At 56.3% G+C, this 52,411-nt stretch carries 56 protein-coding genes and 1 tRNA gene; 22 read left to right on the forward strand and 35 right to left on the reverse strand.

Annotated elements, in window-relative coordinates:
• The first annotated feature begins 186 nt into the window (after positions 1 to 186).
• Positions 187 to 747, forward strand: a complete 561-nt coding sequence (locus tag Q4D85_RS09980) for a sigma-70 family RNA polymerase sigma factor (protein ID WP_303200122.1) — start codon at positions 187 to 189, stop codon at positions 745 to 747.
• Positions 747 to 1,418: an anti-sigma factor gene (locus Q4D85_RS09985; RefSeq protein WP_303200123.1), complete on the forward strand. Its 672-nt coding sequence runs from the start codon at positions 747 to 749 to the stop codon at positions 1,416 to 1,418. Before Q4D85_RS09980 ends, Q4D85_RS09985 begins: the two co-directional genes overlap by 1 nt.
• A 59-nt stretch (positions 1,419 to 1,477) precedes the next feature.
• On the opposite strand, the gene topA is transcribed toward Q4D85_RS09985, so the two are convergent.
• On the reverse strand, positions 1,478 to 4,435 hold the full coding sequence (gene topA / locus Q4D85_RS09990; RefSeq protein WP_303200124.1) for a type I DNA topoisomerase: 2,958 nt from the start codon (positions 4,433 to 4,435) through the stop codon (positions 1,478 to 1,480).
• Between the two features lie 396 nt (positions 4,436 to 4,831).
• Positions 4,832 to 5,035, reverse strand: a complete 204-nt coding sequence (locus Q4D85_RS09995) for a cold-shock protein (protein WP_047263091.1) — start codon at positions 5,033 to 5,035, stop codon at positions 4,832 to 4,834.
• Positions 5,036 to 5,329: 294 nt separating this feature from the next.
• On the opposite strand from Q4D85_RS09995, the gene Q4D85_RS10000 reads away from it, so the two are divergent.
• Positions 5,330 to 7,669, forward strand: a complete 2,340-nt coding sequence (locus Q4D85_RS10000; RefSeq protein WP_303200125.1) for a DEAD/DEAH box helicase — start codon at positions 5,330 to 5,332, stop codon at positions 7,667 to 7,669.
• On the opposite strand, the gene Q4D85_RS10005 is transcribed toward Q4D85_RS10000, so the two are convergent.
• The 10 genes from Q4D85_RS10005 to Q4D85_RS10050 form a co-directional block, all read right to left on the reverse strand.
• On the reverse strand, positions 7,666 to 7,995 hold the full coding sequence (locus Q4D85_RS10005; protein ID WP_303200126.1) for an Rv3654c family TadE-like protein: 330 nt from the start codon (positions 7,993 to 7,995) through the stop codon (positions 7,666 to 7,668). The two genes, Q4D85_RS10000 and Q4D85_RS10005, sit on opposite strands and share 4 nt — an antisense overlap.
• 2 nt (positions 7,996 to 7,997) lie before the next feature.
• Entirely contained in the window at positions 7,998 to 8,306 is a 309-nt protein-coding gene (locus Q4D85_RS10010; RefSeq protein WP_303200127.1) for a hypothetical protein, read from the reverse strand.
• A gap of 2 nt (positions 8,307 to 8,308) precedes the next feature.
• Positions 8,309 to 8,527, reverse strand: coding sequence for a DUF4244 domain-containing protein (locus Q4D85_RS10015; protein ID WP_303200128.1), 219 nt, complete (start codon positions 8,525 to 8,527; stop codon positions 8,309 to 8,311).
• Positions 8,528 to 8,554: 27 nt separating this feature from the next.
• Positions 8,555 to 9,166, reverse strand: a complete 612-nt coding sequence (locus Q4D85_RS10020) for a type II secretion system F family protein (RefSeq protein ID WP_303200129.1) — start codon at positions 9,164 to 9,166, stop codon at positions 8,555 to 8,557.
• A complete protein-coding gene (locus Q4D85_RS10025) occupies positions 9,163 to 9,978 on the reverse strand; it encodes a type II secretion system F family protein (RefSeq protein WP_303200130.1) in 816 nt (271 codons plus the stop codon). The genes Q4D85_RS10020 and Q4D85_RS10025 overlap by 4 nt, the downstream gene beginning before the upstream one ends.
• A complete protein-coding gene (locus tag Q4D85_RS10030; protein ID WP_303200131.1) occupies positions 9,975 to 11,141 on the reverse strand; it encodes a TadA family conjugal transfer-associated ATPase in 1,167 nt (388 codons plus the stop codon). The genes Q4D85_RS10025 and Q4D85_RS10030 overlap by 4 nt, the downstream gene beginning before the upstream one ends.
• On the reverse strand, positions 11,141 to 12,220 hold the full coding sequence (gene ssd / locus Q4D85_RS10035; RefSeq protein ID WP_303200132.1) for a septum site-determining protein Ssd: 1,080 nt from the start codon (positions 12,218 to 12,220) through the stop codon (positions 11,141 to 11,143). The genes Q4D85_RS10030 and ssd overlap by 1 nt, the downstream gene beginning before the upstream one ends.
• 169 nt (positions 12,221 to 12,389) lie before the next feature.
• Positions 12,390 to 13,124, reverse strand: coding sequence for an ABC transporter ATP-binding protein (locus tag Q4D85_RS10040; RefSeq protein ID WP_303200133.1), 735 nt, complete (start codon positions 13,122 to 13,124; stop codon positions 12,390 to 12,392).
• A 30-nt stretch (positions 13,125 to 13,154) separates the two neighbouring features.
• Complete coding sequence (locus Q4D85_RS10045) at positions 13,155 to 15,443, reverse strand: ABC transporter permease (RefSeq protein ID WP_303200134.1); 2,289 nt, start codon at positions 15,441 to 15,443, stop codon at positions 13,155 to 13,157.
• 8 nt (positions 15,444 to 15,451) lie between these two features.
• Positions 15,452 to 16,057: a TetR/AcrR family transcriptional regulator gene (locus Q4D85_RS10050; protein WP_303200135.1), complete on the reverse strand. Its 606-nt coding sequence runs from the start codon at positions 16,055 to 16,057 to the stop codon at positions 15,452 to 15,454.
• 280 nt (positions 16,058 to 16,337) lie between these two features.
• Here Q4D85_RS10050 and Q4D85_RS10055 point away from each other — a divergent pair, with 280 nt between their 5' ends.
• On the forward strand, positions 16,338 to 17,162 hold the full coding sequence (locus Q4D85_RS10055; protein WP_303200136.1) for an HAD family phosphatase: 825 nt from the start codon (positions 16,338 to 16,340) through the stop codon (positions 17,160 to 17,162).
• Here the strand turns inward: Q4D85_RS10055 and Q4D85_RS10060 are convergent.
• The gene (locus Q4D85_RS10060; protein WP_303200137.1) at positions 17,159 to 17,821 is read right to left on the reverse strand and encodes a hypothetical protein; all 663 of its coding nucleotides are present in this window, start codon (positions 17,819 to 17,821) and stop codon (positions 17,159 to 17,161) included. The genes Q4D85_RS10055 and Q4D85_RS10060 overlap by 4 nt on opposite strands.
• A gap of 118 nt (positions 17,822 to 17,939) precedes the next feature.
• Between Q4D85_RS10060 and Q4D85_RS10065 the strand changes: the two genes are divergently transcribed.
• From Q4D85_RS10065 to Q4D85_RS10075, 3 genes are all read left to right on the forward strand, one after another.
• Positions 17,940 to 18,440: a phage holin family protein gene (locus tag Q4D85_RS10065; protein ID WP_303200138.1), complete on the forward strand. Its 501-nt coding sequence runs from the start codon at positions 17,940 to 17,942 to the stop codon at positions 18,438 to 18,440.
• Between the two features lie 41 nt (positions 18,441 to 18,481).
• Complete coding sequence (locus tag Q4D85_RS10070; protein ID WP_303200139.1) at positions 18,482 to 19,426, forward strand: alpha/beta fold hydrolase; 945 nt, start codon at positions 18,482 to 18,484, stop codon at positions 19,424 to 19,426.
• A gap of 136 nt (positions 19,427 to 19,562) precedes the next feature.
• The gene (locus Q4D85_RS10075; RefSeq protein WP_303200140.1) at positions 19,563 to 20,765 is read left to right on the forward strand and encodes an HNH endonuclease; all 1,203 of its coding nucleotides are present in this window, start codon (positions 19,563 to 19,565) and stop codon (positions 20,763 to 20,765) included.
• A gap of 82 nt (positions 20,766 to 20,847) precedes the next feature.
• On the opposite strand, the gene Q4D85_RS10080 is transcribed toward Q4D85_RS10075, so the two are convergent.
• Genes Q4D85_RS10080 through nth form a run of 4 tightly spaced genes read right to left on the reverse strand, consistent with a single transcriptional unit; the run spans position 20,848 to position 24,069 of the window.
• A complete protein-coding gene (locus tag Q4D85_RS10080; RefSeq protein ID WP_303200141.1) occupies positions 20,848 to 22,053 on the reverse strand; it encodes a MarP family serine protease in 1,206 nt (401 codons plus the stop codon).
• A gap of 21 nt (positions 22,054 to 22,074) precedes the next feature.
• The gene (locus tag Q4D85_RS10085) at positions 22,075 to 22,809 is read right to left on the reverse strand and encodes a CoA pyrophosphatase (RefSeq protein ID WP_303200142.1); all 735 of its coding nucleotides are present in this window, start codon (positions 22,807 to 22,809) and stop codon (positions 22,075 to 22,077) included.
• A complete protein-coding gene (locus Q4D85_RS10090) occupies positions 22,806 to 23,336 on the reverse strand; it encodes a TlpA disulfide reductase family protein (protein ID WP_303200143.1) in 531 nt (176 codons plus the stop codon). The genes Q4D85_RS10085 and Q4D85_RS10090 overlap by 4 nt, the downstream gene beginning before the upstream one ends.
• Before the next feature lie 4 nt (positions 23,337 to 23,340).
• Positions 23,341 to 24,069: an endonuclease III gene (nth, locus tag Q4D85_RS10095; RefSeq protein ID WP_303200144.1), complete on the reverse strand. Its 729-nt coding sequence runs from the start codon at positions 24,067 to 24,069 to the stop codon at positions 23,341 to 23,343.
• 43 nt (positions 24,070 to 24,112) lie between these two features.
• Between nth and Q4D85_RS10100 the strand changes: the two genes are divergently transcribed.
• Positions 24,113 to 24,241, forward strand: a complete 129-nt coding sequence (locus Q4D85_RS10100) for a hypothetical protein (RefSeq protein ID WP_303200145.1) — start codon at positions 24,113 to 24,115, stop codon at positions 24,239 to 24,241.
• 163 nt (positions 24,242 to 24,404) lie between these two features.
• On the forward strand, positions 24,405 to 25,088 hold the full coding sequence (gene glxR / locus Q4D85_RS10105; protein ID WP_047263108.1) for a CRP-like cAMP-activated global transcriptional regulator GlxR: 684 nt from the start codon (positions 24,405 to 24,407) through the stop codon (positions 25,086 to 25,088).
• A gap of 39 nt (positions 25,089 to 25,127) precedes the next feature.
• Here glxR and Q4D85_RS10110 read toward each other — a convergent pair whose 3' ends face one another.
• From Q4D85_RS10110 to Q4D85_RS10125, 4 genes are all read right to left on the reverse strand, one after another.
• On the reverse strand, positions 25,128 to 25,940 hold the full coding sequence (locus Q4D85_RS10110) for an MBL fold metallo-hydrolase (protein WP_303200148.1): 813 nt from the start codon (positions 25,938 to 25,940) through the stop codon (positions 25,128 to 25,130).
• A 54-nt stretch (positions 25,941 to 25,994) separates the two neighbouring features.
• On the reverse strand, positions 25,995 to 26,453 hold the full coding sequence (locus Q4D85_RS10115; protein WP_303200150.1) for a RidA family protein: 459 nt from the start codon (positions 26,451 to 26,453) through the stop codon (positions 25,995 to 25,997).
• Positions 26,450 to 26,605, reverse strand: a complete 156-nt coding sequence (locus tag Q4D85_RS10120) for a hypothetical protein (RefSeq protein WP_303200152.1) — start codon at positions 26,603 to 26,605, stop codon at positions 26,450 to 26,452. Before Q4D85_RS10120 ends, Q4D85_RS10115 begins: the two co-directional genes overlap by 4 nt.
• A gap of 153 nt (positions 26,606 to 26,758) precedes the next feature.
• Positions 26,759 to 27,100 carry a WhiB family transcriptional regulator gene (locus Q4D85_RS10125; protein ID WP_303200154.1) on the reverse strand — a complete coding sequence of 114 codons (342 nt, stop codon included), beginning with the start codon at positions 27,098 to 27,100 and terminating at the stop codon, positions 26,759 to 26,761.
• Positions 27,101 to 27,267: 167 nt separating this feature from the next.
• Here Q4D85_RS10125 and Q4D85_RS10130 point away from each other — a divergent pair, with 167 nt between their 5' ends.
• On the forward strand, positions 27,268 to 29,640 hold the full coding sequence (locus Q4D85_RS10130) for a transglycosylase domain-containing protein (RefSeq protein WP_303200155.1): 2,373 nt from the start codon (positions 27,268 to 27,270) through the stop codon (positions 29,638 to 29,640).
• A 2-nt stretch (positions 29,641 to 29,642) separates the two neighbouring features.
• Here the strand turns inward: Q4D85_RS10130 and Q4D85_RS10135 are convergent, their stop codons facing one another.
• Entirely contained in the window at positions 29,643 to 30,113 is a 471-nt protein-coding gene (locus Q4D85_RS10135) for a GatB/YqeY domain-containing protein (RefSeq protein ID WP_303200157.1), read from the reverse strand.
• A 52-nt stretch (positions 30,114 to 30,165) separates the two neighbouring features.
• On the opposite strand from Q4D85_RS10135, the gene Q4D85_RS10140 reads away from it, so the two are divergent.
• The 3 genes from Q4D85_RS10140 (at position 30,166) to Q4D85_RS10150 (ending at position 31,975) form a co-directional block, all read left to right on the forward strand.
• Positions 30,166 to 31,077 carry a metallophosphoesterase gene (locus tag Q4D85_RS10140; protein ID WP_303200159.1) on the forward strand — a complete coding sequence of 304 codons (912 nt, stop codon included), beginning with the start codon at positions 30,166 to 30,168 and terminating at the stop codon, positions 31,075 to 31,077.
• Between the two features lie 56 nt (positions 31,078 to 31,133).
• Positions 31,134 to 31,210: transfer RNA gene (locus tag Q4D85_RS10145), tRNA-Pro, on the forward strand.
• A gap of 60 nt (positions 31,211 to 31,270) precedes the next feature.
• Positions 31,271 to 31,975 carry an HAD family hydrolase gene (locus tag Q4D85_RS10150; RefSeq protein ID WP_303200160.1) on the forward strand — a complete coding sequence of 235 codons (705 nt, stop codon included), beginning with the start codon at positions 31,271 to 31,273 and terminating at the stop codon, positions 31,973 to 31,975.
• A gap of 4 nt (positions 31,976 to 31,979) precedes the next feature.
• On the opposite strand, the gene Q4D85_RS10155 is transcribed toward Q4D85_RS10150, so the two are convergent.
• From Q4D85_RS10155 to Q4D85_RS10165, 3 genes are all read right to left on the reverse strand, one after another.
• On the reverse strand, positions 31,980 to 33,755 hold the full coding sequence (locus Q4D85_RS10155; protein ID WP_303200162.1) for a cupredoxin domain-containing protein: 1,776 nt from the start codon (positions 33,753 to 33,755) through the stop codon (positions 31,980 to 31,982).
• Between the two features lie 65 nt (positions 33,756 to 33,820).
• Positions 33,821 to 35,026 (reverse strand): MFS transporter, encoded by a 1,206-nt coding sequence (locus tag Q4D85_RS10160; protein WP_303200163.1) that lies wholly within the window; start codon positions 35,024 to 35,026, stop codon positions 33,821 to 33,823.
• Between the two features lie 84 nt (positions 35,027 to 35,110).
• Entirely contained in the window at positions 35,111 to 35,713 is a 603-nt protein-coding gene (locus Q4D85_RS10165; protein ID WP_303200164.1) for a superoxide dismutase, read from the reverse strand.
• 234 nt (positions 35,714 to 35,947) lie between these two features.
• Between Q4D85_RS10165 and msrA the strand changes: the two genes are divergently transcribed.
• From msrA to Q4D85_RS10180, 3 genes are all read left to right on the forward strand, one after another.
• Positions 35,948 to 36,601 (forward strand): peptide-methionine (S)-S-oxide reductase MsrA, encoded by a 654-nt coding sequence (gene msrA / locus Q4D85_RS10170; RefSeq protein WP_303200166.1) that lies wholly within the window; start codon positions 35,948 to 35,950, stop codon positions 36,599 to 36,601.
• A 196-nt stretch (positions 36,602 to 36,797) separates the two neighbouring features.
• Positions 36,798 to 37,649: a CPBP family intramembrane glutamic endopeptidase gene (locus Q4D85_RS10175; RefSeq protein ID WP_303200167.1), complete on the forward strand. Its 852-nt coding sequence runs from the start codon at positions 36,798 to 36,800 to the stop codon at positions 37,647 to 37,649.
• A gap of 87 nt (positions 37,650 to 37,736) precedes the next feature.
• Complete coding sequence (locus tag Q4D85_RS10180; RefSeq protein WP_303200169.1) at positions 37,737 to 38,195, forward strand: carboxymuconolactone decarboxylase family protein; 459 nt, start codon at positions 37,737 to 37,739, stop codon at positions 38,193 to 38,195.
• Here Q4D85_RS10180 and Q4D85_RS10185 read toward each other — a convergent pair whose 3' ends face one another.
• Positions 38,196 to 39,794, reverse strand: coding sequence for a TM0106 family RecB-like putative nuclease (locus Q4D85_RS10185; RefSeq protein WP_303200171.1), 1,599 nt, complete (start codon positions 39,792 to 39,794; stop codon positions 38,196 to 38,198).
• A gap of 75 nt (positions 39,795 to 39,869) precedes the next feature.
• On the opposite strand from Q4D85_RS10185, the gene Q4D85_RS10190 reads away from it, so the two are divergent.
• Both Q4D85_RS10190 and Q4D85_RS10195 read left to right on the forward strand, forming a co-directional pair.
• A complete protein-coding gene (locus tag Q4D85_RS10190) occupies positions 39,870 to 40,499 on the forward strand; it encodes a DUF6474 family protein (RefSeq protein ID WP_303200172.1) in 630 nt (209 codons plus the stop codon).
• A 446-nt stretch (positions 40,500 to 40,945) separates the two neighbouring features.
• Positions 40,946 to 41,272 carry an Lsr2 family protein gene (locus Q4D85_RS10195; protein WP_047263123.1) on the forward strand — a complete coding sequence of 109 codons (327 nt, stop codon included), beginning with the start codon at positions 40,946 to 40,948 and terminating at the stop codon, positions 41,270 to 41,272.
• A gap of 113 nt (positions 41,273 to 41,385) precedes the next feature.
• Here the strand turns inward: Q4D85_RS10195 and Q4D85_RS10200 are convergent, their stop codons facing one another.
• A complete protein-coding gene (locus tag Q4D85_RS10200) occupies positions 41,386 to 42,024 on the reverse strand; it encodes a response regulator transcription factor (protein ID WP_047263124.1) in 639 nt (212 codons plus the stop codon).
• 120 nt (positions 42,025 to 42,144) lie between these two features.
• Positions 42,145 to 43,287: a sensor histidine kinase gene (locus Q4D85_RS10205; protein WP_303200191.1), complete on the reverse strand. Its 1,143-nt coding sequence runs from the start codon at positions 43,285 to 43,287 to the stop codon at positions 42,145 to 42,147.
• 187 nt (positions 43,288 to 43,474) lie between these two features.
• Here Q4D85_RS10205 and Q4D85_RS10210 point away from each other — a divergent pair, with 187 nt between their 5' ends.
• A complete protein-coding gene (locus Q4D85_RS10210) occupies positions 43,475 to 44,041 on the forward strand; it encodes a DUF2020 domain-containing protein (RefSeq protein ID WP_303200174.1) in 567 nt (188 codons plus the stop codon).
• Position 44,042: 1 nt separating this feature from the next.
• On the opposite strand, the gene Q4D85_RS10215 is transcribed toward Q4D85_RS10210, so the two are convergent.
• Positions 44,043 to 44,195, reverse strand: a complete 153-nt coding sequence (locus Q4D85_RS10215) for a hypothetical protein (RefSeq protein WP_303200176.1) — start codon at positions 44,193 to 44,195, stop codon at positions 44,043 to 44,045.
• Positions 44,195 to 45,028: a class E sortase gene (locus tag Q4D85_RS10220; RefSeq protein WP_303200177.1), complete on the reverse strand. Its 834-nt coding sequence runs from the start codon at positions 45,026 to 45,028 to the stop codon at positions 44,195 to 44,197. Before Q4D85_RS10220 ends, Q4D85_RS10215 begins: the two co-directional genes overlap by 1 nt.
• 183 nt (positions 45,029 to 45,211) lie before the next feature.
• Between Q4D85_RS10220 and yidC the strand changes: the two genes are divergently transcribed.
• Positions 45,212 to 46,393: a membrane protein insertase YidC gene (gene yidC, locus Q4D85_RS10225; protein ID WP_303200178.1), complete on the forward strand. Its 1,182-nt coding sequence runs from the start codon at positions 45,212 to 45,214 to the stop codon at positions 46,391 to 46,393.
• Here the strand turns inward: yidC and Q4D85_RS10230 are convergent.
• From Q4D85_RS10230 to Q4D85_RS10245, 4 genes are all read right to left on the reverse strand, one after another.
• A complete protein-coding gene (locus tag Q4D85_RS10230) occupies positions 46,390 to 47,106 on the reverse strand; it encodes a TetR/AcrR family transcriptional regulator (protein WP_303200179.1) in 717 nt (238 codons plus the stop codon). The two genes, yidC and Q4D85_RS10230, sit on opposite strands and share 4 nt — an antisense overlap.
• Positions 47,107 to 47,253: 147 nt before the next feature.
• Entirely contained in the window at positions 47,254 to 47,514 is a 261-nt protein-coding gene (locus Q4D85_RS10235) for a GlsB/YeaQ/YmgE family stress response membrane protein (RefSeq protein WP_303200181.1), read from the reverse strand.
• Positions 47,515 to 47,678: 164 nt separating this feature from the next.
• Positions 47,679 to 48,572: a universal stress protein gene (locus tag Q4D85_RS10240; protein WP_303200183.1), complete on the reverse strand. Its 894-nt coding sequence runs from the start codon at positions 48,570 to 48,572 to the stop codon at positions 47,679 to 47,681.
• A 158-nt stretch (positions 48,573 to 48,730) separates the two neighbouring features.
• Positions 48,731 to 48,901, reverse strand: a complete 171-nt coding sequence (locus tag Q4D85_RS10245) for a hypothetical protein (RefSeq protein WP_303200184.1) — start codon at positions 48,899 to 48,901, stop codon at positions 48,731 to 48,733.
• Positions 48,902 to 49,042: 141 nt separating this feature from the next.
• Here Q4D85_RS10245 and Q4D85_RS10250 point away from each other — a divergent pair, with 141 nt between their 5' ends.
• Complete coding sequence (locus Q4D85_RS10250) at positions 49,043 to 50,038, forward strand: pseudouridine synthase (RefSeq protein ID WP_303200187.1); 996 nt, start codon at positions 49,043 to 49,045, stop codon at positions 50,036 to 50,038.
• A 2-nt stretch (positions 50,039 to 50,040) separates the two neighbouring features.
• Here Q4D85_RS10250 and Q4D85_RS10255 read toward each other — a convergent pair whose 3' ends face one another.
• Positions 50,041 to 50,514, reverse strand: a complete 474-nt coding sequence (locus Q4D85_RS10255) for a hypothetical protein (RefSeq protein WP_303200189.1) — start codon at positions 50,512 to 50,514, stop codon at positions 50,041 to 50,043.
• A 203-nt stretch (positions 50,515 to 50,717) separates the two neighbouring features.
• Between Q4D85_RS10255 and Q4D85_RS10260 the strand changes: the two genes are divergently transcribed.
• Positions 50,718 to 52,268 carry a S9 family peptidase gene (locus Q4D85_RS10260; protein ID WP_303200190.1) on the forward strand — a complete coding sequence of 517 codons (1,551 nt, stop codon included), beginning with the start codon at positions 50,718 to 50,720 and terminating at the stop codon, positions 52,266 to 52,268.
• The last annotated feature ends 143 nt before the right edge of the window (positions 52,269 to 52,411 follow it).

Below are 52,411 nucleotides of genomic sequence, written 5' to 3' on the forward strand. Positions count from 1 at the left end.
ATGAGCCATGACGACAAGATGGAGAAGGAGGCCATGGCCAAGGACGCCATGGAGAAAGATGCTATGGAAAAGGACAAGATGGAAAAATAGTCGTTAAAAAAGCGACATCCTTATCGTCTGCCGCCGTAATACGCTGGACAGTTCCGTCTTTTCTCCTTTGAGTATTACCCGGTATCCTAATGGATCATGGAAATATCCAGCGAAGAACTGCTTGTCACTATCGCCCAGGGCGATAAACAAGCCTTCGGCGCTCTCTACGATCGCACCGCAGCCCGCGTTATTGGTATCTGCATGCAGGTACTGCATAACCGGGCTGTCGCCGAAGAAGTCACCCAAGAAGTATTCATCGAAATTTGGCGCAACGCCCACACATTCTCCCCGGATAAAGGCAGTGCGCTTGGTTGGATTCTTCGGCTTGCCCGGTCCCGGGCCATTGATAAACTCCGCTCCCGCACAGCGGCACTGGCTCGTGACGAGCGTGACGCGGCGTTGGAAAACGTCACCCGTTACGTCGATGTTGAAAGCGACGCGCTTGGCGCAATCGAAGGTGAACACCTCCGCGCCGCCGTTGACGACATCGGCGAACCCCATCGCAGCGCAATCATGCTCACGTACTTCGGCGGGCTCAGCCAACAACAGCTCGCCGAACATCTCGGCATACCACTCGGAACCGCTAAAACCCGAGTGCGCGATGGGTTGAAAAAACTTAAAGCCGCACTCCATGTCACTCAAGGAAAGGAGGGATAATGGCCGACAATACCAACGACTGGCTCGCCGACTTCGACGATAGCGAACTCACCGAAGAAGAACGCCGCGATCTAGCCGACGCTCTTGCGCTGTCAGCGGTTCCACTTCCCCCCTCAGCTGGGCTGAAGGCAGATATTTTCGCCGCAATCGAAAACGTCGAGCAGCAGCCAGCACCCGTAGCCGAAGTTATTCCGATCCAACGCTATCGCCCCCGTCGAATGGCGGCGGTGACGTCGATTGCGGCCGCCGTGGTCTTAATCGCCGCTGCGGGTGTCACATTGCCGAAGCTTTTCGACGCCCCCACCAGCACCATCACCACCAATGCCTTGTCTGGTGTTGATGCGATGCACGAAATCATGGACGCAGCCGACGTGCAAAGCGCCAATATGGACGTCAGCGGGGTGCAATTGCATGTGGTTTCCTCCAACACCATGGACAAAGCAGGTGCCATGGTCCAGGGCGCCCCGACCGTCAAAGACGGAATGGGAGTCCAGGTGTGGAGCGTAACCGATTCCGGCAAAATCACCTCCGCAGGCGTGATCGGTCCGGAAGATCACACCGACGTGTGGATGCCGTTTAGCGAGGCAACCACCAAAGTAATTCTCACCGAGGAGCCGCTGGCTGGCAGCGAAAAGCCAACCGGGGCAATGATTGGGGAAATGAAACTATAAATTCGCTAACAAGGCACAAACGATCGGCCGGGAGCTTTTAGGCTTCCCGGCCGATTCTGTTATTTCTTTCGGCTACCCGCCTTAACTACCCGCTTGGTAGTTTTGGTGGGTTTCTTCGCTGCCTTTTTCGTGGTCTTTTTCGTAGTTTTCTTAGTGGATTTCTTCGCTGCCTTCTTGGTGGCTTTCTTAGTACCACCTTCAGCGGCTTCCTTCGCGCGCCGTTCGGACAGCAGCTCGTTCGCCCGGGCGTCGGTAAGCGTCAGCGGATCGTCACCGCGCCGCAGCGATGCATTGGTCACACCGTCAGTGACATACGGGCCAAACCTGCCGTCTTTGACGCTCATCGGCTTACCCGAAACGTCGTTATCGCCCAATTCCTTGATTGCCTGCTGGCTGGTGGCGCCCCTACCCCGGCGTTTCGGCTCGGCGTAGATGCGGCGCGCTTCATCAAGGGTGATGGTGAAAATCTGTTCCTCGCTGGAAAGCGACCGGGAATCCGAGCCCTTCTTTAGGTACGGACCATAGCGGCCGTTTTGCGCGGTAATAACCTCATTATCGCTAGGGTCGACCCCCACTTCGCGCGGCAAGGAGATCAGCTGCAAAGCCTCTTCCAGCGTCACAGTCGACGGCTCCATGGAGGAAAACAGCGACGCGGTCGCGGGTTTCAGCGTCTCTTCAATGATCTGATTGATGCGCTTTTCTTTCGCAGCGATGGCGGTTTTGGTTTCCCAGTTTTTCGGCCGTTTGCCCTCAGCCTTACGCTGCGCGTCCTCGGCGGCGCGCTCCTCGGCGACGATCTCTTCCGCCTTTATCGCGACCTTTTCCTTCTCGTCCTCACCCATGATCTCCGTGACATACGGACCAAATCGGCCCTCTTTCGCAACGATCATGCGGCCGTTTGCCGGGTTGAGTCCCAGTTCGCGACCAGATTGCGGCGTGGCAAAGAGCTTCTCCGCGTATTCCAGGGTCAGTTCGTCGGGAGTGGTGGTGTCGGAAAGGTTTGCCCGCTGGAATTCCGGCTCCCCGTCCTTGACACCGATTTGCCGCTCCAAGTACGGCCCGTAACGGCCCACCCGCACGTAGATCGGACGGCCCTCGGCGTCGTCGAAAAGCGGAAGGGAGTTTACAACCCGGGCATCAATCTGCTCCAAATTATCGCCGACCAGCGCTTTAAGCCCGCCTTGCCGTGCGATGGTTTCGGCAGTGGCATCGGAGGCATCCGCGTCGCCGAAATAGAACCCCTTCAGCCAATTCGAGCCAACCTCGTTTCCGGCGGCAATATCATCCAGTTCGTCTTCCATGGAGGAGGTGAAATCGTAATCCACCAGTGCAGCAAAGGACTTCTCCATCAACCCCACGACGGCGAACGCCACCCAACTAGGCACCAGCGCATTGCCGCGCGAATACACGTAGCCACGATCCTGAATCGTCTTAATAATGCTCGCATAGGTGGACGGACGGCCAATGCCAAGGTCCTCCATCTTCTTCACCAGCGACGCTTCGGTATAGCGGGCAGGCGGGTTAGTGGAATGCCCCTCGGCCTCCAACTTATTCACGCCCAACTGATCGCCCTGGGAAAGCTGCGGCAAATGCCGCTCCGCATTATCAGCAACATCCCGGCCGTCCGCCTGCTTGGTGGTTTCCACATAGGCGCGCAAGAATCCCTGGAACGTGATAGTCCGACCCGTCGAGGAGAACTCAACCTCAGTGCCATCGGAAGCCCGGCCCCCGATGGTGACTTTCATCGACGTACCCTTTGCATCCGCCATCTGGGAAGCAACGGTCCGCTGCCAGATCAGCTCATACAGCTTGTATTCTTCCGCGTCCAATACCGCGTGCAACTCACCTGGGGTAGCAAACTGCTCACCCGCAGGGCGAATCGCCTCGTGCGCTTCCTGGGAGTTTTTCACCTTCCGGTCGTAGCGGCGCGGACCAGGAGCAACATAGTTTTCGCCGTACAGGGCGATTGCTTGCTCCCGGGCAGCCGTTAGCCCCTGTTCCGACAACGTGGTGCTGTCGGTACGCATATATGTGATGTGGCCGTTTTCGTACAGCCGCTGCGCAATCCGCATCGTGCGTTCCGAGGTGTAATGCAGCTTTCGGCCTGCCTCTTGCTGCAGCGTCGACGTCATAAACGGCGCATAAGGCCTGCGGGTATACGGTTTTTCTTCCACTGAAACAACGGAGAAATCCGCCCCGTCGAGAACCTGAACCAGATGCTCGGCGCGCTCCTTATCGACGACGGCAACGTCGCCCGTAAGCTCACCCTTGTCGTTGAAATCGCGGCCCAAAGCCACCCGCTTGCCATCAACCGCGGTAAGCCGACCATCAAATTCCCGCGGATTGCCGTCGGTTGCGGGCTTAGCGGTATCGAACAGCGCCTTTAAATCCCAATATTCGGCAGAAACGAACGCCATCCGCTCCCGTTCCCGCTCAACAATCACCCGCGTGGCAACCGACTGAACCCGACCCGCTGATAGCCGCGGCATTACCTTTTTCCACAGCACCGGCGATACTTCGTAGCCGTACAACCGGTCCAAAATACGGCGAGTTTCCTGGGCATCCACCAGGTTTTCATCCAGGTCACGCGTGTTTTCCGCGGCGGCAAGGATGGCGGGTTTGGTGATCTCATTGAACACCATGCGGCGCACCGGAACCTTAGGCTTTAAGGTTTCCAGCAAATGCCAGGCGATCGCCTCGCCTTCGCGATCAGGGTCGGTCGCTAGCAGCAATTCATCGACCTGCTTGAGCTTAGTTTTAAGATCAGAAACTTTCTTCTTCTTATCCGGGCTCACCACATACAGCGGTGTGAAATCATCATCGACGTTAACGCCCAACCGCGCCCACGGTTCCTTTTTGAACTTGGGGGGTACATCCGCCGCGCCCCGTGGCAGGTCACGAATATGTCCCACCGAAGCCTCGACAATATAATCCCCGCCCAAGTACGGGGCGATTTTTTTCGCTTTTGTCGCAGACTCGACGATCACGAGACGCTTGATGCCGCTACCTTCAGCCATGAAACGAATGAACCTCAATTCGGTTAACGCACAAATAAATCACATCGCGAGCACCCACCCAATGTGCAGAAAGCTCACACTAGGTAAATACCGCTGGGGTCTTCCGCCAAATGCCGGATAGGATTCAGCAGAAATTACAGACGTTTCCTTATAATACGGGGCTATTGCGCAACTTTGTCCAACCAGATACCCCTCGGCGTTTTCCTTAAGTGGTTTTTTCGGCCGCACGGCACCTTAGGTTTTCCGCTATTTAGCCACGGTATTGACGTATCGAAGTCACACTACCCCCACAAACCACATAAAAATATCCCAAACATAAACCATGCAAAATACATGGAATAGTTGGGGATACCTCAGCGCGACCAGCGAAGTGACCACGCTTAAAATCTTCTTGGGTTACAGTGCCCGGACACCTAGAGCTTGTGGGCCCTTTGCGCCATCGCCAACCTCGAATTCAACCAATTGGTTTTCCTCCAGTGAGCGGAAACCATTGCCCTGAATCTCCGAGTAGTGAACGAACACGTCGGCTGAACCGTCCTCTGGTGCGATAAAGCCGAAGCCCTTTTCAGCATTGAACCACTTTACAGTGCCCTTAGCCATATTATTTTCCTTCATGTGTTGCTATTTTCGGTGCGTGGCCCGAGGGTTGAAAAAAGGTCGATCACGTATCACGCACACTTAACGCAGCGGTCAAGCTTCCGCTGAACCTCAATGACCACATCGTGGTGAACCATTGAGGTGGCAAAAAATCACGTTGCTAAAATGCCTCTAGGATTGGGTACCTAGTGTGGCGACCTCCATCCAAGTGTTCCACGTTTAACAGCAAAACGGGAGGGCTAGCCAAGCAAAACGACGCAACCAGCAGGTCACCGGCAATAAATTAAAGGAGCGGCCATGCCCCAGCCTAGCCCCGAAGTAGGGTACCTACTCGGTGCGGAACTAATCGACGCCCTGCGCAATCGCTTCCCCGACTCCACCTGCACCCACCTACGCACCATCCCCGCCACACAAGCCGAATACGCGCCCTGGCCTGGATGGATCCACCCGGGGATAAAAGAACGACTCATCCACACCGGCATCAGCGCGCCCTATACCCACCAGGCAGCAGCGGCCAACAGCGCCTACCAGGGCAACCACACCGTCATCGCAACCGGCACCTCATCCGGAAAATCCCTGAGCTACCAACTACCGATACTCAGCACCCTTGCCGCCCACCCAGCAGCATGCGCGCTATATATCACCCCCACCAAGGCACTAGGCTCCGACCAGCTCGCCAATACAACCGCCCTCATTCGCGGGATTAATGACCTTAGTTCCGTGCATCCTGCGCCTTATGATGGCGATACCCCCATAGAAGCCCGAACCGCTATCCGCGATACCTCGCGGTTTATTTTCACCAACCCGGATATGGTGCACAGCGGAATCCTCAGCAACCACCACAAATGGGGTCGGTTATTACGCAACCTACGATTCATCGTGATTGACGAATGCCACAGTTACCGGGGTGTTTTCGGCGCACACGTCTCATTGGTTCTGCGCAGGCTGCTGCGCATCGCACGCGCATACGGCAGCACCCCAACAGTGATACTCGCGTCCGCCACCACCGCCACCCCGGCCGACCATGCGGGCAGACTCATCGGCGCACCAGTCACCGCGATCACCACCGACACCGCCCCGATGGGGGCACGCACCATCGCGCTATGGGAACCAAGCTTCATCGACGGTGCCGCGGGGGAATGTGGTGCCCCGGTACGGCGATCCGCACCAACCGAAGCCGCCGGAATGATGGCAACCCTCGTCGCGGAAGGTGCCCGTACTCTCACCTTTGTGCGCTCGCGCACCCAGGCGGAACTAGTGGCGTTAAAAACTCAAGAAGAGTTAAATAGCCACGGCCGATTCGATCTCAGCAGCCGGATCGCCTCCTACCGCGCCGGTTACCTGGCCGAAGACCGCCGCACACTTGAGCAGCAGCTTGACGACGGCACCCTGCTAGGCGTCGCCACCACCAACGCCCTGGAACTCGGCATTGATGTCGGTGGGCTCGATGCCGTCATCACCGCCGGGTTCCCCGGAACCATAGCGAGCTTCTGGCAACAAGCAGGACGCGCGGGACGGCGGGGCCAAGGCTCCATTATTGTTCTCATTGCACGAGATGACCCGCTAGATACCTACCTCGTGCATCACCCCGAAGCGCTCCTGGATCACCCCGTAGAATCGGCGGTATTCAACCCAGCCAACCCCTATATCCTCGCAGGTCATCTCTACTGCGCCGCCCTGGAAGCGCCACTAACCGACGCCGAGATTTCCGAATTGCAAGCGCAAGAAGTGGCTGCGTCGCTTGCCAAACAAGGAATACTCCGCCGCCGCGCCAACGGTTGGTTCGCCAGCTTGCCGCCGGGAGAAATGGACCCACATGCACTAGTGGCATTGCGGGGCTCCGGCAGCCAGGTAACCATCGTAGATGCAGAGGACGGCCGGGTGCTCGGAACAATTGACCAGGCACAAGCCTGCTCCCAGGTGCATCCCGGCGCGGTGTATCTGCATCAAGGCGAAAGTTTCGTGGTCGATTCGCTCGACCTAGATACTATGATCGCCCTCGTTCACCCAGAGATCCCTGATTACTACACCCACGCCCGATCTACCACCGATATTCGCATCGTCCGCGAACCAGAGCGGGTGTATAGCCCCGCCGCTGGTTTATGGGTGTCGAACCTCGATGTGGAAGTGACCAACCATGTGATCGGCTACATGATGAAAAGCTTTAACGGCGATGTCATAGCCACCGTGCCATTGGATTTGCCCGCCCACACGTTGCTGACCAAGGCGGTCGCGTACACCGTTGATCCCGCTGTGGTAGACGCGCTGGGAATTAGCGACATCCCCGGCGCGTTGCATGCTGCGGAGCATGCGGCGATTGGGTTGTTGCCGCTTTTTGCTACCTGTGACCGGTGGGATATTGGTGGGGTGTCCACACCACTGCATGCGGATACGGGGTTACCCACGGTGTTTGTTTACGATGGACACCCCGGTGGCGCGGGGTTTGCTGACTGTGGTTTCGCGCGGTTTGCCGAATGGATCGCCGCAACATATGAGGCGGTTCGTTCGTGTGCATGTGATACTGGTTGCCCGTCGTGTGTCCAGTCGCCTAAATGCGGCAACGGAAATTCGCCGTTGGATAAAGCGGGGGCCATTAAGCTGTTGGGGGCGTTGTGCACGATGCTTGATGGGGGTTAGCGTGGGCCCGCCCGTGCGGTCGCGGTGGCGCGGTTGTCGACTGCTGTAACGATAACGTCGCTGTCAACAACCGCGCAGTCGTGTATCGCTGCGCGGTTGAGTTGCGCAGCGTAGGCGGCCTTTTTACAGGGTGGTTCGCCGGTATAGACCGCCCAGGCGCCCGCGACTGCCGCCAAATCGGCGGCCACTTGGGCGCGGTGGGTGGCGATTGTGGTGTTGGTTATCGAGGCGATGATCAACAGTAGTGCGGATAACGCCGCGATTAACCCTGCGGTGGTGACCGTTGCGCTTCCGGTTTCGTCGCGTAGAAGTAGGATACGCCCCATAGCTACTGCTCCATCGGGAAAATGGCGTGCGCTGTCATGGTTCCCAGCGGAGCCGGTACGGTGGCGCTGGCCGTGGCAAGACCGGCGTGTTCCGTCACCGTTACCGTGCCCCGGGGTGGCTGGTAGTCGGTGCCAATTGCATGAGCGCGTGCCGCCGCACCAGCGCTGTCGATAGCGGAAAGATAGGCCGCTAGTGTCATCATGCCCGCTACCATCAGCGAGAACACCACAATGAGGGAGCTTAATGCGATGGCGGTTTCCACCGTGGTGGATCCCTCGTCATCGATGAGAATGGCACCGACGTTGCGCATGTTTATGCCGGGGACTTGCTTAATGCGTTGGTGATAATGGATTCCAATGCGTCGGAGACAGAGCCCGATGTGACCACCAAATACAGTGCACCAGCGAGCGCGGCGGCGGCAAGCGCACCCATTGCGTATTCGATGGTTGTGGAGCCTTCGTCGTCGGCAAGCACGTCGGGTAGCTCCCAGGTACGTATCACGTAATTGATGGTGGAGGCGATTTTTTCCATGATGGTTTCCTTTTCTCTTGGTGAAAGTTATGTGGTGATGATTTTGAGTCCGAGTTCCAGCACGACCGGCGCTAACCCGAGCAGGAAGAATGCTGGCAAGTAGCACAGGGTTAGTGGCAGTGCGATGAGGACACCTGCGCGTTCCGCGCGTGCGGTTGCATGGTCTATGTCTTCTTGACGTAGCTTTTCCGCACTGTCGCGACAGCCGTGTGCGAGTGCTGCCCCGGAGCGTTGCGAATTGGTGGCTAAAGCCGCCAATTGCGCGTAGTGAGGATCGGAATAGAGTTCTGCCCATGCTTTTTCGGCCGTTATTCCCAGTTCCAGGAGGCTTGCTGTGCGACGCCAGCTGGTGGAATTGCTTGCGGTTGCTACCGCAGCCGCCGCATGGGCTGGGCTCAAGCCAGATTCCACGCACGCTGCATACAATTCCAGGTCGGCAGCGGCCGCAAGCGGGTCCGTCTGTGGGGTGGACCGATGCTCGCGGAGCTTGGCTTCAAGCCGGTGCAGCGTGGTTCGTACTGGCCCGTCCCGCGGCTTCGTCTCGATTGGTTGAAGCGCAGCTGGCGGGATGCGCAGCGCCGGGTTCGGCCCGGTAAGTAGGAGTGCGCAGCCTAGTAACAGTGCAGCGAGGATAATCATGTTGTTGCCCTTTCGATGATGCGGTGTGACCACAGCAGCCCGGCGCATTCGCAGATCATTCCCATGACGAGGATGACCCCGCCCAGGCCGCCGCCGAATAAGAAACCAGGGGCATTCACCCCGAGCGCGTATCCCATGCCGATGCCGAGTATTGGAAGAACCGCCAGAACGATCGCGCTCACCGTGGCACCTTGGATGCTTGCCCGGATTCGGGCGTCGTGGCGGATGTTATGGTTGATCCGGTCGTGAAGGTGCCGCAGGATTTTGGTCAGGCTGATGCCGTGCTGTTCAGCTATGGCCCACAAGCACCCGAATTGGTGCAGATATGGATTGTTTGAGCTGCGTAAATAGTCGCTTCCGGTGCCGCTGATCGCCGCGTGGCTCAAAGCCACTGCGATGTCGGTGTGTACGTGAACGTCATCAAGCTGTTCGCTGGCCGTTTTCAGGGCGTTGAGCATGCTTGCGCCTGCGGAAAGCTCCGCTATTGCTGCTTCGAGGAGCTGCGCTATCTGTTCGTTTTGCCTGCGAAGCGCACGCTGCGCTGCGATCGACCGCAGGATCACCGTCATGGTGGTTCCGCCGATTACGCAGGCGACGATGAGGGAAACAGGAATTGCCAGTAGTTGGTTGGTGAGAAAAACACCGATGGCTCCAACTAACGCCATGCTCACAGGGGGAGTTTGCGTGACCCGCGATATTTTGCTGCGCCACCACGAAACATCTGCAGTTCCGATGCGGCTTTTTGGCGCTGGCGGTATCCCCACCAGGACGGCTGCGGCAATAAGCAGCGACGATGTTGTTATCGGATTCATCGACACCGCCCCCAGTCGATGTGTGGGGCGGAAGATTCGGAGGCGTCCCAGAGTATGTCGACCGTGGTGGGAAAGCCCTTCAAAACCCCTATTTGGTTCAGGCGACGCCGTCCATCGGCGAAGCGTTTCATCGCCAGGATCACTGGCGATGCTGCGGCGAGCTGCGACATGAGCGCGTCGCGACTCATGCCGCCTTGTGCCGCTAATGCTTCCAGGCGGGCTGGCACCTCGGTTATCGAATTCGCATGTATCGTCCCGGCGCAGCCGTCGTGACCAGTATTCAATGCGGCAAGCAGATCGATGACTTCGACACCGCGTATCTCTCCGACGACGATCCGGTCGGGCCGCATCCGAAGCGCTTGCCTGAGTAGATCAGCCATGGTGACTGCGCCGTTTCCTTCGGTATTGGCCCCGCGGGAAATCAGATTCAGTACATGTGGGTGCTGCGGCCGAAGTTCAGCGGTGTCCTCGATGCAGATGATCCGTTCTTTCGCAGCTACCTCGCCTAATAGCGCAGTCAACATGGTGGTTTTCCCGCTGCCGGTTCCGCCCACGACGATGAAGGATCGCCGGGCGGAAACCAGCTGACTGAGATTCGCGGCAGTTTCGGAATTGATGCCGCGCTTCGCAATAAGGGTCTCCAGCCGGGCATCAGCGTGCCGAAGCACGCGCAACGAAATACAGGTTCCGGCCTGTGCGGGTGGGGACAAAATGGCGTGGACCCGCACCGTTGTGCCGTCCGGTCGCAGCAAATAGCCGTTGGCGAAACACTGCGCCTCATCAATGCGGCTGCCTGCCGCTGTTATCAGGCGGGTCGCCAATTGGCGAACCTGTTGTTCGGAGTCGAATCGAACCACCGATTGTTCCAGGCCATTGCCCCGGTCATACCATACGGTTCCAGCCCCATTGACCAGGATATCGGTGACATTTTGAATCGCCATGACCTGTTCCAATTGGCCGACCCCGACCGAATCGTGGCGTAATTTGCGCAGCACGGCCAAAACATCACCGTCGCTTAAAATCCCGCCCGCCTCAGCGCGCACCAAACGAGCTATTGCTTCCGGGTCGTGGCTTATTGTGGGGTCAGCTGCCGTTTGTGCGGCGAGGGTGTGCTGGACTTTGTGGGTGATCGCATCAAGATCAAAGGTGGTTGTGCCGGGCATTATGCCACCTGCCGTGCTGGTTGATCGCCATGGTGTTCCGCCACGGCCTGTGTGAGTGTTGTCGCCGCCAGTCGCAGGAGTTTCGGCTGCTGTATATGGCTTAACCCGGCGGTTTCGATAAGACGCGCCAGGCCGGAGATCGTCCGAATTTCCGTGGTGGGGGCGATCCCGACGATGGCTTCCATGTCTGTGCCCGACAAGCCCGACCAGCCGCGATGTCGGATGCTAAGCCCACATGGGATCCGATTGCTGCGCAATTTAGCGATAATACGCTGGGCATTTGCTGCCGCGCGGACTTCCGCCGGGCTTAGCACTTCGACATAGTCGCAGTGATCGGCAACCGCGCTAAAGAACGGTGCATGGCTTGGCAGGTCTACGATGACATGGTAGCTTGCGCTTAAAATCCGTATCGCAAGCTGCAGTTTTTCCTCGGTTATTCCGCTGACAAGCCCGCCGCGCGCTGCCGTGAGTACCGGGAGGTGATTATCCGTGTGCGGCAAGGCGGTAACGATGTCAGTCGGATCGATCGTGGCGTCTGCCAGCCGCAGCTCAGCCCACCGTATCCCCGGGCACAATTCACAGCCTAGAAGGAGATCAATTCCAGCGGATTGCGGATCGGCGTCGATAAGCACGGTCGGAACGTCAGCCGCCATGTGCAGCGCTACGCTTGCCGCCAAGGTGGATGCCCCAGCCCCACCAACCGATGACGTCACGGCAATAACGGGATATCTGTCGGTGGATTGCCTGGTAACGGACTGGTTTCCCAGTTCGCTCAGTAGTGGTTTCAATTCTGCCGGGATGATAAAGGCATTAGCCGCGCCGACGTGTACGGCTAGTTTCCAATCGATGGGGCCGGGTTCGGCAAATAGTAAAAATAACGTGCCGCTCGTTCGATACGCAGACGCATGGGCGGCCGTGGTGGCGTCGACAAGCAGTGCGGACGCCTTGGGCGCATACCGGATGATGTCCCGGGGATCTGTGGTGTCAACGATCTCCATGCCGGTTGCGGCGGCCACGCTAAGCGCCTCGGGGTGGATAACTGGATCGGTGATGGCAACGAGGATAGCTGGGGTGGTCATGCTTTAAGTGTTCGCCACAACCGCCGCGGTCGTGCTGGCGGTGGTACTGGGCTGTGGATAACTCACAATGTAGCTGACGCGTCCACAATTTTTCTGTGGAATTTAGTCCCCTTGCGCCACATGTGCACCACCAGTAACGAGGTGACGCACCGCAGCTACCCCCCGCCCGCTACACCCCTTGACGGGCCATCACCGACATCACCGTCTCTAGTCGCGCCGATTCGGACGCAGAATCATAAGTTCCCAGCCAGACGTCTTCCGCCACCTGACCATCGGCAAGTACCAAAACCCGCTGTGCATGGCTAGCCACCAACGGATCGTGGGTCACCAAAACTATCGTGGAGCCGGCGGAATGGATATCGTGCAGTAGAGCGAGGATCTGAACGGAGGTCGCGTGATTGAGAGCGCCGGTCGGTTCGTCGCCAAAGATAATTGCCGGTTCATTGATCAGCGCCCGACAAATCCCGGCGCGCTGCAATTGCCCACCAGAAACTTCCGAGATCGCCCGGTCCCCCAAATCCCCTATGCCCATGCGTTCCAACAGGCTGTTTGCCAGCTGTGTCACGTCGTCTCGCCCTCGTTTCGCGGCGAGAAATCCGGGCAAGATGATGTTATCGCGCACGCTTATCGACGGCAGAAAGTGCGGCTGTTGAAAAACAAACCCAATATTTTGCAGTCGGAATTGCGCCCGCTCCTGATCGGTTAAGGCGGTTAGTTCCGTGCCCTTAAGGTGCACGGTCCCATCGGTGGGGTTGTCTAGCCCACTCAGGATGTGGAGCAGGGTGGATTTACCTGAGCCACTGGGACCCATGATCGCAACGAACTGTTCCTGGGCAATATCCAGATCGATTCCGGCTAGCACCTGGCTGTCGTAGGTTTTTGTTACATTCTTTGCTTGCAGCATCGTTGTTTCCTTTATCGTTTTCGCTCACTACTATTCCGGGGTAATTTTCTTTGCGGCAATCAGGGTGGCAATCACCATCACACCCAACACCAAGGCGGGCAGGAGCAGGTAGCTGATCGCAGGGTTAGGCAGTAAGTGCACGCCCGGCGCACCTAGCAATCCCAATGCTAAAGACAACAGCTTGGTGCCGCCGAAAGCCGCGATAGCCACTCCGATTCCGATCCCAATGATCCCGACCGTGATGAATCGCGCGAGGTATTGCCCCATGATGGTTTTTCTACTGGCACCGATCATATGGAGGGTATTGATCTGGCTTCGTTCTTGCGCGAATACCAGGATGAGGAACAGCACTGTCATTAAGAACACCAGGCCAAGTGCGGCCGCCGCGGATAAAGCGACGACTATCGCGATTTGCCCGGTAGTTGCCCCTAGGGTTTGCCGCGTATAGTCCGCAACGTCGGTGATCGTGGCGGTGGGGAATTTCTCACTCAGCGCTTCAGTCTTAGCGGCGGCGTCCACGCCCGGTTTGACCGTTACGTACATCACCTGCCATAACGCTGGCGCATTCGTGTCAAAGGTGGCTTTGGCGGTGCGGCCGCCGTTTGTGATGTCTTGATAGATTCCGCTGATCCGCACGGTTCGATTCTGACTGCCATCGGTTATTTGAATGTCCTGTCCAACTGTGGCCTCCAGTGCTTGCGCTTGGTTGACTGAAACCGCAATTTCCGTGTCATCGTCCGGTGCGGTACCGCTGGTGTAGTTAAGCGGGAAGATGGAGTGGTCGCCGCGTTCCACCACGACGTATTCCCACCCTTCTGGCCCTTGCACCTGGAGCCTATTGGTCACGAGTGCGGCGCTTTCGGCGATATCGTCGTCAGCTTGCAGTTCCGCAACGAGCTGGGAGAAATCTGTTTCACTGCCGGTACGCAGATCGAGACGAATATCCGACTTGCCGATACCTAGGTAAGTGGAGAAATTCGGATTATTGAAGGTGGCGAGAAGCGAGACGGGGAAGACCAAGAGGAACGTGGCAACGGCGATCACCGCGACTAGTAGCGTGTGCGATTTTTCGGTTGCTGCTGTTAACCCAAGCCAAATATTTGCTGGCAGTAGTTTGCTGTTAGATAAGCGGAACCGACGATTGCGAGTTCGGCTTCCACCACCGCTGCCGGATAGAACCTCGCTCGGGCTGACCTTATCGAGTCTGCGCAGGAGCAGCCAGCAAAACAGCGCGACGATGAGCGGCACGACCAGCGCCGCCACGATCGGCGGGGCAAGCGTCGCAAAGCTGTGCGGCGGCTTACCTAAGTACAGCAAAACCGGCTTCATTGCTAGCCGGGTCAACCCAACGGCTGCGACCGCCCCGATGAGGGTACCAATAACCGCCAGCACCAGGTATTTCATGATGTACATGCGTTTAATTGCCTTACCTGGCGCCCCAATAGCCTTCAGAGTGCCGATGTGCTTTATGTCGTTGACTATGGAGGTGATAAACGCAAACCGCAACGCTAGAACAGCGATGGTGACAAGCAGCAGTGCGATACACAAGGCGAGCACGGCGGTAATCAAGGTGGTGAGCGCGTTCATGAGTTTCAGCACTGCCGCGTCGATGGCAACCCCCTGGGCGGGCAATTTCGCCTGGGTGTAGGCATCTTGAACCGCGCTGATAGTGGCGCCATCGGCGACCATAAACTCGATGAGATATTCGCTTTCCAAACCCTTTTCTGCGAAATAGTCAAAGTCCTTCGGGTGCACCACAAGCCGTTTCGACGTCACCATTGACGGATTCATCTGCATGTCCCTGGCAAAACCCGCAATCCGCAGTCGCTTTTCCTCGCCTGCGATTTTGACGAGCATGTCATCGCCTACGTCAGCGGCACCTACCGCGCTGTAGTGCACCGGCAGTATCACCTCCCCTTCCTTGGGGTGAACCCGCTCCCCATTCTCGGTGAGGAGGTAATCAAATTTCTCCGACGGCGTCACTAGAGCTGGCTCAAGGACCGATTCCGATTGTGATGTGCCCGCTAGCCACAATCCGTCGGGCGGAATGGGCAGGGTGCGAACAATCTGCACGTCGTCGATATTTTCTTGGGAATGCGCCCAATCGTAGATTTCCTGCTCGTCGAGCGGACCCGCGTGCATTTGCATCAAATCTGGTGGTTGCGCCTTGTTCCACATGGCCGAAACCGCGCTGAAGGTTTGACTCGTCATCGCGGTACCGCTGATTACGAGAGTCGCCGCCACCGCGATTAACAGCGTGAGGGTAATCGATAACGGAACGCTGCGTTTAAAGTCACCGATGAGAATTCGTGTCCACATGATTATCCTTAAGCAAAAAATCCGGTAAATGTACCAGGGGAAAGTTCCAAGAGCCGTTCAGCGGCGGCAAATAAACTTCTCACGCGCGTCGCACTCAACTGAGAAGTAGCCGGGAAAAACCCCTGATCCGGGAGGATGAAACCGGCGGTGAGCAGGATCTCGGCGTCGCGCTCGGGTTGCGGCGACGTGCAGCTGCCCGCGGCGATCCCCTCCGCGATGACGTCACCGAGAATCGGCGCTAGCTTTTCGACGGTTTTAATCACCGACTGGATATGAAATTCCGCATTCGGCGTATCGTGCATATCCGAGACAAGGTCCTGAGCTGGGCCCGAAACCTGCGCCGCCTGAACCACGGAAAGAAACTTCATAGGGAAATCCATTTCTTGGTTCGCTACCAGCCGCGCGCGCTGCGCGATTTCCTCTGCAGTTCGGTTGATGATCTGCATCATGATCTCGGCTTTGCCCTGAAAGTGGTAGTACAAGGTACCTCTGGCGATGCCGGTTGCAGCCAATATGTCTTCAATCGTGGTTTCCTGGAACCCCTTGGTGATAAACAGCGCCAGCGCCTCATCCATGATCTGATCTTTTCGATTCTTCCCTGATGACGACACCATTTCCCTACTTCATCTTCCAACTAGAACTTCTCGACCGACTGTCGGTCTAAAATTGAGTGTAGCAGTTCCCCAATGATTGAGGGTGGAAAAATAAATAAAGGGCGACCTGCGCTAAAAAGGGGGGGTACTGCGCAGGTCGCCAACCCGGCCATTTCAAAAGGGGGGGGATCCGGCCGGGGCAGGCCGCACTGTATATCGGGGCCTTGCATCGCCCATTATGACATACTCACCAACCCCGGAGCAATCCGAACATACTAAACTCTTGACAAGGAGGTTATCGATGAGTATCAACACCAGCCGCGAAGTTACACCACGTCCACCTACGGTCGCCGCTTTTTTCGATCTTGACAAAACAATCATCGCCACTTCCTCCGCCTACGTTTACGGAAAAGAATTCCTCAATTCCGGGCTCATCAGCCCCGCCGAGGCGCTTCACATGTCCATGTCGAAAGCCAGTTACATGTTCGCCGGGCACTCAAGCGAGCAGATGGACGCCACCCGGGATCACCTATCCAACCTGGTCACGGGATGGGATGTTGAGCAAATTCGGACGATAGCGAACGAAACCATGCATTCCGTGGTCACCCCCACCATCTACGCCGAAGCCCGCGCCCTCATCGCCGACCACAAAGCAGCTGGCCACGACGTCGTGATCATATCTGCCTCCGCCCGAGTCTTGGTCGAACCGATCGCCGAAGAGCTCGGAATCACCACCGTCATCGCGACCGAACTGGAAGAAGAAAACGGCAAATTCACCGGAAACATCTCCTTCTACTGCAAAGGCGACGCCAAGGCAGCCGCCATTCTAAGCCTCGCGGCCCGCAAAAACTACGACCTCAGTAAAAGCTACGCCTATTCCGATTCCGCCACCGACCTGCCCATGCTGCAGCTCGTCGGTTTCCCCAATGTAGTCAACCCGGACCGAACGCTGCGCCGAACCGCCATCGAAAACGACTGGACGATTCACACCTTCCGCAATCCGATCCCCCTGGTTCCGCTGCCCAGCGGCAAGGACATCAGCATCGGCACCGGCGTGGTCGCCGGAATCGCCGCTGTCACCGCCGGAATCTGGTGGTGGATGCGCAGCAAACCGCCCGCCAGCTAAACTGCGGCAACGATCCCCGCCGCCTCTTCGGCACCAGCGATCATCGCCTGAAGATAAAACCGCACAAAATCCCGCACCCCATCCGGGCCACTAAACCCCGCGATAAGCTCCGCAAATTCCGCTTTTCGACGCCCATACCACACCTCCGGAACCATCAACCCAAGCGGATCAAATCCACTAGCGACCGCCGCAACCCGACTGGCAACCTGGCCCACCGCACCGCTGCGGACGTCGAAAAGCTCGTGTGCCACAATCTCCCCCAATACCACCGCCGGAATCACCGCCTCATGAGGCTTCGCCACCACAACTTTCCCCAATAGGGACAGCCGTCTAGCCGCAGCCGCATCCCGCGGACGGCCATCACCCCCACACAACACGTCGATACGGGCCAAGACCTGCAGCGGCGCCCGGAGAAACGTCCGCGCCGTCTCCTCCCGCACCGCGGGCACAACCACCCCGAACGCGCTCAACGCTTCCAATTGGGGAACCCAGCCCGCCTGGGCACATAATTTCGCCCCGCGAGCCACCGACTCCGAACACACAACCTGCTCCTGGCGCAAAACCGGCGGGCGGCGATACACCGCCCCAATAGCGGCAGTCGCCTCCTCAATCAACGCGTGCACCGAATCGTCTGCGGCGATATGACCCAAAACATCCATGATTGCTAAGGAGAATAAAGCAAAAAAGTAACAAAACCCAACAAAAATTCCCCTTCCACACAAATTCGTGGCACGATTGGCAGTAACTGATGAAAAAATCGTGGAAGGAACAACCCAAGTGAGCAACGACAACGGAATGTTTACCAGCAACCCTGAAACCTTCAGATCACAGGTAAACTCCATCCCGCTTTCCGACGTCGACACCAATACCCAAGGCTCTATTGGGGAACTCGTCTCCAACGCCACCGAGCAAATGTCCTCCTTGGTGCGGGCCGAAATCGAACTCGCCAAGACGGAACTACGCAGCGAGGTCAAGAAAGGCGCCATCGGCGGCGGTCTATTCGGCGTCGCCGGAGCCATCGCGCTTTACAGCTCATTCTTCTTCTTTTTCTTCGTCGCAGAGCTCCTCAGCCTCTGGCTCGAACGATGGGCCGCATTTTTGATCGTCTTCCTCGTCATGATCAACATGGCCGCGCTGCTGGCGCTTCTCGGTTTCAAGAAAATCCGCAAAATCAAAGCACCAACCAAAACAATCGAATCCGCCAAAGGACTCAAAGAATTGGTACCCGGAAAAGCCGAAGAAAACCTCAACACCAAACGGCGAGGCATGTTCAGCTAGACCAATACCCACCACGCCCCTTCCGTAAAAATCGAAGGGGCGTGCCCGTTTTACTCCACCGGAAAGCCCCAACCGTGAAAAACCTCTCCCCCAATGTGGTAGCACTCGAAGGCGAATTCCACCACCACAACCTCCACACCCGCGGCATCCGACTCCACGCGGCTACCGCTGGTGAGCCGACCAACCCGGCCATAGTGCTGCTTCACGACGCGGTGAGCTGCTGGGCGGACTTCAAAGACGTCCTCCCCCTATTGGGGAAAATGGGGTTTCATGCGATCGCCCTTGATTTTCGCGGATTTGGCATGTCGGACAAACCCCCAACCGGATACGACCTGCGCCACTTCACCGGCGACATCGCCGGGGCAATCCGCACGTTAGGGCACGACAAAGCCCACCTGGTCGGCATGGGAACCGGCGCAACCATCGCTTGGACGATGGCCACCAGCCACCCAGAGCACGTCGCATCCATCACCACCTGCGGAGCAATCCACCCAACGGATATGCGTCGTATAGTGCTGCGCAAACCGTGGCTATTTTCAAACCTGATGACGCACTCGTTGCTCTTTCGGTTGCCAACATCGTTCATCAGGCGGCTGTGCCCAAGCCGGAGTCAATTCATCCGCCGCGATCTTCGCAACAGCACCAGCTTAGACTTCCAACAAACCCCCCAATTCACCCAAAGTATCCAACTACGCGAAACGGCCCTGGCAATCACCAATGCCCCCAATGCGATGATTCGCAGCTTCCGCCTAATGCTACGGCAACCACCCATAAAGTGGCTGGGTGAAAAGATCCAGGTGCCGGTGCACATGCTTGTCGACGAATCCCTGCAGTCCGCAGCCCTTATTGCCGCGGCGCGCCACCGCTGCCTATTGGGGATCCGTTTGACGCACATTCCCGAAACTCGGCTTCAACCGCACTTAGAAAACCCTCAGGCATTCACCTCTTTTGTGGGGGCCTTCGTCAGAGAAATAGAGGACCACTAACTATTAGACTCAAAAAGTCACCCGGTTGGTTCCCAAAATCCCAAAATTAGAACACCAGATGTGACCTGCACAAACATATTCTTAAAGTTGGCGGCACCCCTTGAACCACAGCCAGCAGGTTGCATACGGTTGAAGCATGACAACCGCAATTGAGGAATTCGCCGCCACCGCGCAAAGCGGCTCTCAATTGTTGGCAGAGCTACGCACAACACGACTTAGCAAAGACGAACTGGCCGTCACGCTGGCGATCAGCCGAACCGAAGCCAGTTTGTACTTCTCCGTAGCCAAAACATTCGACGCAGAAGAACTCGCCTACGCCTGCGAACGCAAGCTCTCCTTTTCAAAAATGCGACTCATCGCGCGCACCGAACGCCAATTGGCGAACCCGGACGTGGATCGTCGAAAAGTGCGGATTGCACTAATGGATTTCGCCCGCAACGCCTCCGTCGACGAGCTAAAAGAACACATCACCCACACCATCGCCGAGCTTAACGACGGCCACAACCGCTGCCGCAAATGGTACCTGCGTTACTCCAGCCAAGCCGACGCTGACGGCATGCGCCACCTCATCATGAAACTGCCCAGCCACATCGCAGCCCGCATGGCAGCCTCGCTAGAACCCCAAGCAACCCACCTGGCGGCAACGGGCGAGGCCGTCGACAAAGCGGAAGGACATGCGCGCGCCCTCGTCGACCGCGTCCTCAACGGCTACGACCTCTCCTCATTGGAGAACATTGAAGAAGGCGAAAACCCCGACAACCCACGCGATGTCAGGCAGCGTCCCTGCTTCCTCGTTCCGATCGCCGAAATTACCGAAAATGTCGACGGCACCATCACCAACACCGACGGCGAGACGATAAACCTCCAGGACATGGTCGACGCCAAACTCGCCGAATTTGGTTTCGCAGTTGTAAGCTACAAAGACCGAAACGGCATCGCTCGGCCGCAAAAAGTATTCGAAGTCAAGCGACTTGCCGACGCCGACGACCGATTCCTCAGCATCGTCAGCCACCTCGTCTGCCAAAACCCCCACTGCCGCATCCCCGCAGTACGCTGCGAAATCCACCACATCACTGCCTATTCACGCGGCGGCACCACCACAGCAGACAACCTGTGCCCCTTGTGCCGAGAACACAACCTCCACAACGACGACGACCCCCGAAAACCCCTCCACGGACGCGTTATCACAGACCCCAAAACCGGACTAACCTGGTACAAGCTTCCCGACGGAACCATCACCCGCAACAGATCAAACGCCAATCAACGAAACGCCCTCCACTACACCAATCGAATACTCGCACCTGACTGCGACCATTCCTGGTACCCATTGGAGGAATAATCCCACACGTTATATGACGAAAGGCCGAGCCAATCCTGGCGTCGGCCTATAACTGCTGCCCATTGGGGCGTCGAAAAGCTAATTACCTAATCACACATTCCTGGGTATCCACTGGCTGCGATAATTGGGAAATATTCCCCACCGCTTTTCGTACCTCCGCAGCTGTCAACGCATAGCCAATGTCTGAGGAATCAGCACTTGCACCAAATACGACACCAATGACCTCGCCATCCAAATTCAACATTGGGCCACCTGAATTACCCTGACGGATGGAACCACGTGCGGTATAAGCCTCCCGCTCCACGCGACCTGAAGCATAAATATCTGGACCAGCAATCAATAATCGATCCGAAATTCGGGCGGGAGCTGCCTCAAACGGGCCCGATTCCGGGAAGCCCATCACAATTGCGTCGTCACCGGTTGACGAAACTTCCTCCGCCCACCGCAAAGGATCAATCTTCATCTCGTCAGAGCGCAAAACCGCGATATCAAGGGAAGGATCATAAAAAACAACCGTGGCAGTATGTGTCCCCAATACTGTGTCCAAGCGCACAACCTCGGTTCCGGCAACAACGTGAGCATTGGTGATCACATGATTTTCATCGATAACAAAACCCGACCCCATCAATCGACGCCCACAGGCCTGTGATTCTCCCAATACATGCACAACCGACGGCCGCAACCTCTCAACCAAAGCAACATCCTCAATGGTGATCGCAGGGGCTTCAACCGCAACATTTTTAGCGGAATTAAACGGCGAGATCAGCGGCGGCAAACCAGTCTCAGACAACATCGCCGACACTCGGGTAGGCAAATTAGCCAAAAATGGCGGAGCCGCTTTGTCAACATACCCCAATATCTGAGAGCTCTTAATACCATTCGCGAAACCACCCGGTAGGCCAGTAACCAACGGGATAGCCACCAACCAGGCAACCACCAGGCTCGCCAACGCTTGAAACGCAGAGCCAATAATGGAATCGAAGATTAACGACGAACGCCACCTAATGCGATCCCGCAACGCCGACCCCAATGCGCCGCCGACTAAGTTACCCACCCCTACAAGGAAAAAGATAATGCCAATGGCGAGCAAAAATCGCAATGCCACCGATTCAGTGAGCTCCATCATCAACGGAGCGAATGCGGCGCCGCAAATCAGTCCAGCAATAACACCAACAGTAGACAGCACTGAGGCAAACGCCCCCTGGCGCCACCCCGCGTAAATCGCAAACACTACGATGAGTGCAATAACGACGTCCACTATTAGACCGGATGTAGAAAAACTACTCATTTTGGACCGATCCTGCCTTTCCTAAAAATGCCGCTCATTATTCCGCGAAGCAGCAATCATCTCCGCTAAATCGTAATAGGTATCCTCATCCCATGGCACATCCCAGCCAGCATGAGCCAAAAGGGCATTCAACATTCCGCCAGTAAACCCCCAAATGATGTAATCATGGATCCTGAACGCTGGACCCCGCCAAGCTCCTTTCGACACCACTAGCCTATTCTCTGGCGCCGCAAGTTCCTCAATAGGGACGCTGAATACCGCGTCCGCTTCCACCGGATTCACTACACCAACACCATCATCATTTCGCCGATGCGCCACAATTGGGTGCACCGGATTTCCAGTCACCCTGATGTGCACCTCTGGCAATTGGGCTAATGGCGTAACTGTCGCTCGATCAAGACCAGTTTCTTCCCACGCTTCTCGTAATGCCGCGTCAATAGGATTGTGGTCCGTTGGATCTATTCTGCCGCCAGGAAATGCAATTTGACCGGAGTGCGCCCTAAGGTGCGGGGAACGGTGCGTGAGAAGGATGCTAGCGTCTTTAGGAAGCGCTGTTGTGCTGTCATCACCTTGGAGCAGGATAAGGACTGCGGATTGTTTGGATCGATCTATTGGGACTATTGGCTCAAGGCTGTGTTCTAGGGTTTGGCTGACATTACCGAGGTGAATTTCCTCAATGAGAGGACCAAGCCACTGCGGATGCTGGTCTGGTTGTAATTTTGTGTTTTGTCCAGGTGTGTCGGTGTGGTTGTTCATGAGTTGATTATTTCCCCAATAGAGGTGGTTAGGTCTTCGTAGTCCGTAAAAGCTCTTGCCAGTACTCCTTTTTGCTGCCCATCTTGATAGATGATGGTGATCGGCACGACGTTTGGCAGATTATTGCCAGCCGCGAAAGTATTGTCGCTGTCTTGGTATGAGGGGATCTGTATATTGAGATCGTTGAGCATAGCCGCGCCGTTAGCAGCATTGGGGTCGGCGTGGACTCCAATGACGTCCCATTGGGGGTTTTGGGCGGCGAGTTCGTCGAAAAGCGGCAGTTCATCGCGGCACGGCGCGCACCACCATGCCCACAGGTTGACGATCGTTATCGGTGCCGGTTCGCGCTCGTCTATGTCCGCGCCCAGGCACGGCAGGGTGATGTGTGTTTGGGGGCAGTTGGGACGCTGAGCGATGTGGGTGGTGTCGGATTCTGCGGGGGGTTCGTTTCTGGGGATGGTGAGGCTTAGGAGCGCGATCAATCCGATGCAGAAGATGATGCTTGAGGCAATGATGGTGTTTCGCATGGGGTTACTGGGATGCTAGCTGGAGAAGGTGTTGGCGTTCGGCGGGTTCTGCTTTGATGCGGTTTTGTGCACGGGCTGGGTCGGTTTCCCCAATACCGTAGCTGGGGCACATTGGTGCTAGAAAGCACGCCCCGCAAGCTGGGTTGCGACTGTGGCAGATGCGTCGGCCGTGGAAAATTACCCGGTGGGAGAACATTGTCCATTCTGATTTCCCCAATAGGGAGGCGATGTCCGCTTCGATCTTGTCCGGCGCTGTCTCGTCGGTCAGCCCGAAGCGTTTGACGATCCGCGCGAAGTGCGTGTCGACGCTGAGCGCAGGCTGGTTGAAAGCGTTAGCGAGGACAACGTTTGCGGTTTTGCGCCCTACCCCGGGCAGTTTGGTCAGCTCGTCGCGGGTGTCGGGGACTGCGCCGCCGTGGTTTTTGACGAGTTGCTGTCCGAGTTGTATCAGTTGTGTTGTTTTTGTGGTGTGGAGCCCGGTGGGGCGAATGATGTCTTGTAGGTGCTTAGGGGTAGCCGCCGCTAGGGCGTGTGCCGTTGGGTATTCGGCGAAGAGTTCTGGGGTGACGTTGTTGACTCGGTTGTCGGTGCTTTGTGCGGAGAGGATCGTGGCGACGAGTAATTGGAGCGGGTTGGTGTAGTTGAGTTCGCAGCGCGCATTGGGGTAGCCCAGGGTTAGTTGTTGGTTGAGGGCGGTGGCGCGGTTTTTGGTATTGCGCTGCGGTTGTGTCATGGTTATCACCCTATATTCTTTACGACGGGTTAAGGTAACAGGTATGACGATTGTTCTAGTGCTTGCGGTGCCGGTGGCTTTTGCGTTGTTTCCATTGTGGATGGACCGCTTGGAAAACGCTGTTTTGCGGCTTGACGACGACGAAGACGCCGTTTCATCTTCCGTCGGATAACTAACGTTTACCCCCTTTTTGTCCCCCAAATTCAACTTTTGTGACGAAACTGTTTTTTGGGATGCAATAGTGACGTATTGCATAGTAAAGTTGGGGGAAATTACGAGTGTCAGGCATTTTGTTACTGTGCCATTCACCAAGAGAGTATGAGGAGCACTTCATCGTGGAAGGTGTGCAAGACATCCTATCGCGTGCTGGTATTTTCCAGGGCGTTGATCCCATTGCGGTCGCCAATTTGATTAATGATTTGGAGACCGTGCGGTTCCCTCGGGGGGCGACCATCTTCGAGGAGGGTGACCCTGGTGATCGACTGTACATTATCACGTCCGGCAAGGTGAAGTTGGCTCGGCATGCGCCGGATGGCCGCGAAAATCTACTCACCGTCATGGGCCCTTCCGATATGTTCGGCGAATTGTCCATTTTCGACCCGGGCCCCCGCACGTCGTCAGCAGTGTGCGTGACCGAGGTTCACGCAGCGACCATGAACTCTGACATGCTTCGGAAGTGGATTGCGGATCACCCGGAAATCTCGGAGCAATTGCTGCGGGTATTGGCACGCCGGTTGCGCCGCACGAACTCCGCGTTGGCTGATTTGATCTTCACGGATGTGCCGGGGCGGGTCGCTAAGACGTTGCTGCAGCTTGCTAATCGTTTCGGCACTCAAGAAGGCGGCGCGCTGCGAGTTAATCACGATTTGACCCAGGAAGAAATCGCCCAATTGGTGGGCGCCTCCCGCGAAACCGTCAATAAAGCCCTTGCAACCTTCGCCCACCGCGGCTGGATCCGGCTGGAGGGCAAGTCGGTGTTGATTGTGGACACGGAGCATTTGGCAAAACGCGCCCGATAGAGACGAAAACCGGCCTCGGAGATTCTGAGGCCGGTTTTGTTATGCGGATTCTTCGAGGTATCGCAACGCAACCCGAGTGGATTGTTCGGCCGCGTGGCGTAGCACTGGGTCGACATCGTCGTAGATTTCTGCGATAAGCTCTTTCAGTTCGGCGTCTGGCCCTAATTTTTCGAGCGCAGCGGTGAGTTGTTCCAACCGTTGTTGCCGCCGCTCGGTGTACCACTTGGCGAAGCTGGCGACATCGTCGCCGTCGGGCCCGTGACCTGGTAGTAGCCGCACGCCCGCGCCACGTTTCTCCAATAGGGCGAGAGTATCAAGATACTGCCCCAGATTGCCGTCGGTTTCGGAAATCATGGTGGTGTGGCGACCAGCAATGGTATCCCCGGTAACGATGCCTTCAAGTGTTGATTCATGTGGGGTGCCGGACCAGATGAAAAAACACACTGAATCACGGGTATGGCCTGGGGTGTGTACCACCTCGACTTGCGGGGTAACGCCAGGAACCGTGATGGTTTCGCCGTCGACAAGCGGCTCGGCGGCGTGGCAATACGGCGCCTCAAATGCGCGCACTGGTGCCCCAGTTAATTGCCGGAAGCGATGCGCACCGTCAGCGTGGTCGTGGTGCCGGTGGGTGAGCAGGATGATTCCCACTTCAGATGCTTTGTTGTTGAGGACGTTCAGGTGCCCTTCATCCGCAGGGCCAGGGTCAATGACGATGCTAGCTGGATCACCAGGGGCACGTATCACCCATGAATTCGTTCCTTCAAGGGCTGCGTATCCTGGATTCGGGCATAAAACAACGGATGCTGACGGCGTTACCGGCCGCAGCTGACTGTAAGCGGGATGCTCCATGGTTTTAAAGCTTAGCCACTTGCGGCTATTCACACTACATTTTGCCGAAGAAAATCAGGCCACTTCGACGATGATTTCAATCTCAACAGGGGCATTAAGGGGAAGTTCCGCAACTCCAACCGCCGAACGAGCGTGGGCACCGGCTTGACCGAAAATTTCCCCAATAAGGGAAGAGGCGCCATTGACTACCGCAGGTTGTTCATTAAACCCCGCAGCTGAGGCGACAAACCCGACGATTTTCAGCACTCGTTTTACGTTGTCGATCCCGACCTCCGCATCGACCGCTGCCAGCGCATTAAGAGCGCATTGCCGGGCGTATTCCGCGCCCTTGTCGACGCCAATCTCTGCCCCGAGCTTCCCCGTTTCCGGCAGTTTCCCATCGACGAATGGCAGCTGACCCGAGGTCCAGACCTGGTTTCCCACCGTGATTGCTGGCACGTATGCGGCGACTGGGGCCGCCACAGCTGGCAGCGTGATTCCTAGTTCTGCAAGACGGGCGCTGATCGACATCATTGGACCTCGCGCTTCATGTATGCAACGAGGTTATCTGGGTTGGCACCAGGTAGTACGGTTACCAGCTCCCACCCGTCTTCACCCCAGGTGTCCAGGATTTGTTTGGTGGCGTGGATAAGTAGCGGTACGGTTGCGTATTCCCATTTCTTCATGTGTTGTACTGTAGCGCATGTCGCCACGCAACAATAGGGTTTTTTGACGCCGCGTTACCTGCCTATTCCCGCCAGGTTGGAGTCACGTTTCCACACCAGCCGCCACCCACCCCAAGGATTAGAGTGGATATTTTTGGGCTGGTCTGCTAAAACTTAAATTCCTATGAGCTCGCCGCCGTTTGCTAAGTATTCGGCCCATGAGGTTATGTGCGGATTCTTACGCAACAACGCTCGGCGTTGCCGCTCCGTGAGTCCACCCCATACCCCGAATTCAACTTTGTTATCGAGGGCGTCTGCCCGGCATTGCATGAGCACGGGACATTGGCGGCAAATGGCTGCGGCGCGACGTTGCGCAGCTCCACGTACGAATAGCGCATCGGGGTCGCCGTTGCGGCAGTTTGCTTGCATGACCCAATCGCCACGCTCAGTTGTAGTCGAATCCGAGTTATTCAGGAAAGGATTTCGTTTCGTATCGGATACCAGCGATGTGGTCATCGTATATTCCTCCTGACAATTGGGTACCAAGGCACTTACAAGGATAGGTAATCCCTACTAGACACGTGTAAGTCTATTCACAACAAACAAGCGAAGTCGAATGAATCACACGATGAGGGGTGATTAGCTATTCCCCCTTCGGCGGTTTAGTAGCTAGTGTATGAAGGGTGCCTTTATGGAAACCTTTATCTCGAATTGCAGGCGCCACGGTTATCGCGGGCGTGGCTAGTGCCATTGCGTTGTCTCCGCTTGCCGCGTTAGGCGGCATTGCCATTGCGCGCACAAACGAGACTATGCAGTCGAATATTCAGGATCTTGCTGTTGGGGCCACCCCCGGGGTGACCACCATCACCGACAAAGATGGGGTCCCGTTTGCCTGGCTGTACGATCAGCGCCGGTACGAGCTTACTGGCGACCAGATCAATCAATCCATGAAAGATGCCATCGTGGCGATTGAGGACCGCCGGTTCTACGATCACCACGGGGTCGACATTCAGGGCAATATCCGCGCAGTGGCCACCAACTTCCTTGCCGGTGGCGTTGAGCAAGGCGCGTCCACGATCAATCAGCAGTATGTGAAGAACTACCTGTTGTTGGTGTCGGCGAAGACGGATGAGGAACGTCAAGCCGCCATTGAGACGTCAATTCCCCGAAAGTTACGGGAAATGCGGATGGCCTCGGCTGTTGACGATTTACTCAGCAAAGATGAGGTTTTAACCCGGTATCTCAATTTGATCCCATTCGGCAATAACGCCTACGGGATCGAAGCCGCAGCCCAGACCTACTTTGGAATCCCGGCGAAGGATCTGAACGTACCCCAGTCCGCCATGTTGGCGGGTATGGTGCAATCCTCAAGCTATTTGAATCCCTACACCAATGAAGAGGGTGTTATAGAACGCCGCAACACCGTCCTTAATGCCATGGTGGCGGCGGGAACGTTGTCGGAAGAAGACGCCATTGCCTTCTCGCAGCAGCCCTTGGGGGTATTGGACAAACCAGCCACGCTGCCGAATGGCTGTATCGCCACTGGTAATCGCGGATTCTTCTGCGATTATGTGCTCAGTTACCTGAAGGAAAAGGGCCTCAGCCAAGAAGATTTGCACAAGGGTTCCTACACCATCACCACAACGTTGGATTCTCAGGTGCAAGATGCAGCCCACAACGCGGTCGCTTCGCACGTGTCGTCGCAGACCCCTGGCGTTGCGGAGGTCTTCAACGTTGTGGAACCTGGAAAGGATTCCCGCCGAGTATTGGCGATGACTTCCTCGCGTGACTACGGCCTGGACCTGGAGTCCGGCCAAACCGTATTGCCCCAGCCGACGTCGCTGGTAGGCAATGGTGCCGGTTCGGTATTCAAGATTTTCACAGCGGCGGTTGCGCTGGAACAGGGTTACGGCTTAGACACCCAGTTTGATGTGCCAAAGCGGATTGACGTTTCCGGAATGGGTGTCGGTGGCGCTGTTGGCTGCCCGCCTGGCAAGTATTGCGTGGAAAATGCCGGCCCGTATGCGCCCCGAATGTCTATGCGGGAATTGCTAGCCCAGTCGCCAAACACGACCTTTATCAAGATGATCGAAGAGGTCACGGTTCCGGCCGTGGTTGATTTGTCGGTAAAGCTTGGGCTTCGATCCTACGAAAACCCAGGCAGTTACGACGGCGAACAGTCGATCGCGGAATTCATTAAGACGAATAATCTGGGTTCTTATACTTTGGGCCCGACTGCGGTTAACCCGCTGGAGCTGTCCAATGTTGCCGCGTCAATCGCCTCAGGCGGGGTGTGGTGCGAGCCGTCTCCCATCGTGGAGGTTCGCGACAATAAGGGCCGGGAAGTATTCATCAACACCCCTGCGTGCGAACAAGCCCTCAATGAGGATGTGGCTTACGCCCTGGCCGCCGGGATGAGCGACGACATCATCCGCGGCACCGGCGCGGGGGCGGCAGGCGCTTTCGGCTGGTCAGCACCGCTCGCGGCGAAAACCGGTACCACTGAGTCGCACCAATCCGCAGCGTTCTTAGCCTTTAACGATCGCTTCGCGGGGGCTACCTATATTTATAACGATGGCACAACAATTTCGCCGCTGTGTACCGGCCCGGTGCAGCAGTGTTCCTACGGCAGCTTGTTCGGCGGCTACGAACCGGCTCGTACGTGGTTCCAGGCGGCTACCGCTGTCGCAGCCTTCAATGGGGCGCTACCGAGCGCCAAGTCCGAATTTAGCCAGGGGCGTCGGTCGGAGTTGACGGAAAAGTACTTCGGCCGCCCGGCAGGCGAGGTGGAGAAGGAACTGGAGAAAGACGGGCATGACGTGGTCCAGCAGATAGTCGCCGGTAACGGCACCGCCAAGGGAACGGTGGTTCGGGTGGTGGCGGATTTGCCGCTGAAACCTGGCGCCAAGGTGGTTCTGCACGTTTCTGATGGCACGTCGTTTAGGCCGGATCCTGCCCCTGCGCCCGCGCCGCCACCAGCACCGGCACCTGATCAGTTTGAACAGGATATCGCGTCGCTGGCGGAGGAACTGTTGAATTTATTTGGTGGTAATTAGCTTTACGACGCCGCCAGCGCCGCACGTACCGCCGTGGAAAGCCGCTTGCCATCCGCTTGGCCAGCGGCTTTTTCGGTGGCGATCTTCATGATCTGCCCCATGTGCTTCATGGTGGCTTCCCCTTCGGCTGCGACCACCTCGGCGATGGCGGCCTCGACGATGGCGGCGACTTCGGCGTCGTCAAGCTGCGCGGGCAGGTACACCGCAAGGATTTCTGCCTCGGTGCGCTCTTGCTCAGCCAGTTCGGTACGACCCGCCTCGGTGTAGACCTCTGCGGATTCTTTGCGCTTTTTAATTTCGCGTGCGATCACTTTCAGCACGTCGGCGTCGGTCAGCTCGTGCCGGGCTTTGCTAGCGGTTTCTTCGGCGGTAATTGTGGACAGCAGCATCCGCAGCGCCCCGGTGCGGTCTTTTTCCCGCGCCTTCATGGCTGCGGTCATGTCGGTTCGGATTTGTTCTTTCAATTCACTCATACCCCCACACTTTAGCGGCTGTTCCCGGCAAGTTTCGTCGCGTTGTAGTGTTATGTGGGTGGGAAGAATAACAAAATTCATAACACGACTCGGGCTGACCGGTTTCTTAGCTGGCACATCGGTTGTCAGCTGGGCGGTACGGGAATGCCACCAATTTGAATTGAAAGTGGTGGACGTGCCGCTTCTGCCTGCCGGAACGCTGCGCGGCACGCAGGAATTTAGGATTCTGCATGTGTCCGATCTGCACATGATCCCCCACCAGAAGAAGAAACAAGCGTGGGTGCGCCAATTGGATTCGCTGAATCCAGATCTGGTCGTCAATACTGGCGATAATCTTTCGGATGAAAAAGCGGTTCCCCATGTGCTGCGCGCTTTAGGCCCACTGTTGCAGCGCCCTGGGTTTTTCGTCTTTGGCTCCAATGATTATTTCGCGCCGAAGATGGTGAACCCGTTTGTATACCTATTGGGGAAAAAGCGTAAGGTCTCTGATGTTTCGTTGCCGTGGCAGGGAATGCGGGCCGCGTTTATCGAGCACGGCTGGGTGGATCTGAATAATCGCCGCCACGAGGTGAAGATCAATGGGGTGCGGATAGCAGCAGCTGGCGTGGATGATCCGCACCACAACTTGGACGATTACGACGCCATCGCAGGCCCGCCCCACGCGGACGCCGACCTTGCGCTGGCGTTACTGCATGCCCCCGAGCCTCGGGTGCTGGAGCGTTTCGCCGCCGATGGTTACGGCTTGTCCCTTTCTGGTCATACCCACGGCGGTCAGGTGTGTTTGCCGACCGGCACCGCGATTGTCACCAATTGCGGCATTGACCGGGTACGGGCCGCGGGATTGCACATGTTTGACCAGATGGCGATGCACGTTTCCAATGGCTTAGGTACCTCGAAGTTTGCGCCGATTCGGTTGTTCTGCCGCCCGTCGGCAACCCTCATTCGGGTCGTCGAAAAGCAGTAGTCTTTGCCTTTACTCTCGGCGCGGACTAACATTTCTCTCGGTGCGTAACGCACCATCGGGATATGGCGCAGTTTGGTAGCGTACTTCGTTCGGGACGAAGGGGTCGCAGGTTCAAATCCTGTTATCCCGACCACTTCGCTGGTGAGGTTTTTATACCCCTCACCAGCATTTTCTTTTGTTATGCTTGGTTGTTGTGATTACTCCACTGCCGCCGCTGTCGTCGTTTCGCGCTGTTTTATTCGATCTTGACAATACGTTGCTCGATCACAACCACGCCGCGCATGTCGGCGTAATCGAATGGTCGAATCGGCTCGGCGTCCCACCCGACCCGGCGCGCTGGGCGGAGGTTGAGCGGCGACATTTCCTCGCATTCGAACGCGGCGAATTAAGCCATGACCAGCAGCGTTATATGCGCATCCGCGAGTATTTGGGCCGCCCGGGCTTGACCGACGCGGAGGCCGCGGAGTTGTTTTCGGACTATATTTCGTGCTACCAGGCCGCGTTGATCCCCATCCCCCATGCGGCGCAGACGCTGGCGAAGGCGTTATCGCTTGTTGACGCCCACAACGCAACAGTGGGGATCCTCACCAATGGTGCCGCGGCGTTGCAGACGCGGAAAATGCAGATGGCTGGTTTATGGGACGAGCGGTTGGTGATGCTTGCGGCGAAGGAATTGGGGTCGGCGAAGCCTAATCGGGAGTGTTATGTCCGAGCCCTAGCCGCCATTGACGTTGCGCCGCAGGACGCGATCGTTATTGGGGACGACCTCACCAACGATGTGCTAGGGCCCCGCTCGGCAGGGTTGGCTGCGATTTATTTCGCCCGCGACGGCGAAGGTGCTGCCGCAGCCCCGCCGGGGGTTCCGGTTGTGTCGCGGTTAACGGAGTTGCTGTGGTGATTGGTTAGCGGGTGGTGACTGGCTTAAGACTGTCGTCGCTGCCGTTGTCTATTGGTTTGGTGGGTTTCTGCTGCGCTGTGGGGTTGGTGGTGGTTTCCGCCCCGGTCGCCAGCACTTGGAGTTCCATCCCTTGGATGCGATGTCCGGCGATGGTGCACCAGCCAGCCATGTCGGCGGAGATGACGCCGACGGCGATTTCGGTTTCTTCACCGGGATTGATCCGCCCTGACGTCACGCCATTGTCGAAGGCTAGGTCGTGGGCCTGGGTGTCGTCGTTACGCAGGGCGATCACCAGTTGGTTCCCGGCGGGTACTTTGAGCACGTTTGGGCTAAAGCTCATGTCTTTCATGGAGACTGCCACTGTGGTGGTATTTCCGGTACCGCCGGTGGTTACCGGCGCGGTCGGGGTGGGTACCAGCCCGCCGAAAGCTGCAATCACCAGGGCGAGCGTGGCAAGCCCCGCGGTGATTTGGTTTAGTTTCGGTGACGACGCAGGGGTGAGGGGTTCTCGGAGTTTTCGGATTACTCCCAATTGGGCGCGCACTGCGACGGGGCTTAAGACCACGAAGACGGCGAGTGATCCCATCGCCAAGATGGATAAAACCACCCGCAGCCACGAGTTATCGGTGTAGAGCCAGGCGGCTAGGCCCACGTTAAGCAGGGTGGACCGGTATAACCCGGCGCGATCGTAGACGGCTAGCCCCGTGCGGGTGGCATTGGGGCCGCCGCCGATGGTGGTGGGCAGAAGATAGCTCATCACCCCGATGAGTAATTGGGCGGCAAATCCCACCAGCACCGCCATGGTGGGTAGGGTGATGGCGGTGCTACTTGCTGCGGTGGCGGTGCGGTAGGTTAAGACGATGAGCGCGCCGATCAGCCAGAGCGGGGCGCACAGAACTGATGCGGCGGCGAAGGTGATGCGATCGCGGGGATCGTTCAGCACTGTGTGCACGCAACGCGCCCAGCTGCCTGCGGGTATGAGCAGGCCCACGATATAGATGGCAAGCCCGGCGGCGCTTATGTGGGTGTAGCCGATCCCGGCACCGATCGCGGCGGTGAGGGTTCCGGTGACGAGGAGACTGAATGTGAGTCCGGGGCGTTCGTAGTGCGCCTGGGTGCGCCACACCGCCGGGAATAGCAGCATTAATGCACCAACGGCGGCGCAGCCCACGAATCCCAGAATATTGAGAACGAGGTGGCTTAACAGGAGGTTTTCTTGTAGTGGGCTTGGCAGATCGTGGGCGAGCACCGCACCAACTATGGTGCCGATACTTAAGAATGCGGCGGAGCAGATAAAGGCTATAACGCTGGGCCCGTAGCGGTGTTCGGTTCCGGTTTTCCGGGAGTTTCGGTATTGCAGCGCCAGGTAGATCGCGTGGGTTGCCAGGCTGGCGCTGACGATGCCTGCCCCAATAGCGGTGAGGTACCAATAGTATGTGACGCTGGTGTGGAGCAACTGGCCCGCCAGCGTGATGATGATTCCCAGGTTGAGTATCGCAATCCGGCGCAATTGCCACGGCCGGGCGGATTCCGGCAAAGGTTGGTGGAGGAATTTCTCGGTGAAGTGTTGGGACCACAGCACGATGGAATTGGTGATGATCCCGAGGGTAAACATGTGGATGAGTACCCACCGGTAGTTCGGCAGTGCCCAGTGGATCAGGGAGGTGGCGATGAGGGCAAGCATCCAAAAGGACACGGGTTTGCTTGCTTTTCGGTGCCAGGTTGCGCGGTTGCGGTTTCCCAGGGTCGGTCGGTTCGGGGCGGTACTATCCGGTTGCATTTTCTCTCTTTCACACCCTTGAATGTTTCGGTGCCGAGAAGTCGGTTGCTGTTGATCTTAATCGCTTAAGGTGCATCTCCTTGTTTCATGTGGTGATTGACCACCATAATCAGGACAATCAGCAGCACAAGCCACCCAGTAAGCCAGATAAGGAACCCGTACCATCCGGTGACGTCGTACACGTAACCAGATGCCCAGCCTAAAACGGAAGACCCCAGGTAATACATCAAAACGTACATGCCAGACGCTTGGGCAGTATTGGTGGTGGCGCGCTGGCTGATTGCAGCCGAGGCGGTGGAGTGCATGAGGAAGAACGCTGCAATAAATAGCAACAGTCCGCACCCAAGAAACGGTTCCGTGCCCGCGCACAGTGCCACGCCGAGCACCATGGCGATGGAACCGGCGATTAATGTGGCACCATGGCCGAATCGGGTGATGATTCTCCCGGCGCGGGCGCTGGTGTAGGTGCCCGCAAGATACAGCAGAAACAGCAGGCCAACGTGGGATTCGTGGAAACCGAAGTCGTCGATAAGCCGAAAGCCGATGACGTTGAACAGCGAAACGAATACCCCCATGAGGATGAAGGAACAGCAAAACAGCACCGCCAACGGCACCTGACGCCAGAGGGCAAGAGCGGCGATCGTGTTGTTTTTAACGTTCAGACGTGTCGGGGTGAAACCTCGTTGGGAGGGTAGTACCAGTGCGGTGGTGATGGCCAGCAACAGCGCACATCCGCTGGAGATGAGGATCGACCAGCGCCAATCGGTCACCCCTAGCGCCAGGGTGGGGATCAGGCGGCCGGTAATACCGCCCACGCTGGTTCCTGCGATGTACAGCCCCACTGTTGTGGAAATGTCACGGAGGTGGATTTCCTCGCTTATCCAGGTCATCGCCGCAGCTGGCACCCCGGCTATGAACGCGCCTTGCAGGGCGCGTAGCGCTATGAGCACCTCGATTGTTGGGGCTAGGGGAACCACCAATCCTATGCTGGTGGCGGCAAGTACGGAAATAATGAGGGTTTTGCCCCGGCCATAGCGTTCGGAGAGTATCGCGGCGGGCACCACGCAGAGCGCCAAGCTTGCGGTTGCGGCCGATACCGTCAGCGCCGCGGTGGCGATGCTGACGTGAAATTCTGTGACTATCCGGGGCAGTAGTGCCTGGGTGGTATATAGCGCGTTGAAGGTGGCAAGCCCGGCGCATACGAGGGCAAGTGCTGCACGTCGATAGGCGGAACTTCCGGCGCGCAGTCCAGGTTCGGTGTCGCGGGGCATGGTTCCATGGTGCCAAATAACTCACGGCCCCGGTGTGGTATCAACCGGGGCCGTGAGGTGAAAACGCTATGCGCAGCCTTAAGATTACTTGGCTGCCTCGGCGTAGCGGCGGGCTACTTCGTCCCAATTAAAGACGTTCCAGACTGCTGCAACGTAGTCAGCTTTGACGTTCTTGTACTGGAGGTAGAATGCGTGCTCCCACATATCCAGCAGCAGCAATGGTGCCAGATCGATGGAGAGGTTGCCCTGCTGGTCGGTCATTTGCTCGATAACTAGGCGCTGGCCGATCTTGTCGTAGGCAAGCACTGCCCAGCCGGAGCCCTGTAAACCGAGTGCTGCGGCAGCGAAGTGCTCCTTGAATGCGTCGAAGGAACCGAAATCGCGGTCGATTGCGGCTGCCAGATCGCCGGTTGGGGTGCCGCCGCCGTTAGGGGAAAGGTTCTTCCAGAACAGCGAGTGGTTGGTGTGTCCACCCAGGTTGAACGCTAGGTCCTTGGATAATGCGGTCACAACAGCGGCGATGCTGCCGTTCTCGCGGGCAGCCTGGAGCTTATCCAGAGCAGCGTTGGCACCGTTGACGTAATTTGCGTGGTGCTTGCTGTGGTGCAACTCCATGATTTCTGCGGAGATGTGTGGCTCAAGCGCATCGTATGCGTAATCGAGTTCTGGTAGCTCGTACTGTGCCATGAGTGAAGTCCTCTCTTAAGTAACTTTCGCCGATGCTTGCCGGTTTTTCTTTTAGTGAGCCTGGCAAGGTTTAGGCGCTACATGCCACTATAGGGGAATATGTGACCGGCGCGATACTTGAACGGGTATTTTCGCTATAAGCGCACAAAAGTATGAATTTATGGGAATGCCGCTCCGGCGCTGGGCGTTGTGAGAAGTGTCAGCGACCGAAAACGTGTGATTGAAGGAGAAAATATGGGTTGGTTATTTGGTAAGCCAGTTGGGTTAGTTGATGAGGCGGAGGCGCTTCGGGGTGGGACGCAGCCGGTGTTGCCGCATCCGGCGCCGCACGCGGTATTGGGGACTCCGATTTCCGGCCCGTTTGAGCCGCACCATGAGGTGGTGTACGTGGCTTTAGGGTGCTATTGGGGCGCTGAGAAGCTGTTTTGGGAGACGAATGGGGTGATGTCCACCGCCGTTGGTTTCGCCGGTGGCATTACGCCGAATCCGACGTATCGTGAGGTATGCACCGGGCGGACTAACCACACGGAGGTGGTGCAGGTTGTATACGATCCGCGGGTGATTAGCTTCGAAGACATTGTGGTCAAGGCGCTTGAGGCACACGACCCGACCCAGGGGTTTCGGCAGGGCAATGACGTGGGCACCCAGTATCGTTCCGCGATTTATACCGCCACTGAGCAGCAGGCATTGGCTGCGGCGAAGATTGTTGCCGATTACGGCCCGAAGCTGGCCGCCGCCGGGTTCGGCACAATTACCACCGAGGTTCTGCCGCTTGCCGCCACCCCGGCGGGTGAGTTTTATTTCGCCGAGGATGAGCACCAGCAGTATTTGCATAAGAATCCAGGTGGTTACTGTCCGCATCATTCCACCGGCGTTCCCTGCAGGTAAGGTGCGTGCTTGTCGACGCCTGGTACCGCGGCGCCCTGCGTTAGCAGTATGTTGAGCTGATTATTGGTTGCAACCCTGAGATCTTTCCTCCGTAAAGATTTCAGGGTTTTTTCGGGGAAATACCGGAGGTTTTTGTCGGGATAGGCGAGAAGAGTTATCACTGTAGTTTTTTACTCATTGATATATAAGGGGCACCATGTTCGCAGATCCCAGCCGAAGACGCGGAGTTATCGCTTTCATTGTCATTTGTTTCACCTGGTCATGGCTATCGTTAGCGGTGTGCTACTTAGTGGGGGTTCCGCAGAGCAATCCGGTCGCGCAATTACTCACCATGGCTTTCGTTCCGGCAGTCACAGCGGTGATCGTGCGCACCGCCATCACCCGGGAAGGCTTTGCCGATGCGGGTCTGAAACCGCAGTTTCGCACTACTTGGTTTTATTACCTGTGCGCTATCGTCTTGCCGCTTGCAAGCTTCAGCCTGTACTTATTCCTGGCCTATCTTTTGGGTTGGTGGGAAACTGCGGGCGATATTACCGGGCACCGAATCCTCCAGATCGTTGCAACTGGTGGTCTTTCGGCGCTGCCCGCCGCGTTCTTGTTATTTGGTGAGGAATTCGGCTGGACCGCCTATCTGCGGGATCGCCTGCTGCCGGGTCGCACTACCGCCACGACGTTCCTAACCGGTGTGATTTGGGGAATATGGCATATGCCGTTGCCGTGGGTGGGGTACAGCCCCACCGATCTGAATACCACTGAGAAACTGTGGCTATCACTCATGTGGATTCCTTCGTGCATCTTGATTGAGTTCCTTATTGGCTGGTTATGGAATCATTCGGGTTCCATTTGGCCGAGTTGCATCCTCCACGCCAGTCTGAATCTGGTCCAAGGGGTTGGTTTCACCACGTTGTTCCTGGGTGCGGCACCCCTAATATCGCTCATGGTTCTCGACTGTGTGACATTGGTTCCGTTCGTTGTGCTCGTCATTTATCTTGATCGGCGATCAAAAAATTCGGCACGTAAAACCGCCATTGTTCATTTTCGGGAATAGAAACGAAGCCACTAATTGTTACAGTCAGTGAATGCCTAATACCATCGGCATTGCCTCTAGTAACCTCTGGTAGTTTTCAAGGAGAAAATGATGAAAAAGCTGTATTTAGATCAGGCCTTTCCCGCCGTGTACCGCAGCCTCAATGGCACCACCGAAGAATTGTCGAAAGTGTACGAAACCGCAGGCCTGGATCGCAGCCTCATTGAACTTGTGCTGATCCGCGCAAGCCAACTAAATCGCTGCCCCACCTGCTTATCGGTGCATGTTCCCAAGGGGATTGCGGCGGGCCTTAGCCAACGCAAAATCGACCTTTTGCCGAGCTGGCGGGAAGCAGATGGCGTCTATTCCGATGAGGAACTAGCTGCTTTGGAATTGGCGGAAACCATCACCTTATTGCCTGCGCACCAGCGCAATAGCGCCGCGATGGATGTTGCGAAGAAGGTCTTTAGCGATGAGCAGGTCGCGGCCCTGGCGTGGGCAGTGATCCTTATTGGGGCGTACAACCGGTTGTCCATTTTCTCCCAGCATCCGCCAGCTAAGTACTAATCACAGCTCGGTTGCCGCAGGCACCCCCGGAGCGCCGTTCGCGAGAAAATGTCGCACGGCGCGGGTGGCGCGGCAATCGTCACCGTTGTAACTCAACAACGCCGCTTGGGCGTCGACAAGCGCGGTGGTGATGGGAATATCTCCCTTCAACACCGCCCCAGTCGCCGCGAGGTAGAGGCTTACGCTTGCCTCGCCGTCTACTTCGTCTTCTTCCCAGCTAAAACCCGCCGCGGGTGCCACTATCTTTAGCCCCAGGCCGGAAACGCCGAGCAATTGGGCGCGCACTAGCGCAAACACGTCGATCCATTCGGGGGAAGTGATAAATTGGGTGACTTCGGATTCGCTGGGAAGACCCGGAATATCGTCGCGATACTTAGCGTAGAAGCGCCGGGCGGAGAACCGTAACCAGTGGTTTTCGCCGTGGGCGGAGTAGCAGAAAATTCCGATGCTTTTCCCGGCTTCCTGCGCTTGTCGACGCTTCTTTTTAAGCCACGTCCAGAAACGCGCGAAATTCTCCGCCTCGGCCCGGGAGCCTAATTCATTCCATGTGACAAACGGGTGATATTCCGCGCCGTCGAATGCTCCCCATAGGTATGCGCCCTGATCCAGGTAGGCTTCCACATCAATGTCGATTTCGATGTCGAATCGGGGCGCGGTGACGGTTTCTTTTCGCTTCAGCAGTGCAATACCGTGGGTATAAGCCCGAGCGAGAACGATATCGTCCCGGGAGATGTTCGGCTGCGGTGGCGTAACCTGTGCGAGTGCCGACACCGTGGGAAGGCCACTAGCACGGAAATGCGCGCCCTTATCGCCGGAAAACAGCAGGCTGATGTCATCTCGTGCCAATAGTTCTTCGTGGCAATACGGCCAATAGCGGCAACTGGTGCAGTCTTTGACCCGAAGCGCCTTATTGGGGGTTTCCACCGCGAGGGCTTGGTTAAGCCCCTGCCGGAATAACGAGGTGTCGACGATGAACGCCAATTCGTGGTTCTGGCCAATTAAGATGCCGCGTTCGACCCCCACCCCTAATTCTTCCAGCGCAGTAACACTTAATGCCAAGGTGTAGGAGTCAACCGCATGGTGCTTGAGCCGGTAATTCCCGGCATTGGGTTGCCCCAACCCCAACCGCCTGGTGGCAATGACATTGACGGTGCGGTTTTTGTCTTCCCGGGCGACGCGGTGGTTGGTGACCACAACTGGCATATATGCCCCATCGGGGCGCCGGACCAGGGCGTCGACGTCAATGCGGATGCGGGAGCTGGTTTCCAACACCGGGTCGGTGATAACGGTGGCCCCGGCAGCGAGGGCTTCTAGAGTGGCAAACCAACGTCGCTCCAAATCCTCCGCGCGTTGTTGGGAGGTGTATTCCGACTGCGCTGAAGAAATCCGTCCGATATCGATGCGTAGGAAGTTTTTTGAATCGCCAATTTGCGGTTTAGTGGGGATCAATGATGCTACTCGGGCACGCGCCCGATCAAGCCGGATGCGGCGGGAAATGGTGGCAGCAGTTGGCTCTGCAGTCGGGTGCGCTACCCGCTGATGTAGCCGATAGCGGCACCCCACCAAATCCGAAGGCTGCAAATAGGTATCAATCTCCACAAGTTATAAAGCCTAAGCCAGGATGCGATGTAGTGTGGAATTCTACGACATGTGTACTCAAGGAGTTTGACCATTATGGGATTGTTAAAAACAATTGCCAAAAACCGTCGGCAGCGCAAAGCCGAAATCAAAGCCGCTCAGGCGCGGGCAAAACAAGAGGTGAAATCCGCCGCCAAATTGGAACTGCACCGGGCGAAATTGCTCGCCAATCAAGAGCACAAGTTACTCAAGCAAGAGAAAAAAGAATTAAAAGCGCAACGCAAACACGCGAAAAAAATGGCCAGCGCGGAATTGGCGCGGCTTAAAGAGGGCCGGTTTAACGCCAAACAGGTCATGCGCTATTCCGCCGCGATACGGGCGCTAGCCCCCTTGCTTTTGCCGCTCATTTACAAACTCGTGGTGTCTATTCGGGAAAATGCCAACAAGAAAAATGTTCAACAATTGGGAATCGTTGCCACTGAAACCGAACATCAATCAGCGCGAGTAACCGAACTAAAAAACCGGATATCCACGATGGAAAAATCCTTAAGTGAATATGGAATTCCCGCTGGTTTCAAACGCGACGCCCAGGACCGGCTCAAGCAGCTATCCACCGCGCTGACCAATGCCCAGCGTATGAGCCCGGATCAGCAAGAGCGGGCCTACAAAACCATTTCCGCCGATCTGGATGAACTAAATAAAGAAATCCTGGCCAAATCGCTATAAAGCCGCTGCCGCTTTTAGCCCCATGATTTCGCTAATTGCCAAGCCCCTGATCGAAATGAAACAACGATCAGTTGTGTGCTTGGCATTTTTTATTTCAGCGATTAAATCCCTCAATGAAACTAAATAACGGGCAGCTGATGAGATATTTTGCCCAATAAACCATCCACGCTATCCGGTGGAGTGATGGGCACCAAGCTGGTAATTCAATTCTTAATCCCAAGATTTTCCGTAATTAATGCACGCGTCAACAATATTTAGATTCAATTTTAATGCGCGCCGGTATTGCTTTTAATGGTATTTGTTCTGTACTGTTGACGATGAATTGGCGGAGATATTTCCCCGCCAGTCCCGCAACAAATAATCACAGTTCATACTTTAAGGCTTAACAAAATATCCACCGCGATAGCATAAGCCAAATTGCATTTAATAATTGAGAGGTTTTTAGCATGGCGCGCCGGGAAATCACCCAGATTTTCGACGACCTTGACGATTCCCCACTGAACGAAAATGACGCCCATGTCCTTCGGTTCAGCATTGATGGATCTGGATACGTCATGGATGTATCAACCAAAAACTGCGAAAAATTCAAGGATGCGATCGCTCCTTTTATCGAAAAAGCCCGTCCGGAATCCATTAGCGCCCGACGGAATTCGGAACAGAAATATAATCCGAAAGACGTCCGCGAATGGGCGATTGCCCGGGGCTACGAGGTCGCGGTTCGAGGCAAGCTTTCGCGACAGATTATCGACGATTATCTCGCCGCGCACTCTTAAAATATTTTTTACGGCTCCGGCCGTTTTAAAAATAAAATGCCATTTGTCCCGCCGCTTTTAGTAGAAATTGCGGCGGGACAAATGGCATTTTATTTTTCCAAACCGTCTCGGCGTTAAAGCACTCCCTGCTCCCGGGCTGCAGCCACGGCCGAAGTGCGCGACCGCACCCCCAATTTGTCGTAAATGTGCACCAGATGGCTTTTCACCGTGGCTTCCGACAACAGCAGGATCCGCCCAATCTCCCGGTTAGAAGACCCGCCAGCCACCAGTTTTAACACTTCCAATTCGCGGGGTGTCAGTGAGGTACGCGGGGTGCGCACCCGAGTCATAAGCCGGTTCGCCACCGTCGGCGACAACGTGGAATCACCTTCGGCCGCCGACCGGACGGCAGCCAGAAGCTCTTCGGGAGGTGCATCTTTGAGCAAATACCCCAATGCGCCCGCCTCTATAGCCCCAAGAATATCGGCGTCGGTGTCGTAATTCGTCACGACCAAGACATGGGGCGGCTTGTCCATCGTGCGTTTGATTTCAGCAGCGGCATCCGCCCCCGTTGCCAGCCGCGTGCCTTCAACACCAGGGCCAAACCGCAGATCCATGAGGATCACATCTATCCCGCCAGCTTGCGCGGCGGCGATAGCGGCTTCTGCGGTCGCGACCTCACCGATTACTTCGATGTCGTCTGCGCTTTCCAAAACAGCGCGCAGACCCAATCGGACGATCTCATGGTCATCGGCTAGCAGAACACGAATCATTATGGCGATTCCCCTTATGGTCTTAGACGTGGACAGGCTTAATTACTTAGAGCTTAACTTTAGATGGTGCTTTATGCGGTATTTACGTTGCTCTAATCCTAAAACTTTTTATCTATATGTTTAGTCTTCGTCGATGGCGGCCACCGGAATAGCCACCGTGACTGCGGTCCCCTCCCCCGGCGCGGATTCCACTTCCAGGGTTCCCCCTAGTTCCGCGGCCCGCTGCCGCATCGCATCGATCCCAATATGGCCCAATCCGGCGGGTTTCTCCGCCACCGCGGTGGGATCAAAGCCGGTGCCGTCGTCGACAATGTCGAGGCGCACCTCGTCTTCCTCATAGGTCAAGGTCACGGCACAGCGATTGGCGCTTGAATGCTTCGCCACGTTTCCCATCGCGCCTTGGGCGATCCGCAATAATCCAGCTTCGGTTTTCATCGGCAATTGCCGCTCGTCGCCGACGGTTTCGATCCGCCAGTCGATCCCAACGAATCCCGCAGACACTCGATGCAAAGCGCCCTCGAGGGAGGTTTTACTCAACGCGGCTGGTTGCAGGGCCGCTATCATCGCGCGCGCCTCCGAGAGGTTGTCCGCGGCCGTTTGGCGTGCGAGTTCCATGTATTTCAGCGGTCCTGCTTTTTCGGTATCCGGCAGCGACGAGGTGGCGATTTCGCCTTCTGCCACCCGGAGCAGCATTTGAATGGACGACAGTCCTTGCGCCAACGTGTCGTGGATTTCGTGGGCAATCCGTTGCCGTTCCTTGGCCACACCGGCTGCCCGTTCGGTTTCGGCTAGTTGCGAGCGGGTTTCGATGAGTTCTTCGATCAGGGCTTCGCGCTCCCGCGCGCCTTTCCACAGCGCTTGAAACGCGAGGTGAATACCGATAACGACCAGCGCCGACACCACCGGCCCCATCACCGCACCGTAGGTGAGGTGGGTTCGATAGCTTAAGATCGCCACAGCGGTCGCCCCCACCACTGCGATCATGCCGCGATAGTCGGGCAGTGCGCGCAAGTACAGAAAGAACAGCGGAAATACCAGGTAGACGCTCACCGGCAGCACCGGCAGCATCAGTATCCAAATGATGGTGAGCCCCGCCAACCAGCCGAGCGTCCACGCGAGAGAGCGCCACACCCGGGTGACGGCCATCGCGTAGCCAAAGGCGAAAACTGCGCACAGCAGCACCGCTAGCAAGGCGTCGTTTCGGGGCAGCCGCACCGCGCCACCGAGTGCGCCTACCAGCAACGCCACGGTGAGAACCGTCATCGCACGCCGATAATTGGCGGCACCTGGTTGCGCGTCGTAGGCGATGACGTCGCCCGCTGCGATCGGACTGAGGTCCGCGACGGTGCTGTTTCCTGCTACCGCTTGTCGACGCAGGCCAGTGTCATCGACAAGCGGGGGTGGAGCGCCAGTTTCGGCATTATCTCCGTGGGAATCTAGGCTGGAATCCATGAAACGCACTTTACCCGCTTTGTTCCTCATCGGAACTGCCACCACGCTTCTCAGCGCCTGCTCTCCGACCCCGGACTCCCCCGCCGCGGCACCGGAGCCTGTGGTCAGCACGACTGCGGTTCCGGTTGTTGATTCCAATCTTCCCTTCGATGCGCTGCCCGAAGTGCCAGAGGGCAAAGCTGGTTTTGTGGACTGCCCCTATTTGGATTCCCAATGGGTTGCTAATACCAATGGTCAACGCATGATCGGCCAGGGCATCGATACGCGCTTCGATACCCCCGCCTGTGTGTTCTGGTCCTTCCCGGAAGAGCCTCAGGCTACGGTCATGATCCGGCATATGCCCACCATCGCGGCTGCCACAGCCGTCGTCGATTGGGCGGCACCGATTGACACCACGGAAATCGTGGAAGAAAACGGGTGGTCCGGTGGTCGAGGCAATACCGATGCCGGGGCGGTGTACGCGGTACAAAAAGACACCGTCGCGGTCGTGGTTTTCTCTAATCAACACCAATCCGTCAAGGCCGCATCGATCGCCCAGGAGGCCATTAAAAACTTAGGGCTGTAGCCTAAACCGCAACATCGTTATACGGCATGAACATCGAAACCCACGGAAAGACCACTTCCATGAGGAGGAAAAAGACGCCAACGGCCAGGATGATAGCGAGTAGTGCTTTCACCGGCCACGGCCCGGGGAGGATCCGCCAGATCAGTCCGTACATTAGTTTTTCTCCAATACTTCGGGGCGATAGGCCCCGTCTTTCGGGTGGGATTCGACAAGCATGGCATGGACGATCATGCGTTCAGCATTGGAAAACTGCGGGTGACAGGTGGTCAGTGTCATGACCGATTCCATGTCCTCCGTAGCGGTGTGATCGTCAATGCCCGGTTTTGCGCCGATGGTTGCCACATCCGTGGGCAAGGTGATGTAGCGGCCAAAAACGTTTGCGTAGTCGCCGTTGACGACCCGTTCCGCCTGGTCGGGGCTGAGGCAGTTGTGCGCATCAGCCACGCGCTGTTCGTGATTCTCCCCGATCGGCAATACCCGGTAGGTATTCCACGCCGTCTCGGTTTCCACCACGATCGCATCGCAGGATTTGAGTTTGCCCAGGTCATTGAATGGTGCGCCCTTACCCACCCGGTGACCGGCGACCGCAAAGTTTCCCTTTTCGCCCGGCAATTGCGTGTCCGCATAATGCCCGGGTCCAGCAAGGAGATCTTCCTCGTCGGTGCCATGCACGATGGCGAAATTGAAATCGGAGCCGAACGCCGGAACGTACATGCGGGCGAAAGCGCTGCCTAATTCCGGGGTGAGTTTTTTACGCGGATTGGCACGCTGGGTGTCCCATTCCTGGTCCAATTTGTCGCTGACCTGGGCTTGGATTCGCGCAGACTCGATATTCGTCCAATAGGATTCATAGAAGGCGAAAAGCAGCGCCAGCCCGCCGACGGTTAAGAGAAGTTCGCCGATGATAAGTGAGAGGGTTGGTCGTCGACTTTCGGTGGTCGCTTTTCGACGATCTTCGGTTGGTTCCGAACGAGCATGACGTCCCATAACTCAGCTTTCTTCATTAAACCCAATAAAGTTCCGCGGCAATTATCCAAGTGGCGTGTTCCGCATTTGGATAGCTTCCGCGTACCATCAATGACGGTCAGTGTAATTGGGGTAAACCCCAAGACACAACAATACACTTAAAACTGCTTAAGATTTTCTACAAAAGATTGGTTGTTTTTCCACATGCTTGAGATCTTCATCTATCCGGTTTCGGGAATCATGAAGCTTTGGCATGTTTTTCTCCACTCCGTACTGGGAATAAACGATTCCCTGTCGTGGGTGTTAAGCATATTTGGGCTGATTATCGTCGTACGCGGGCTGATTACTCCGTTCCAATGGTTGATTCTGCATTCAGGTCGAATGTCGGTGATGCTACGGCCAAAGCTACGCGCGCTTAACGACGAATACGTCGACGTTATTGAATATAAAAAGCTCGAAGAAAAGGAAAAACGCGAAAAGGAATTAAAGAAGGAATACAACTATCGGGTATCGGCAGGCTGTATTCCGCCCCTGATCCAGATTCCGGTTTTCTTAGGTTTGTATCAAGTATTGCTGCGGATGGCTCGACCCAAAAACGGGCTGGATACCACCGTTCACGAACCAATCGGTTTGCTGACCTCCACGGACGTGTCGCAGTTTTTGCACGCAAGATTCGGCAATGTCCCCGTTTCCGCATACATTGCGATGTCACCGGAGCAATTCGGGCGGCTGGGCACCAGCTATGAAGAAGTCGCTATTTTCGTTTTCCCGCTGCTTGTGGCTTCCGCGCTGGTCACGTTCATCAACATGATGATCTCAGTCGTTCGCAATTATTTCACCGTCGATCACGACTCCGCCATCGCGGTGGCGATCACCAGAATGCTGGTTATCTTTGCGTTTATCGTGCCGTTTATCCTGGTCAAAGTCGGCGTCGATGGCCCGGTCCCTGCAGCTATCGCAGCGTACTGGGTGGCCAATAACCTATGGACGCTCATTCAAAACGTCGCTATCTACCTGGTGTTATTTAAAAAATACCCGTTCGATGATGAGCTCTGGGCGTTTCAAAAGGAACGCCGCTCCGAACGGATGGAGCGCACCCGCCAGAAGCGGAAATTCATCTGGCAACGCCGCCTCGCCCTGATCGGTTTCGTCATCGCACCGTGGTGGATTCCCGCCCATAAAGCCCGGTTGATCGAAGCTAATGAACATTTCGCAGCCAAAAAAGCCGAAAAGTTGGAAACGAAATTAGCCAATAAAGAAAAGCGTAAACAGCGCAATATCTCCCGCAAGCAACATTGGCGGGAAGAACGACTGGAAAAAGAACGCCAGAAGAAAGCGCAACAGCAGCAGGAAGAACCGGACTCAGGCGAGCAATCCGAATCTTAAATGCTGTAGTCGGCGGGCGGGGCGGTGAGTAATTGCACCGCTAATTCCCGAGCGAGTTTCAATGGCTCCACGGACCTGGTTACCTGGCCACCGGCCAGTCCCCCGTCGAGAAGCAAAAGCAGTTGGTTGGCCTGCGCCCGGCTGGGATATCCGTTTTTCTCCGTTAGCAATTCGGTGAGGGTGGCCAGTTTCCACTCGCGGTGGTCTACCGCGGCCTGGATAATCCCGTATTCGGATTCCGTTTCTGGCCGGGGATATTCGGTCACCGCGTTGTGAAAATGCGAACCTCGGAACTGTTTCTGCGGCTCCTCGGCGATCGATTGGTCAAAGAACGCCAGGATTTTCGCCTCGGGAGTCGTTAGTCCCTCACAGCGCTGTGCGTATGCGTCTCGCCAATCGGCATCGAGTGCCTGCAGGTAGGCTATCACCAGCGCGTCTTTGGAACCATAGAGCGAGTACAGCGATGCTTTGGCTACGTCCGCTTCCCGGAGAATCCGGTCAATGCCGATCACCCGGATCCCCTCGGTGGTGAATAGCTGTATCGCGCTATCGAGTAACCGTTGCCGGGGAGTTGGCCGATTGCGCCGACTTGTAGCGGCCGATCTCGTGGCGCCCTTAGCCTTGGTTCGTTGCGTCCCACCAGCACGGCGTGCCCGAACCTGACCAGTTTGTGAGTGGTCAGTCCCGGTATTGCGCACTTTCGTGGACGACATTACGTTTCCCTCCGTTTAACCTAGACCAACAAGTTCATGGTCTATTGTGGCGCAACTGAAACGGTTAGTCTACTTTTAGTGTAATTGGGCGAAAATAATCGCAAAAGCGAGGAGCACATGCTCCTCGCTTTTGGTTATCCGTCGTGGTTATTTCTTCGTTACTGCCTGGACGATGGTCAGTAGGATAACTGCGCCAATCAAACAGGTAATAAAGCTAAAGATAATTCCAGCACCAGCAACATTCACGTTAAGCAGGCTGAGAAGCCAGCCGCCCAAAATACCGCCGATAATACCAACAACGATATTTAACAGAATGCCCTGTTGCGCGTCAGTACCTTTAATCTTCGATGCAATCCAACCAGCCAAACCGCCAATGACAATCCAGCCGATCCAACCTAGTGCGAGCATGTTTTCGTCTCCTATTTTTCCAAGTATTTGAACCTATGAACATCCACAGTGTCGTAATCAACTGTCGTATCAACTTTTGTTGATTCAACACCGTGGATGCCCCAGTGTACTTACTTATTGAAAAATAAACGACAACGAGTACACAACAACTACATAACGAATTCTTATGTTGTCGGGCGCACTACCACCATTGGGCATGGTGCCGACTGCAGCAAAGCCCGCGATGTCGAACCTAGCAACATACCCCGGAAACCACCTCGACCATGAGAGCCTACGACCAATAGTTGAGCGTCCTTCGACGCATCCACTAGTGCGCGAATTGGCCGGTCACGGGTAATAACCATGTCGACTTCCACGTCTGGATACTTTTCCAGCATGGGGGCTAGCCGCTCCTCCAACAATTGGGTTTGCTCGTCTTCGACGATGTTCCACTCTTGCTGTGCAGCAGCCAAACCGGCAAGCGAAGCTTGCACCTGCATATCCATCCAGGTGTGAATTGCAATGAGTTTGGTTCCGCGGGCCTGTGCCTCAGCGAATGCGAAATCGGTGGCCTGCTGCGACACATCTGAGCCGTCAACGCCCACTACTACCGGACCGTATTTGGTGGCCTCGGTGACATCATTGTCCTCCCGGACGACCACAACTGGGCATTTTGCGTGGGAAACCACTGCCGCGGAGACCGATCCCATCACCATGCCGGACAGTCCACCTAATCCCCGCGAACCCATCACGATCATGGTTACTGTCTTACTCATTTCGAGCAGCATGTCGATCGGTGTGCCCTCGGCGATGGTGTAGGCGATCTTCAGATCGGGTGCCACTTCTAAGGCGATTTGGCGAGCTTCTTCGATAGTGTGCTCGGTTTCGTTCTTTAGCTCGTCGAAAAGCTCCTGCGGCGGAACCATGCCTTCGGCGTATAAAAACTGCGGCATGGTGTAACTAGCAGCTATGCGTAACGGAACGTCACGCTTGGCGGCGGTGTTCGCCGCCCACCGAACTGCGTTTTTCGAGGCATCGGAACCATCAACGGCAACAACAACGATGTCGGTTACAGTCATTGTTCTTCGGACCTTTCTTCTAACCTAACTACCATGTGCGTTACTGCCATTGCGCGTAACCCGCGACAATGGGGAGATACTTTAAAGTGTACCCCGTTATATCCAGCAATGGCACTGGTTAGAACCACCTAGCCCCGAACGGCGAACAGCGAAAATTTTTATTTCTCTACCGGTTTCGGCGCGGTGCTTGGTACCGGATCGGTGGTTGCCGCGTCAGCGTTAGCGGGGTAGAGGAAGTGGTAGATAGCTTTGGCGATATTAGCAATGATCGCGCCAATTCCATCAGAAAAGAACTTCAAGATTGGTTCCAAAACGGCATCCAGGTTCATATATGAACGCTCCTTTAGTAATCGGTACGGTTATTAAGATCATCGTGAGAATGCTACGAGATCGTTACACATAATTTAGCAATACTGAAGCTATCCTTAAATCTCGCGACACCCCCGACTCGTGTAATAGCATTAACCTCCATGAACCGTTCTGCCAACCGTCGTCGGATGCATAGCCCACCACTTCTCATTAAAGATGGGCTCAACCCCAGCCGCGTCCGCGTTCCGGACGAGTGCGCAGACATGCCCGCCTTCGAATTTGTCTGGCAGCTGAAAGTCAGTCAGCGTTACCGGCATCCCGACGACACCCAAGCAGCGCTTAACGCTGCGTTTTCACGCGGTGAAGTGCGGCTTGGTTTGTGGCCGCACGATCAGGAACTTAGCCCAACAACCCCACTCACCCCGGGTACTGACGTGTGGTTTTATCGGATGCCTGCGATTGAACCGGAAGTCCCGTTTGAATGCGAGATCATTGACGAGGACGACAATATTCTCGTCGTGGACAAACCGCCGTTTCTCGCAACGATGCCCCGAGGGAAACACATCACCCAAACCGCTACCGTTCAGCTGCGTCGAAAAACCGGAAATGGGGACTTAAGCCCCGCACACCGGCTTGATCGCTTAACCTCCGGCGTTTTGGTGTTCACAAAAAACCCGAGCGTTCGAGGCGCTTATCAGCGGTTATTTGCCGAGCGTAAAGCAGAAAAAATATATGAGGCGATCGCTACCCCCCAACCCGAGATCGTTGCGGGAACCGTGTGGCGCAACCGGATGGAGAAAACCGCAGGCGAGGTGCAGGGCCGAATCGTGCCCGGCGAGGTTAATGCGATCACGAATGTCCGCGACCAGACGCTTTGCGACGCGCCCCGGATGGCAGCGTTGCGCAGGATTCACGGCGACTCGCTGCCGCAACAATCGATCTACCTGTTGCAACCAGAAACTGGCCGTACCCATCAATTGCGGCTGCACATGTGGGCCGCTGGCGTGCCAATTCTCGGCGACCCGGCCTACCCGAACGTTGAGCCCGAAAACTATGAAGATTTCAGCACCCCGATGCATCTGACGGCCCGCGAACTGCGGTTCGACGACCCCCTCAGCGGGAAGCCACGGGTGTTTCGCGCGGAGCGAAACTGGTAACTTTAGCGATCCAATTGCCGCCTTTCAATCCCATCCACTTCGTTGTGGTTGATCTTCTTACCTACGAGGTGCAGCAAGAAGAAAATAAATAATGGGATACAGAGCCAAATGGGCCAGAAGTACACAAAACCAGACGTAACACTAACAATCGTCCAGATAACGACGTTGAGTGCGGTGACCCCAGCCATAACATAAAACGGCGCGCTTAACGCCCCGCTGATAACTCTTGTCGACGTCGGTTTTTGCACGCCATATGGGTTTTGCGGAACCGGATTCTTCGACGTAACTGCCGCTAGCTGCGGCTGCAGCGGCGCCACGACTGCAAGCGCATCACTATCGGTTGCGGCAGAAGCGACCTTGCTCAAGGTACTATCAAGCTGCTCCAGATCGATAATTCCTAACGAAAACGCTTGATTAGCGACGGTGGTGGCCACCTCATATCCGTCTGCAGGCAGCCTGGGATCTGAAAAAGTCAATTGCATACTTCTTTCGTTATTCGATGTGTTTGGGTGAAACCACCATCATTCTAGACGAAGAACAAAACCTAGAGGTCCACACCTCAATAGATCTATTCCCAAAGAAACGCCGCCGTTTATACGTCCTTAACCAGCCTGACAGAAGTAACAATTGCGGGCGTGACCTAACGGATTTAGGGTGAGTTATTCCTTAAACTTGTGGAATGACAGTATTTCGCCTTCGACTGACAACTGGCCTGGCGTTTCTCACCCTGGCGCTAGCGGCATGCAACACCGATACGCCCACGATGCCACCATCCGTCACTGAAGAAACCACATCCGAATTATCCGACGGCCCCCATGCCGCGGCGGATCGGGTTCTGGCACAAGAATCCACAACAATAAACGCCACAGGTACAGCGCAAATAACAGAATTGGATATAGGAAACACGACTGACCGAGGATACAGCGCCCCCATTCGCGGAGCGATTATCACCCCCACAACGTTTGATAAACCTGCACCCGTTATTGTTCTGAGCCACCTGCGTGCACCGAATTGTGGCGAGCACACCTTCGCATTTCCGTGCCCGGCAGGTGAAGCGGAACACCGTTTTGACCAAGGAATGTACTATCTGGGCGAAGTCTTAGCTGAGCACGGTTACGCCACGGTTATTCCCGACCTTGGTGGGATTTTCTCCGGCGCTGATGTGGAAAGCCCCTATAACCAGGCGGAAATGTGGAAACAATCGGTGAGTGCGCTCGTCGAAAAGCTCCCGAAAGAAAACATTGATCGTACTAACGTCGGCTTATTCGCGCATTCGCGCTCCGGCACGCTTGTCGACGCCGCCGTCGACCTGTTTGGCGAAAGAAACCTGCGATCCGTCTACGCTTATGGCCCGGGCTACGACACCGTTGACCTCGCCACGATTTCCCCAGCACCCGCAGACATTCCTTATTTTTCGCTCGTAGGTGACGCGGACATTGATGTCGGACCATCGGCAAACCTGTGGCTGGGGCACTACCTGGATCAAGAACGCAATCACCCAGCACTCGTCGCGCAAGCACCGGGTCTTGGTCACATGTTGATTAATAGAAATGCAGCGGACGAACGAATCGGCTGTGAAGAAATGGAGTGCCCCGACGCCGCAGAGCACGAACGAATCCTCACCGAATCGGCTACTCAGTGGTTTAATGCAACGCTGTTAGGCGAAACAACAACCACGCTACCTATCTCAAGTGATAGCGAACTTCCCGAATCGCTAGCGGGCACGAATGTACGATGGTTAGCTGCCAGCCCTCACGCGATTAACCGACTCGGCCCTGAGAAGCTTGGCGACGTCTGTCACCACGCCGATCCAATGAACCCGGAGCCGCTTCCCGACGCCTGCCCCGAACCAGAAGTCGGGGTGGTACAAATTCTCACCGGAGTAGCGCGGATCCAGGAATCGCGTGCCGATATTAATGTTTCCGGCGCACGGCTAATCGCACTTCATGTGTCACCGTCCGGTTCGTACCAGACCGAAAACACGGTGACAGTTACGCTGACTTTGGACACCGGAGAAGTAGTGCCAATTCAGTTGGATCCCCACCATCCTGCGTTGCGTAACCGGGCGACGGAGATCGAAAACGGGACATATACCCTTGGTACGATTCGAATTCCGCTCCCCCAACACGTCAGTGAGGCGACTATTAAGCAGATTGAGATTTCCGCGCCTAATAATCCCATTGAAGTGCGGGGCATCGATTTTCTTGGGTGGCTGTTGCTGCGTAACTAAGTCGACAAACACCAAAAACGTCGGTAGAAAGCATCCCGAAAGTGGGGCTTTTCTACCGACGTTATTTCTTTAGTCTGTTATAAAAGTCAACCCCCACCTGTGGTGTTGGGTGGGGGTTGGTTGTTGAGTTTTATTGGTCGGCG

The organism is Corynebacterium sp. (assembly GCF_030532965.1).
In the GTDB taxonomy this organism is placed as follows: domain Bacteria; phylum Actinomycetota; class Actinomycetes; order Mycobacteriales; family Mycobacteriaceae; genus Corynebacterium.

Coding starts and splice junctions, on each gene's coding strand:
- Q4D85_RS09980 (WP_303200122.1), top strand. CDS start 187: ATGGAAATATCCAGCGAAGAACTGCTTGTCACTATCGCCCAGGGCGAT.
- Q4D85_RS09985 (WP_303200123.1), top strand. CDS start 747: ATGGCCGACAATACCAACGACTGGCTCGCCGACTTCGACGATAGCGAA.
- topA (WP_303200124.1), bottom strand. CDS start 4,435: ATGGCTGAAGGTAGCGGCATCAAGCGTCTCGTGATCGTCGAGTCTGCG.
- Q4D85_RS09995 (WP_047263091.1), bottom strand. CDS start 5,035: ATGGCTAAGGGCACTGTAAAGTGGTTCAATGCTGAAAAGGGCTTCGGC.
- Q4D85_RS10000 (WP_303200125.1), top strand. CDS start 5,330: ATGCCCCAGCCTAGCCCCGAAGTAGGGTACCTACTCGGTGCGGAACTA.
- Q4D85_RS10005 (WP_303200126.1), bottom strand. CDS start 7,995: ATGGGGCGTATCCTACTTCTACGCGACGAAACCGGAAGCGCAACGGTC.
- Q4D85_RS10010 (WP_303200127.1), bottom strand. CDS start 8,306: ATGCGCAACGTCGGTGCCATTCTCATCGATGACGAGGGATCCACCACG.
- Q4D85_RS10015 (WP_303200128.1), bottom strand. CDS start 8,527: ATGGAAAAAATCGCCTCCACCATCAATTACGTGATACGTACCTGGGAG.
- Q4D85_RS10020 (WP_303200129.1), bottom strand. CDS start 9,166: ATGATTATCCTCGCTGCACTGTTACTAGGCTGCGCACTCCTACTTACC.
- Q4D85_RS10025 (WP_303200130.1), bottom strand. CDS start 9,978: ATGAATCCGATAACAACATCGTCGCTGCTTATTGCCGCAGCCGTCCTG.
- Q4D85_RS10030 (WP_303200131.1), bottom strand. CDS start 11,141: ATGCCCGGCACAACCACCTTTGATCTTGATGCGATCACCCACAAAGTC.
- ssd (WP_303200132.1), bottom strand. CDS start 12,220: ATGACCACCCCAGCTATCCTCGTTGCCATCACCGATCCAGTTATCCAC.
- Q4D85_RS10040 (WP_303200133.1), bottom strand. CDS start 13,124: ATGCTGCAAGCAAAGAATGTAACAAAAACCTACGACAGCCAGGTGCTA.
- Q4D85_RS10045 (WP_303200134.1), bottom strand. CDS start 15,443: ATGTGGACACGAATTCTCATCGGTGACTTTAAACGCAGCGTTCCGTTA.
- Q4D85_RS10050 (WP_303200135.1), bottom strand. CDS start 16,057: ATGGTGTCGTCATCAGGGAAGAATCGAAAAGATCAGATCATGGATGAG.
- Q4D85_RS10055 (WP_303200136.1), top strand. CDS start 16,338: ATGAGTATCAACACCAGCCGCGAAGTTACACCACGTCCACCTACGGTC.
- Q4D85_RS10060 (WP_303200137.1), bottom strand. CDS start 17,821: ATGGATGTTTTGGGTCATATCGCCGCAGACGATTCGGTGCACGCGTTG.
- Q4D85_RS10075 (WP_303200140.1), top strand. CDS start 19,563: ATGACAACCGCAATTGAGGAATTCGCCGCCACCGCGCAAAGCGGCTCT.
- Q4D85_RS10080 (WP_303200141.1), bottom strand. CDS start 22,053: ATGAGTAGTTTTTCTACATCCGGTCTAATAGTGGACGTCGTTATTGCA.
- Q4D85_RS10085 (WP_303200142.1), bottom strand. CDS start 22,809: ATGAACAACCACACCGACACACCTGGACAAAACACAAAATTACAACCA.
- Q4D85_RS10090 (WP_303200143.1), bottom strand. CDS start 23,336: ATGCGAAACACCATCATTGCCTCAAGCATCATCTTCTGCATCGGATTG.
- nth (WP_303200144.1), bottom strand. CDS start 24,069: ATGACACAACCGCAGCGCAATACCAAAAACCGCGCCACCGCCCTCAAC.
- Q4D85_RS10100 (WP_303200145.1), top strand. CDS start 24,113: ATGACGATTGTTCTAGTGCTTGCGGTGCCGGTGGCTTTTGCGTTGTTT.
- Q4D85_RS10110 (WP_303200148.1), bottom strand. CDS start 25,940: ATGGAGCATCCCGCTTACAGTCAGCTGCGGCCGGTAACGCCGTCAGCA.
- Q4D85_RS10115 (WP_303200150.1), bottom strand. CDS start 26,453: ATGATGTCGATCAGCGCCCGTCTTGCAGAACTAGGAATCACGCTGCCA.
- Q4D85_RS10120 (WP_303200152.1), bottom strand. CDS start 26,605: ATGAAGAAATGGGAATACGCAACCGTACCGCTACTTATCCACGCCACC.
- Q4D85_RS10125 (WP_303200154.1), bottom strand. CDS start 27,100: ATGACCACATCGCTGGTATCCGATACGAAACGAAATCCTTTCCTGAAT.
- Q4D85_RS10135 (WP_303200157.1), bottom strand. CDS start 30,113: ATGAGTGAATTGAAAGAACAAATCCGAACCGACATGACCGCAGCCATG.
- Q4D85_RS10140 (WP_303200159.1), top strand. CDS start 30,166: ATGTGGGTGGGAAGAATAACAAAATTCATAACACGACTCGGGCTGACC.
- Q4D85_RS10155 (WP_303200162.1), bottom strand. CDS start 33,755: ATGCAACCGGATAGTACCGCCCCGAACCGACCGACCCTGGGAAACCGC.
- Q4D85_RS10160 (WP_303200163.1), bottom strand. CDS start 35,026: ATGCCCCGCGACACCGAACCTGGACTGCGCGCCGGAAGTTCCGCCTAT.
- Q4D85_RS10165 (WP_303200164.1), bottom strand. CDS start 35,713: ATGGCACAGTACGAGCTACCAGAACTCGATTACGCATACGATGCGCTT.
- msrA (WP_303200166.1), top strand. CDS start 35,948: ATGGGTTGGTTATTTGGTAAGCCAGTTGGGTTAGTTGATGAGGCGGAG.
- Q4D85_RS10175 (WP_303200167.1), top strand. CDS start 36,798: ATGTTCGCAGATCCCAGCCGAAGACGCGGAGTTATCGCTTTCATTGTC.
- Q4D85_RS10180 (WP_303200169.1), top strand. CDS start 37,737: ATGATGAAAAAGCTGTATTTAGATCAGGCCTTTCCCGCCGTGTACCGC.
- Q4D85_RS10190 (WP_303200172.1), top strand. CDS start 39,870: ATGGGATTGTTAAAAACAATTGCCAAAAACCGTCGGCAGCGCAAAGCC.
- Q4D85_RS10195 (WP_047263123.1), top strand. CDS start 40,946: ATGGCGCGCCGGGAAATCACCCAGATTTTCGACGACCTTGACGATTCC.
- Q4D85_RS10200 (WP_047263124.1), bottom strand. CDS start 42,024: ATGATTCGTGTTCTGCTAGCCGATGACCATGAGATCGTCCGATTGGGT.
- Q4D85_RS10205 (WP_303200191.1), bottom strand. CDS start 43,287: ATGACGGTTCTCACCGTGGCGTTGCTGGTAGGCGCACTCGGTGGCGCG.
- Q4D85_RS10210 (WP_303200174.1), top strand. CDS start 43,475: ATGAAACGCACTTTACCCGCTTTGTTCCTCATCGGAACTGCCACCACG.
- Q4D85_RS10215 (WP_303200176.1), bottom strand. CDS start 44,195: ATGTACGGACTGATCTGGCGGATCCTCCCCGGGCCGTGGCCGGTGAAA.
- Q4D85_RS10220 (WP_303200177.1), bottom strand. CDS start 45,028: ATGGGACGTCATGCTCGTTCGGAACCAACCGAAGATCGTCGAAAAGCG.
- yidC (WP_303200178.1), top strand. CDS start 45,212: ATGCTTGAGATCTTCATCTATCCGGTTTCGGGAATCATGAAGCTTTGG.
- Q4D85_RS10230 (WP_303200179.1), bottom strand. CDS start 47,106: ATGTCGTCCACGAAAGTGCGCAATACCGGGACTGACCACTCACAAACT.
- Q4D85_RS10235 (WP_303200181.1), bottom strand. CDS start 47,514: ATGCTCGCACTAGGTTGGATCGGCTGGATTGTCATTGGCGGTTTGGCT.
- Q4D85_RS10240 (WP_303200183.1), bottom strand. CDS start 48,572: ATGACTGTAACCGACATCGTTGTTGTTGCCGTTGATGGTTCCGATGCC.
- Q4D85_RS10245 (WP_303200184.1), bottom strand. CDS start 48,901: ATGAACCTGGATGCCGTTTTGGAACCAATCTTGAAGTTCTTTTCTGAT.
- Q4D85_RS10250 (WP_303200187.1), top strand. CDS start 49,043: ATGAACCGTTCTGCCAACCGTCGTCGGATGCATAGCCCACCACTTCTC.
- Q4D85_RS10260 (WP_303200190.1), top strand. CDS start 50,718: ATGACAGTATTTCGCCTTCGACTGACAACTGGCCTGGCGTTTCTCACC.